Origin of the sequence: Longimicrobium sp. (assembly GCA_036389795.1) — a bacterium.
Classification (GTDB): Bacteria; Gemmatimonadota; Gemmatimonadetes; order Longimicrobiales; family Longimicrobiaceae; genus Longimicrobium.
In genome coordinates this window covers 1-51971 of the sequence record DASVWD010000228.1, presented here as the reverse complement: position 1 = coordinate 51971, position 51971 = coordinate 1, and the positions used below count along the sequence as shown (strand labels likewise).

The 51971-nt window shown below is 72.1% G+C and carries 48 protein-coding genes; 38 read left to right on the top strand and 10 right to left on the bottom strand.

Annotated elements, in window-relative coordinates; genetic code table 11:
- The 16 genes from aroA to VF746_26830 all read left to right on the top strand — a co-directional run.
- Positions 1–1081 (top strand): 3-phosphoshikimate 1-carboxyvinyltransferase (gene aroA / locus VF746_26905; GenBank protein HEX8696075.1); only part of this gene is annotated, 1081 nt, incomplete at its 5' end.
- A gap of 311 nt (positions 1082–1392) precedes the next feature.
- Positions 1393–2088 carry a (d)CMP kinase gene (gene cmk / locus VF746_26900; protein ID HEX8696074.1) on the top strand — a complete coding sequence of 232 codons (696 nt, stop codon included), beginning with the start codon at positions 1393–1395 and terminating at the stop codon, positions 2086–2088.
- 214 nt (positions 2089–2302) lie between these two features.
- Positions 2303–4300, top strand: a complete 1998-nt coding sequence (locus VF746_26895) for a 30S ribosomal protein S1 (protein ID HEX8696073.1) — start codon at positions 2303–2305, stop codon at positions 4298–4300.
- Between the two features lie 233 nt (positions 4301–4533).
- A complete protein-coding gene (locus VF746_26890) occupies positions 4534–6030 on the top strand; it encodes a S8 family peptidase (GenBank protein ID HEX8696072.1) in 1497 nt (498 codons plus the stop codon).
- A 227-nt stretch (positions 6031–6257) separates the two neighbouring features.
- Positions 6258–7802, top strand: a complete 1545-nt coding sequence (locus VF746_26885) for an acyl-CoA carboxylase subunit beta (GenBank protein ID HEX8696071.1) — start codon at positions 6258–6260, stop codon at positions 7800–7802.
- A gap of 48 nt (positions 7803–7850) precedes the next feature.
- Positions 7851–8045 (top strand): DUF433 domain-containing protein, encoded by a 195-nt coding sequence (locus tag VF746_26880; protein HEX8696070.1) that lies wholly within the window; start codon positions 7851–7853, stop codon positions 8043–8045.
- A 219-nt stretch (positions 8046–8264) separates the two neighbouring features.
- The gene (locus VF746_26875; protein ID HEX8696069.1) at positions 8265–8702 is read left to right on the top strand and encodes a DUF433 domain-containing protein; all 438 of its coding nucleotides are present in this window, start codon (positions 8265–8267) and stop codon (positions 8700–8702) included.
- A complete protein-coding gene (locus VF746_26870) occupies positions 8699–9016 on the top strand; it encodes a type II toxin-antitoxin system RelE/ParE family toxin (GenBank protein HEX8696068.1) in 318 nt (105 codons plus the stop codon). The genes VF746_26875 and VF746_26870 overlap by 4 nt, the downstream gene beginning before the upstream one ends.
- Positions 9017–9219: 203 nt before the next feature.
- Positions 9220–9882, top strand: coding sequence for a cyclase family protein (locus tag VF746_26865; GenBank protein HEX8696067.1), 663 nt, complete (start codon positions 9220–9222; stop codon positions 9880–9882).
- A gap of 91 nt (positions 9883–9973) precedes the next feature.
- Positions 9974–10546 carry a dCMP deaminase family protein gene (locus VF746_26860; protein ID HEX8696066.1) on the top strand — a complete coding sequence of 191 codons (573 nt, stop codon included), beginning with the start codon at positions 9974–9976 and terminating at the stop codon, positions 10544–10546.
- A 282-nt stretch (positions 10547–10828) separates the two neighbouring features.
- Complete coding sequence (locus VF746_26855; GenBank protein HEX8696065.1) at positions 10829–11932, top strand: hypothetical protein; 1104 nt, start codon at positions 10829–10831, stop codon at positions 11930–11932.
- Positions 11933–12019: 87 nt separating this feature from the next.
- Positions 12020–12556 carry a DinB family protein gene (locus VF746_26850; GenBank protein ID HEX8696064.1) on the top strand — a complete coding sequence of 179 codons (537 nt, stop codon included), beginning with the start codon at positions 12020–12022 and terminating at the stop codon, positions 12554–12556.
- A 69-nt stretch (positions 12557–12625) separates the two neighbouring features.
- Entirely contained in the window at positions 12626–12856 is a 231-nt protein-coding gene (locus VF746_26845; protein HEX8696063.1) for an AbrB/MazE/SpoVT family DNA-binding domain-containing protein, read from the top strand.
- Positions 12853–13320 carry a PIN domain-containing protein gene (locus VF746_26840; GenBank protein ID HEX8696062.1) on the top strand — a complete coding sequence of 156 codons (468 nt, stop codon included), beginning with the start codon at positions 12853–12855 and terminating at the stop codon, positions 13318–13320. The genes VF746_26845 and VF746_26840 overlap by 4 nt, the downstream gene beginning before the upstream one ends.
- A 98-nt stretch (positions 13321–13418) precedes the next feature.
- On the top strand, positions 13419–14927 hold the full coding sequence (accC, locus tag VF746_26835) for an acetyl-CoA carboxylase biotin carboxylase subunit (GenBank protein ID HEX8696061.1): 1509 nt from the start codon (positions 13419–13421) through the stop codon (positions 14925–14927).
- Positions 14924–16297: a methyltransferase domain-containing protein gene (locus tag VF746_26830; GenBank protein HEX8696060.1), complete on the top strand. Its 1374-nt coding sequence runs from the start codon at positions 14924–14926 to the stop codon at positions 16295–16297. Before accC ends, VF746_26830 begins: the two co-directional genes overlap by 4 nt.
- A gap of 103 nt (positions 16298–16400) precedes the next feature.
- Here VF746_26830 and VF746_26825 read toward each other — a convergent pair whose 3' ends face one another.
- A complete protein-coding gene (locus VF746_26825; protein HEX8696059.1) occupies positions 16401–16655 on the bottom strand; it encodes a hypothetical protein in 255 nt (84 codons plus the stop codon).
- 198 nt (positions 16656–16853) lie between these two features.
- Between VF746_26825 and VF746_26820 the strand changes: the two genes are divergently transcribed.
- The 7 genes from VF746_26820 to VF746_26790 all read left to right on the top strand — a co-directional run bounded on the left by VF746_26820 (position 16854) and on the right by VF746_26790 (position 22905).
- Complete coding sequence (locus VF746_26820; protein HEX8696058.1) at positions 16854–17351, top strand: biotin/lipoyl-containing protein; 498 nt, start codon at positions 16854–16856, stop codon at positions 17349–17351.
- Between the two features lie 297 nt (positions 17352–17648).
- Complete coding sequence (locus tag VF746_26815; protein ID HEX8696057.1) at positions 17649–18728, top strand: thiamine pyrophosphate-dependent dehydrogenase E1 component subunit alpha; 1080 nt, start codon at positions 17649–17651, stop codon at positions 18726–18728.
- 8 nt (positions 18729–18736) lie between these two features.
- Positions 18737–19777: an alpha-ketoacid dehydrogenase subunit beta gene (locus VF746_26810; GenBank protein ID HEX8696056.1), complete on the top strand. Its 1041-nt coding sequence runs from the start codon at positions 18737–18739 to the stop codon at positions 19775–19777.
- Between the two features lie 113 nt (positions 19778–19890).
- Positions 19891–21357: a dihydrolipoamide acetyltransferase family protein gene (locus VF746_26805; protein ID HEX8696055.1), complete on the top strand. Its 1467-nt coding sequence runs from the start codon at positions 19891–19893 to the stop codon at positions 21355–21357.
- An 85-nt stretch (positions 21358–21442) separates the two neighbouring features.
- A complete protein-coding gene (gene lipB / locus VF746_26800) occupies positions 21443–22159 on the top strand; it encodes a lipoyl(octanoyl) transferase LipB (protein HEX8696054.1) in 717 nt (238 codons plus the stop codon).
- Positions 22160–22297: 138 nt separating this feature from the next.
- Complete coding sequence (locus VF746_26795; GenBank protein ID HEX8696053.1) at positions 22298–22486, top strand: hypothetical protein; 189 nt, start codon at positions 22298–22300, stop codon at positions 22484–22486.
- Complete coding sequence (locus tag VF746_26790; GenBank protein HEX8696052.1) at positions 22483–22905, top strand: hypothetical protein; 423 nt, start codon at positions 22483–22485, stop codon at positions 22903–22905. Before VF746_26795 ends, VF746_26790 begins: the two co-directional genes overlap by 4 nt.
- Positions 22906–22911: 6 nt before the next feature.
- Here VF746_26790 and VF746_26785 read toward each other — a convergent pair whose 3' ends face one another.
- Both VF746_26785 and VF746_26780 read right to left on the bottom strand, forming a co-directional pair.
- Complete coding sequence (locus VF746_26785; protein HEX8696051.1) at positions 22912–25725, bottom strand: PAS domain S-box protein; 2814 nt, start codon at positions 25723–25725, stop codon at positions 22912–22914.
- Positions 25726–25934: 209 nt separating this feature from the next.
- Positions 25935–27302, bottom strand: coding sequence for a YhjD/YihY/BrkB family envelope integrity protein (locus VF746_26780; GenBank protein ID HEX8696050.1), 1368 nt, complete (start codon positions 27300–27302; stop codon positions 25935–25937).
- A gap of 139 nt (positions 27303–27441) precedes the next feature.
- Between VF746_26780 and VF746_26775 the strand changes: the two genes are divergently transcribed.
- On the top strand, positions 27442–27909 hold the full coding sequence (locus VF746_26775) for an NUDIX domain-containing protein (GenBank protein ID HEX8696049.1): 468 nt from the start codon (positions 27442–27444) through the stop codon (positions 27907–27909).
- Positions 27910–28153: 244 nt separating this feature from the next.
- Here the strand turns inward: VF746_26775 and VF746_26770 are convergent, their stop codons facing one another.
- From VF746_26770 to VF746_26760, 3 genes are all read right to left on the bottom strand, one after another.
- Positions 28154–29386 carry a hypothetical protein gene (locus VF746_26770; protein HEX8696048.1) on the bottom strand — a complete coding sequence of 411 codons (1233 nt, stop codon included), beginning with the start codon at positions 29384–29386 and terminating at the stop codon, positions 28154–28156.
- Positions 29387–29840: 454 nt separating this feature from the next.
- A complete protein-coding gene (locus tag VF746_26765) occupies positions 29841–31112 on the bottom strand; it encodes an ATP-binding protein (GenBank protein HEX8696047.1) in 1272 nt (423 codons plus the stop codon).
- Positions 31109–31792 (bottom strand): response regulator transcription factor, encoded by a 684-nt coding sequence (locus VF746_26760; protein HEX8696046.1) that lies wholly within the window; start codon positions 31790–31792, stop codon positions 31109–31111. The genes VF746_26765 and VF746_26760 overlap by 4 nt, the downstream gene beginning before the upstream one ends.
- A gap of 217 nt (positions 31793–32009) precedes the next feature.
- Between VF746_26760 and VF746_26755 the strand changes: the two genes are divergently transcribed.
- The gene (locus VF746_26755; protein HEX8696045.1) at positions 32010–33482 is read left to right on the top strand and encodes a trypsin-like peptidase domain-containing protein; all 1473 of its coding nucleotides are present in this window, start codon (positions 32010–32012) and stop codon (positions 33480–33482) included.
- A gap of 454 nt (positions 33483–33936) precedes the next feature.
- Positions 33937–34794, top strand: a complete 858-nt coding sequence (locus tag VF746_26750) for a deoxyribonuclease IV (protein HEX8696044.1) — start codon at positions 33937–33939, stop codon at positions 34792–34794.
- Between the two features lie 113 nt (positions 34795–34907).
- Here the strand turns inward: VF746_26750 and VF746_26745 are convergent, their stop codons facing one another.
- On the bottom strand, positions 34908–35123 hold the full coding sequence (locus VF746_26745; GenBank protein HEX8696043.1) for a hypothetical protein: 216 nt from the start codon (positions 35121–35123) through the stop codon (positions 34908–34910).
- A gap of 238 nt (positions 35124–35361) precedes the next feature.
- Between VF746_26745 and VF746_26740 the strand changes: the two genes are divergently transcribed.
- The 6 genes from VF746_26740 (at position 35362) to VF746_26715 (ending at position 40664) form a co-directional block, all read left to right on the top strand.
- Entirely contained in the window at positions 35362–35712 is a 351-nt protein-coding gene (locus VF746_26740; GenBank protein ID HEX8696042.1) for a hypothetical protein, read from the top strand.
- 160 nt (positions 35713–35872) lie between these two features.
- Positions 35873–37132 (top strand): hypothetical protein, encoded by a 1260-nt coding sequence (locus VF746_26735; GenBank protein HEX8696041.1) that lies wholly within the window; start codon positions 35873–35875, stop codon positions 37130–37132.
- A 445-nt stretch (positions 37133–37577) separates the two neighbouring features.
- Complete coding sequence (locus tag VF746_26730; GenBank protein ID HEX8696040.1) at positions 37578–38501, top strand: metal ABC transporter substrate-binding protein; 924 nt, start codon at positions 37578–37580, stop codon at positions 38499–38501.
- On the top strand, positions 38498–39271 hold the full coding sequence (locus VF746_26725) for a metal ABC transporter ATP-binding protein (GenBank protein ID HEX8696039.1): 774 nt from the start codon (positions 38498–38500) through the stop codon (positions 39269–39271). The genes VF746_26730 and VF746_26725 overlap by 4 nt, the downstream gene beginning before the upstream one ends.
- Positions 39264–40091 (top strand): metal ABC transporter permease, encoded by an 828-nt coding sequence (locus tag VF746_26720; GenBank protein HEX8696038.1) that lies wholly within the window; start codon positions 39264–39266, stop codon positions 40089–40091. The genes VF746_26725 and VF746_26720 overlap by 8 nt, the downstream gene beginning before the upstream one ends.
- A gap of 123 nt (positions 40092–40214) precedes the next feature.
- Positions 40215–40664: a hypothetical protein gene (locus VF746_26715; GenBank protein HEX8696037.1), complete on the top strand. Its 450-nt coding sequence runs from the start codon at positions 40215–40217 to the stop codon at positions 40662–40664.
- 179 nt (positions 40665–40843) lie between these two features.
- On the opposite strand, the gene VF746_26710 is transcribed toward VF746_26715, so the two are convergent.
- Complete coding sequence (locus VF746_26710) at positions 40844–41305, bottom strand: Fur family transcriptional regulator (GenBank protein HEX8696036.1); 462 nt, start codon at positions 41303–41305, stop codon at positions 40844–40846.
- A 404-nt stretch (positions 41306–41709) separates the two neighbouring features.
- Here VF746_26710 and VF746_26705 point away from each other — a divergent pair, with 404 nt between their 5' ends.
- The 4 genes from VF746_26705 to VF746_26690 all read left to right on the top strand — a co-directional run bounded on the left by VF746_26705 (position 41710) and on the right by VF746_26690 (position 44173).
- The gene (locus VF746_26705) at positions 41710–42126 is read left to right on the top strand and encodes a 6-carboxytetrahydropterin synthase (GenBank protein ID HEX8696035.1); all 417 of its coding nucleotides are present in this window, start codon (positions 41710–41712) and stop codon (positions 42124–42126) included.
- A gap of 4 nt (positions 42127–42130) precedes the next feature.
- Positions 42131–42742, top strand: a complete 612-nt coding sequence (folE, locus tag VF746_26700) for a GTP cyclohydrolase I FolE (protein ID HEX8696034.1) — start codon at positions 42131–42133, stop codon at positions 42740–42742.
- A gap of 326 nt (positions 42743–43068) precedes the next feature.
- Positions 43069–43785, top strand: a complete 717-nt coding sequence (locus tag VF746_26695) for an SDR family oxidoreductase (protein HEX8696033.1) — start codon at positions 43069–43071, stop codon at positions 43783–43785.
- Positions 43786–43792: 7 nt separating this feature from the next.
- Positions 43793–44173 carry a 6-carboxytetrahydropterin synthase gene (locus VF746_26690; GenBank protein ID HEX8696032.1) on the top strand — a complete coding sequence of 127 codons (381 nt, stop codon included), beginning with the start codon at positions 43793–43795 and terminating at the stop codon, positions 44171–44173.
- A gap of 153 nt (positions 44174–44326) precedes the next feature.
- Here VF746_26690 and VF746_26685 read toward each other — a convergent pair whose 3' ends face one another.
- Together VF746_26685 and VF746_26680 are read right to left on the bottom strand one after the other, a co-directional pair.
- The gene (locus VF746_26685) at positions 44327–44800 is read right to left on the bottom strand and encodes a hypothetical protein (GenBank protein ID HEX8696031.1); all 474 of its coding nucleotides are present in this window, start codon (positions 44798–44800) and stop codon (positions 44327–44329) included.
- A gap of 182 nt (positions 44801–44982) precedes the next feature.
- On the bottom strand, positions 44983–47229 hold the full coding sequence (locus VF746_26680) for a UvrD-helicase domain-containing protein (protein HEX8696030.1): 2247 nt from the start codon (positions 47227–47229) through the stop codon (positions 44983–44985).
- A 254-nt stretch (positions 47230–47483) separates the two neighbouring features.
- Between VF746_26680 and VF746_26675 the strand changes: the two genes are divergently transcribed.
- Both VF746_26675 and VF746_26670 read left to right on the top strand, forming a co-directional pair.
- Positions 47484–49079 carry an AMP-binding protein gene (locus VF746_26675; GenBank protein HEX8696029.1) on the top strand — a complete coding sequence of 532 codons (1596 nt, stop codon included), beginning with the start codon at positions 47484–47486 and terminating at the stop codon, positions 49077–49079.
- 214 nt (positions 49080–49293) lie between these two features.
- The coding region (locus tag VF746_26670) for an NYN domain-containing protein (protein ID HEX8696028.1) at positions 49294–51971 on the top strand (2678 nt) is incomplete at its 3' end.

Sequence of the window (51971 nt, the reverse complement as noted above, 5' to 3'; positions counted from 1 at the left end):
GCTCGCGGCGTGGCGCGCGCCCGCGGACGCGCTCGACTGCGGCAACAGCGGGACGACCGCGCGGCTCATGCTGGGCTGGCTGGCCTCGCGCCCGTTCGCCGCCACGCTCACGGGCGACGCCTCGCTGCGCGGCCGGCCGATGCGGCGCGTCACCGGGCCGCTGGCGGCGATGGGCGCGCGCTTCCGCGAGGCCGGCGAGCCCGGCCGCCTCCCGATCGAGGTCACCGGCGGGTCGCTCCGCCCGCTCGACTTCGCCTCGCCGAAGGCCAGCGCGCAGGTGAAGAGCGCGGTGCTGCTGGCGGGGCTGGGGGGCGGCGTCCCCGTCTCCGTCACCGAGCCGGTGCTCTCGCGCGACCACACGGAGCGGATGCTGGCGGCGCTGGGCGCGCCCGTGCGGAGCGAGCGGACGCCGGAGGGGGTGCGCGCGTTGCTGGAGGCGTGGGCCGAGCCGCTGCCGCCGCTCGACCTGGACGTCCCCGGCGACCCCTCGTCCGCCGCGTTCCTCGTCGCCCTCGCGCTGCTGGCGGACGGGGGCGAGCTACGCATCCGCCGCGTCTGCGTGAACCCGACCCGCGTGGGCTTCCTGGCGATCGTGGAGCGGATGGGGGCGCGGGTGGAGCGCGTGGACGAGCGCGTGGAGGGCGGCGAGCCGGTGGCCGACCTGGTGGTGCGCCCGGCGCGGCTGGCCGGCGTCGACGTGCAGCCCGGGGAGATCCCCGCGGCGATCGACGAGGTGCCGGTCCTGGCGGCGCTGGCGGCCCGGGCGGACGGGGAGACGCGCGTCACCGGCGCGGGCGAGCTGCGCGTGAAGGAGAGCGACCGCATCGCCGCGCTGGTGGCGGCGCTGCGGGCGATCGGCGCGGAGGCCGAGGAGCTGGAGGACGGGCTGGTGGTGCGCGGGAGCGACCGCCCGCTGCGGGGCCGGGTGGTCACGCACGGCGACCACCGCATCGCCATGGCCTTCGGCGTGCTGGGGGCGCTGCCGGGGAACGAGATCGAGGTGGACGACCGCGCGTGCGCCGCGGTGAGCTTCCCCGGCTTCTGGGAGCTGCTGGGGCGCGTCGCGGGGCGGAACCCGTAGGGGCGGCTGCGCCGCCGGGGGCCCTCTCCCCCGCGCGGCCCGGTCGTTCGTTCCTCACGACCAGGGGCCGCGCTCCCCTCTCCCAGACTGCGGGAGAGGGGAAAACCCATCGGCGCTGCGCGCAACGAGGTTGCATGAGGGATGCGCGCCCGGAGCGCAGCCCGGCCCGGAGCGCAGCGGAGGGACATGCCCGAACGGCAGTGCGAAAGTGCTGAGTGCGAAAGTGCGAAAGTAACCGCGATTCGATCACTCTCGCACTCTCGCACTCTCGCACTCTCGCACTCGGGGTCGACGATCCAACTCTTTCGCAGATGCCAACATCCAAGCACCCGGACGGGATCATCATCGCGCTCGACGGGCCGGCGGGGTCGGGGAAGAGCTCCACCGCGCGGGCCGTGGCCGAGCGGCTCGGCTACCGGCACCTGGACTCGGGCGCCTTCTACCGCGCCCTCACCCTGGCGGCGCTCCGGGCCGGCATCCCGCCCGAGCGCTGGGAGAGCCTGTCGCACGAGGAGCTGGACCGGCTGGACGTGCACGGGCGCCCCGGCGCGCGCGGCTACACGCTCTTCGTGGCCGGCGAGGACGTCACGGCCGGCATCCGCTCGCCCGAGGTGAACGCGCACGTCTCGCGCATGGCCGCCGTCCCCGCCGTGCGCGAGTGGCTGCTGGACGCGCTGCGCGAGGCCGGCGCGCGCGGCGGGCTGGTGGCCGACGGCCGCGACATCGGCACCGTGGTGTTCCCCGACGCGGAGCTCAAGGCGTTCCTGGTGGCCGATCCCGCCGAGCGCGCCCGCCGCCGCCTCCTGGAGCAGGGGCACGCGGAGCCCGGAGAGGAGGACGTCCGCGCCGAGGCCGCGCGGCTCACCGGGCGCGACGAGGTCGACTCCACGCGCCAGGCGGCCCCGCTGCGCTGCGCCGACGACGCGGTGGTGGTCGACACCACGGCGCTCTCCTTCGAGGAGCAGGTGGAGCGCATCGTCCGCCTGGCCCGCGAGCGCGGCGGCTGAGGCAGGTGCCAGGCGCCGGGGTCCCGGTCGAGCCGTTCGCACTTCGCACTTCGCACTCAGGACTTCGCACTGGCCGGGTGGGGTTGACCCGGGCGAAGAAAACCCATAACTTGTTACGTTTTCCCGGGCTTACGCCCATTTCCGTCCACCCTCTCACCGACCGTCGCGGCAGCGCGCCCACGGGCCACCCTCCGGCGGGACGTTCAGGAGACCCATGGCTGACCACACCGAGGACTTTTCCCCCGAAACCGAGAACCGGGGCGGCGCCGCCGTGGCCGAGCGGCCGAGCCTCACCGACCAGCAGATCGCCGAGCGGGCGCGCGCGATGAACATCCGCGCCGACCTCTGGGACGACGAGGAGTACTCCGCCGAGGAGTACGAGGCGATGCTGGAGATGTACGACGACACCCTCACCAACATCGAGGAGGGGGAGATCGTCAAGGCGCGCGTGCTGCGCGTCACCGACAAGGCGGTGATCCTCGACCTCGGCTTCAAGAGCGAGGGCGCCGTCGCCCGCGACGAGTTCAAGGACCCCGACTCGCTGCAGCTCGGCGACGAGGTGGAGGTCTTCCTCGAGAACCTCGAGGACGAGGACGGCGTGGTCGTCCTCAGCAAGAAGAAGGCGGACTTCCTGCGCGTGTGGGAGAAGATCCGCGAGGCGTACGAGGCGGGCGCCCCGGTGCGCGGCACGCTCACCCGCAAGATCAAGGGCGGCGTGACGGTGGACCTGATGGGGGTCGACGCCTTCCTGCCGGGCTCGCAGATCGCGCTGCGCCGGGTCCCCAACATCGAGGACCTGATCGGCGAGACCTACGAGTTCAAGATCATCAAGCTGAACAAGCGCCGCCGCAACATCGTGGTCAGCCGCCGCGTGCTGCTGGAGGCCGACCGCGAGATCAAGCGCGAGAAGCTGAAGAAGGAGCTCGAGGTGGGCCAGGTCCGCAAGGGCGTGGTCAAGAACATCACCGACTTCGGCGCCTTCATCGACCTGGGCGGGATGGACGGCCTGCTGCACATCACCGACATGTCGTGGGGCCGCGTCGGCCACCCGACCGAGGTGGTGTCCATCGGCGCCGAGCTCGAGGTCAAGGTCCTGGACATCGACTGGGAGCGCGAGCGCCTGTCGCTGGGCCTCAAGCAGCTCCAGGAGTACCCCTGGAAGGACGTCGAGAAGAAGTACCCGGTGGGCGCCCGCGTGCGCGGCCGGGTGGTCTCGATCACCAACTACGGCGCCTTCGTGGAGCTGGAGAAGGGGGTCGAGGGGCTGGTGCACATCAGCGAGATGAGCTGGACGCGCAACGTCCGGCACCCGTCGAAGATCGTCTCCCTGGGCGACGAGATCGAGGCGGTGATCCTGAAGGTGGATCCCGAGGGCGAGAAGATCTCGCTCGGCATGAAGCAGATCGAGGAGGACCCCTGGCACGCGCTCCCGGTGAAGTACCCGGTGGGGACGCGGCTGACGGGGAAGGTGCGCAACCTGACCTCCTTCGGCGCCTTCGTGGAGATCGAGCCGGGGATCGACGGCCTGGTGCACATCTCCGACATGAGCTGGACCAAGCGGATCCAGCACCCGTCCGAGGTGGTGAAGAAGGGCGACGACGTCGAGGTGGTGATCCTGGGCGTGGACGCCGAGAACAAGCGCATCTCGCTGGGGCTGAAGCAGACCCAGGACGACCCGTGGGACCACCTGGCCACGCAGTTCCACGCGGGGCAGGAGATCAGCGGGAAGATCACGCGCCTGCAGGACAAGGGCGTGGCGGTGGACCTGGGCGACGACGTGGAGGGCTTCGTCCCCGTGTCGCAGCTGGGCGTCACCGGCCTGCAGAACCCGGCCGACGTGTTCGGCGAGGGCGACGACCTGGAGATGCGCGTGACCGAGGTGGACGCCGGCAACCGCCGGATCGTCCTGGAGGTGACGCGGGTGCCCAAGTTCGAGGGCGAGGTGCCCACCCCGAAGCCGGCGGCGTCCGAGCCCGAGGCGACGGCTGAAGCGGCGACCGAGCCCGAGGCGCCCGCCGCGGTGCCGGAGACCCCGGTGGCCGAGGCCGACGAGGCTCCGGCCGCGGAGGCCGCTGCCGCGCCGGCGGCGGAGGCGGCTCCCGAGGCCGCGCTGGCCGACGACGTCACCCCCGAGGAGGCTCCGGCCGCCGAGGCGGCGCCGGAGGAGGCCCCGGCTTCCGAGGCCGCTCCCGAGGAGGAGCAGCAGTCGTAAGCCGGTCTTCCCCGGAAGATCAGCAGTGAGGGCGCGGGGCCGCGAGGCTCCGCGCCCTTCTTCATGTCGCAGGGCAACCTTGCACATTCGATAGGGGACCTTCCGTGTGGTGATGAGGCGGGGTGATCCCGGCCTCTGCCGCAGCTCACGTACCCCTGTACTTATGTTTTAAGACGATTTATCTAATATACATGGCCGATTCATCTGATTCCCCACAGGCAGGAGGCACCCCCATGAAGATTTCTGTTTTCTCTACGCTAGTGGCCCTGGTGGTAACTGGGACCGTTGCGGCAGGCTGCGGCGACGAACCCATCACCCCGGTTCCACGGGAGGGGGCGAGACTCGAGTCCTCGGCGCCGCTGCTTGCCGCGGCGCCGGGACAGGGAATCCGCGACCGCTACATCGTCGTCTTTCGCGACGACACGCGGGACGCGGCGGGGCTCGCGGCGCGGCTGGTGGCGGCGAATGGCGGCAGGCTCCATCACACCTACACGAGCGCGCTCCGCGGCTTCGCCGCCACCCTGTCGCCGGCGGCCGTCGAGGCCGTGCGGCGGAATCCTCAGGTGGCGTACGTGGAGCAGGACGGGATCGCCAGGGCGAGCGCCACGCAGAACAACCCCCCGTGGGGGCTGGACCGCATCGACCAGTCCGACCTGCCGCTGAACGGCACCTACAACTACAACGCGACCGGCTCCGGCGTGCGCATCTACGTGCTGGATACCGGGATCCGGTACGATCACGTGGAGTTCGGGGGACGCGCCGCCGCCGGGTACGACGTGTTCGGCGGCAACGGCGAAGACTGCTATGGGCACGGCACCCACGTGGCGGGCACCGCGGCAGGGAGCACCTACGGCGTGGCCAAGGGCGCCACGGTGATCTCGGTACGCGTGCTCGACTGCGTCGGCGACGGTTTGTGGAGCAACATCATCGCGGGCGTGGATTGGGTGACGCAGAACCATGTGAAGCCGGCGGTTGCGAACATGTCGCTCCGCGGAGGCGTCAACTCGGCGGCAGATCAGGCCGTCGCCAATTCCATCGCGGCGGGGGTGACGTACGCCGTCGCAGCTGGGAACGACTACGCCTACGACGCCTGCAACATCTCGCCCGCGCGGGTGAGCACGGCGTTGACGGTGGGCGCGACGAATTCCAGCGACGCGCGGGCCGACTTCTCCAACATCGGCACCTGCCTGGACCTGTTCGCCCCGGGTGTGGGGATCACCTCGGCCTGGTACACCAGCACCACCGCGACGAACACGATCGACGGGACGTCGATGGCCACGCCGCACGTGGCGGGCGTGGCCGCGCTGTATCTGCAGAACAACACCACCGCCACGCCGGCCACGGTGAACTCCGCCATCATCAGCGCGGCCTTCACCAACAAGCTTACAGGCATCGGTACCGGCTCGCCCAACCTCCTGCTGAGCTCACTGGTCCCGGGCAACCAGCCCCCGCCGGGTACGCCGCTCAGCGTTTCCGTCAACTGCGAGCCCTACTCCTACTATCCATCCACCACGTACAACTGCATCGCCACGGCCACGGGCGGCAGCGGCACCGGATACAGCTTCACCTGGGCCTACGGGGGGGAATACTACGACCAGGGCGGAGTCAGCAAGGCGTACGTCACCTGCTACAAGTACTCCGGCAGTTATCACGGAACGCTGAGCAACTACGGCAACGTGACCGACAGCAACGGGAACACCGCGTGGTTCTCCGTCTCGCGCTCCTGCTGACGAGCGACACCAGCGGCTGACCCGAGGACCAGGCGGGGGCCGGATCATCCGGCCCGCGCCCGTCCCGAACGGCTGCTGACGGGCGTGATCCTGGTGGCGTGACTGGACGGGCGGAACCGGATCATCCGGTCCCGCCCGCCGTGTCGTTGCGCGCACCCGCGCGAGTGGTAGATTGCCGCCCTTTCCGAGGTTTTTCACGTACAGAGCACGGGCGGCACGCGATGTCGATGCGGGAGAAGCTGGAGCAACTGGAGGAGCTGCGCCGCAAGGCGGAGCTGGGCGGGGGTGCCAAGCGCATCCAGCAGCAGCACGAGCGCGGCAAGCTGACCGCGCGCGAGCGGCTGGACGTGCTGCTGGACGAGGGCTCGTTCGTGGAGATGGACCGCTTCGTGGTGCACCGCGCCACCGGGTTCGGGCTGGAGAACGAGAAGTACCTGGGCGACGGGGTGGTCACCGGCTACGGCGCCATCCACGGCCGGCTGGTCTACGTCTTCTCGCAGGACTTCACCGTCTTCGGCGGCTCGCTCTCCGAGGCGCACGCGGAGAAGATCGTCAAGGTCATGGACCTGGCGCTCAAGAACGGGGCGCCGGTGATCGGGCTGAACGACTCGGGCGGCGCGCGCATCCAGGAGGGCGTGGTGTCGCTCGGCGGCTACGCCGACATCTTCCTGCGCAACACGCTGGCCTCGGGGGTGGTGCCGCAGGTGAGCGCCATCCTGGGCCCGTGCGCGGGCGGCGCGGTGTACTCGCCCGCCATCACCGACTTCATCTACATGGTGCAGGGGACGAGCTACATGTTCGTGACCGGCCCCAACGTGGTGAAGACGGTGACGCACGAGGACGTCACCATGGAGGAGCTGGGCGGCGCCGCCACGCACGCCGCGAAGTCGGGGGTGGCGCACTTCGCGGCGAAGTCCGAGGTGGAGTGCCTGCACCGGATCCGGCAGCTCTTCGAGTTCATCCCCCAGAACAACGCCGAGGACCCGCCCTTCAAGCCCACCGAGGACCCCTTCGACCGGGCCGACGAGGAGCTGCTGGAGATCGTCCCCGACAACCCCAACAAGCCGTACGACATGCACGACGTCATCCGGCGCGTGGTGGACGAGGGCGAGTTCTACGAGGTGCACGCCGACTACGCGGGGAACATCCTCTGCGGCTTCGCGCACGTGGGCGGGCACTCGGTGGGGATCGTGGCCAACCAGCCGGCGGTGCTGGCGGGGGTGCTGGACATCGACGCCAGCGTGAAGGCGGCGCGCTTCGTCCGCTTCTGCGACGCCTTCAACGTGCCGCTGCTCACCTTCGAGGACGTCCCCGGCTTCCTCCCCGGCGTGGCGCAGGAGCACGGCGGCATCATCCGCCACGGGGCCAAGCTGCTCTACGCCTTCTGCGAGGCCACCGTGCCCAAGGTGACGGTGATCACCCGCAAGGCGTACGGCGGGGCGTACGACGTGATGTCGTCGAAGCACATCCGCGGCGACGTGAACTACGCCTGGCCCACCGCCGAGATCGCGGTGATGGGGGCCAAGGGCGCGGTGGAGATCCTCTACCGCCGCGAGATCGGCCAGGCGGAGGACCCGGGCGCGGTAGCGGCGGCGAAGCAGCGCGACTACGAGGAGCGCTTCGCCAACCCGTTCGAGGCGGCGGCGCGCGGCTACGTGGACGACGTGATCGATCCCCGCGAGACGCGCGCGCGGGTGATCAGCGCGCTGGGCATGCTGCGCAACAAGCGCGACTCCAACCCCCCGAAGAAGCACGGCAACATCCCGCTGTAGCTCGCGGTGGGCTATCTTGTGAGAGGACCATCTCCAGCGAGGGGGAAGATGCACAGGCTGATCGTTTCCGATCCGGCGGTGATGATGGGGAAGCCGGTGGTCGCGGGGACGCGGATCACAGTCGAGTCGATCCTGGAGAAGCTCGCCGCCGGGGAGAGCATCGACCAGGTGCTCCAGGCGCACCCGCGGCTCACCCGGGAAGCCGTGCACGCCGCGCTGGCGTCAGCCGGGATGGCTCGATAGCGCGACTTTTTCCTCGCCCCACCCGGATGCTGTTTCCGCCCGCCTGTCCAGGCTCCAGGGGACAGGCGGGCGATCTGTTTCCGGGCTGGCCCGTCTGGCGCGCTCGGTGTTCGTCCGCTGGCCGCTTTCTGCCGATTACGCGGTCAGCCGGTGACGGCGCCGCGGGCACGCCTTACCTTTCCGCGAGCGGGTCGATTCCACCATTCCGGGAGGGGTGTCATGGAGCGCGTCGCGATCGTGCGGGATGCGGAAACGGGGGAGGCGGTGGTCGCCGGCACCGGAGTCACCGTCGCGGAGATCCTGCGGGAGCTGGCGGGCGGGCCGGGCATCGAAGCGGTGCTCCGGAGGCATCCCGAGTTGACGGAAGAAGCCGTCGCCGCGGCGGTCTCTTTCGCGTCTGCGGCCGTGCAGCGCGAGGCTCGCTACGACGCCGACACGCCGGAGCGCGCGCCGGGAATCGTACGCGAGGCGCCGGTGGCCGCGGCCGCCCCGGCCCGTGCTGGGAGCGTGGTGCTGGGTGTGGAGGAGTACGAGGACCTGCTGGACCAGATCGAGTTCCTGACGGAGCTCAACCAGGCCCAGCTTGAGGTGGCGGAGGGCAAAACGGTTTCTCATGAAGAGGCGCGGGCATACCTGCTCTCGCGGCTCGGCGGGTGAACGTCCGCTGGTCCGAGCGGGCGCTCAACCACGCGGAGGCGGCGGCCAGGTACATTGCCCGCGACCGGCCGCTCGCCTCGATTCACTGGACCCAGGAGCTGTTCGATACTGTCCTGCGGCTCGGCGACTTCCCCGAGAGCGGGCGCGCGGTTGCCGGTATCGACAACCCGCGGCTTCGAGAGGTCGTCTTTGAGAATGTCCGTGTGGTCTATCACATCGATCCCACTGAAATCGTGGTGCTGATCGTGTGGCACACTCGCCGGGATCCGCGCAAGCTGCTGCGCCAGCTCCGGGCGTATCGTGTTCCGACCTGACCTGTGTAGCGCAAGCCGGACGTCGCGAGGTCCCGCGAAGGAAAGGGATCCCGCACGAGCAGGTAATAGCCGAACTCCGTGAATCTCTTCGGATTGCAGAGTCAGGACCTTCATCAAACGAGCAGTCATAGCCAGGGGTGCGCTCGCGTGAAGCCGGCGCACCCACTTGCGTTTCGACGTCCGGCGCGCGATAACCTTTCGCCATGCGCGAGAGGAAGCTGATTGACCTGAGCCACACGGTCGAGCACGGGATGGTGACGCTCAAGGGCTATCCCGCGCCGGTCGTCTGCGACTACCTGAGCCGCGAGGCGTCGCGCGCGGTCTACGCCGAGGGGACCGAGTTCCACATCGGCCGCATCGACATGATCGCCAACACGGGCACCTACGTGGACAGCCCGTTCCACCGCTACGAGGGCGGCAAGGACCTCTCGGAGCTGCCGCTGGAGTCGCTGGCGGACCTGGACGCGGTGGTGGTGCGGGCCACGGGGCGCACCGGGCGCGCGATCGACCGCGGCGCCTTCGACGGGGTGGACGTGGCGGGGAAGGCGGTGCTGGTGCACACCGGCCACGCGGCGCACTGGGGGACGGACGCGTACTTCGACGGGCACCCCTTCCTCACCCGCGCGGCCGCCGAGCACCTGCGCGACGCGGGCGCGCGGCTGGTGGGGATCGACTCGCTCAACATCGACAGCACCGACGACCCCGCGCGCCCCGTGCACAGCGTGCTGCTCGGCGCCGAGATCCCGGTCTGCGAGCACCTGCGCGGGCTGGAGCAGGTGCCGGACGCGGGCTTCCGCTTCTTCGCCGTCCCGGTGAAGGTGAAGGCGTTCGGCACCTTCCCGGTGCGCGCCTTCGCCATCGTCTGACCGCCCGGCTTGCACGCCGCCGCGCCCGGCGTCATTCTCCCTCCCGGCCGGACCGTTTCCCGAATCTCCATCCTCCCGACCTCCCCCTCCGATGCCGGACACGCGCGAGCACAGGCGGCCGGGCTCCGAAGAGTACTTCATGGGCATCGCCGTGGCGGTGCGGCGCCGCGCCGACTGCACGGGCAACCGCGTGGGCGCGGTGATCGTGAAGGACCGGCGCATCGTCTCCACCGGCTACAACGGCACGCCCGAGCACATGCCCAACTGCTCCGAGGGCGGCTGCCACCGCTGCGCCCACCGCGAGCAGTACCCGTCGGGCACCGGCTACGACCTGTGCATCTGCGTGCACGCCGAGCAGAACGCGCTGCTGGCGGCGGCGCGCTTCGGCATCGCGGTGGAGGGGAGCACCGTCTACACCACCATGCGCCCGTGCTTCGGCTGCACCAAGGAGCTGCTCCAGGCCCACGTGGACGCCGTGTACTACCTGCACGACTGGGTGCACCCCGACCCGCGGCACCAGGCCGAGTACGAGCGCCTGCAGGGCCGCTTCCCCGGCGGCATCCGGCGCCTGGAGATGGACGACCCCGAGGCCGACTGGGCCGTCACCTCGCGCCGCCCCGCCGCCGCCCCCCGCGCCGACGAGACCGGCCACGGCTCGTTCTGAGAAATCTGGAGCTACCTCGAAGTCCAGAAGAACTGCAGGGTTTGGGCGTGTCTGCGCGCGCCGTAGGGCACGATACGACTGTGCCCAACGGCGCCGGGCCACCGCCGCCACGATACCCCCTGTGGCGGCGGCGTCCCGGCCCTCCGGGCGCGCATCCCTCACGCGGCACGACGGGGCAGGCTGCAACGGGCGCGATTCGGGCCCTCCCTGCGCGACCCTACGACGCGCAGCGGGGTAGCAGGACGGCCGTATGTCTTTCGCAATCAAGCAGTAAGATCGCGCATGTCTTCGATCAGGCGGATCCTCCCGCTCCTCGCCCTGCTCGCCCCAGCCGGGCCGTTGGCAGGGGCGGCGGCGCAGGCGGACTCGGCGGCGGCGCGGGCGCCGGCGGCGGTGCTGGCCGGGCGCGTCATCCCGGCGGACGACGGCGACCCGCGGGGACTGCGCGTGTTCGCGCGCGCCGGCGCGTTCGCCGACTCGGCCGGGGTGGACTCGCTCGGTCGCTTCGCCGTGCCGCTGCCGGCGGAGCTCGCGGGCGACACCGTGGAGCTGGCCGTGGACGCGGCGGACCCGGCGGCGCGCGCCTTCCACCCGGCCGTGGTGCGTCTCGGGCGGTACCAGGTGGAGGCCGAGCACGAGATCGTGCTGCTGCCGCTGCGCTGGAAGGTGCGCGGCGGGCGCTACGCGGGCCAGGAGGTCGAGGTCCGGCTGGCGCGCGCGTTCGAGCGGGCGTGCGAGCGGTGCAGCAGCTTCTACCGCCGCGCCACCGAGCGCGCCGCCGAGCCGGGGCGCACCTCGCTCCAGGCGTGGCCCGAGGAGCGCTTCCCGCTGCGCGTGGCCTTCGACCGCGAGTGGTCGGGCGAGCGGGTGAGCGCGCGCGACTCGGCCGCCTTCTGGCGCCACGCCGAGGAGCTGGAGGAGGTGTTCGGGGCCGACGTCTTCCGCCCGGCCGTGTACGGCGACGCGCTCCCGGGCGACGACGGCGGGCCGCACGACGTGATCCTGGTGTGGATCGACCCCGAGATGCACCGGGAGAGCGGCCTGGGGAGCGCCATCGCCTTCGGCGGCGAGATCGAGTACGGCGACCTGCGGCTGGGGCGCGGCTCGCTGTCGTCGCCCGACGCCGCGGAGGGGCTGGTGCCGCACGAGCTGATGCACACGCTGGGCTTCGGCCACACCTGCGCCTGGCGCTCCGTGCTGGCCGACGTGCGCCGCTGCCCCGGCCAGCGCGCCCCCACCGCCACCGCCGAAGACGTGGCCTACGTGCAGCTCGCCGCCCGCCTGCGCGCCCTCCAGCGGGAGCGCCGCGCGCGCTGGGTGATCGAGGCGGCCCTCGCCGGCGCGCCCCTGCTCCGGGACCGCGCCCCGGGCCTGGTGCTCCGCTGACGGCTCGCCGCCGGCCGCGCTTCGGCGTAGGTTGGTGACCGTCGGGATCGGCGGCGGACAACGGACCAGGACCGGAGGACGGAGACGATGGGTGCGACGACGCAGCGGCCGGGGACGGACGAGTACGCGGAGTTCTACCAGGCCTACGTCGCCCGCGTGCCGGACGGAGACGTGGTGGAGCGGATGGAGCGGCAGGCGGGCGAGGTCGCGGAGTTCCTGCGCGGCATCCCGGCCGAATTGCACGAGCACCGCTACGCGCCGGGAAAGTGGAGCGTGAAGGAGGTGGTCGGCCACATGAACGACGCCGAGCGCATCTTCGCCTACCGCGCGCTGCGCATCGCCCGCGGCGACCGGACGCCGCTCCCCGGGTGGGACGAGAGTCTGTACGTGCCCACCGGGAACTTCGGCGCGCGCACGCTGGAGTCGCTCGCCGGCGAGTGGGCGGACGTGCGCCGGGCCACCGTGTCGCTCTTCCGCAACCTCGACGCGGAGGCGTTCGCGCGCCGCGGCACCGCCAACGACAACGAGGTGAGCGTCCGCGCGCTGGCCTTCATCACCGTCGGCCACACCGACCACCACCTGCACATCCTGCGGGAGCGGTATCTGGAAGCAGATGGACGTTGATCTGGTTCAGCGCGGACCTTTACGTTCATGGTTTGGCGCTTTACCTTCAAGTAAAGCAAGGAGGTGGAGATGCCAACCGCTCGCCTGAGCAGTAAATCCCAGATTGTAATTCCAGTGGAGATTCGCCGTAAGCTGGGCATCGAGCCCGGGGACGAGTTGCTGCTAGAGACAGAGGACGATCGCATCGTCATCCGAAAGTCTACGCAATCAGCCTTGGAACTGCTCGAGTCGCTGCCGAAGGAGATCTGGAAGAACGCGGCCGAAGAAATTCAGCGGATGCGCGACGAGTGGGAGCGGTGAGTACACCCGCCCTCAGCGACGGTGAGCGTATTGTGCTCGACACAGTGGCGCTCGTCTACTTCGTTGAGCAGCATCCAGAATATGGGCCTGTTGCTCGCAGCATTATGGAACGAGTGCAGGATGGAAGGTTGGAGGCGATCGTTTCGTCCATCGCGCTCGCGGAACTTCTGGTTTTTCCCTATCGGCAGAACCAGCCGCAGGTAGCGCACACTCTACGAATCGGGCTCGAGAGGTTTCCGAATCTCACGATGGTCGATGTAGATGCCGACATCGCGGACGAAGCGTCACGGATTCGGGCGAAGCACAACCTTCGCATTCCTGACGCCGTTCACGTGGCGACTGGCCTTTCACGAGAGGTGGATTGGATTGTCACCAATGACTATTCGCTGAGACGAGTCGCGTCGGAGGGGATTCGAGTCTGGCTTTTCAACGAGCACCTCCAAGGTCTCCAGGGAACATCCTGAATGCTCATGCACCGGCTCGCCAGAACGGCGGGCCGGTTGTACTTTGGGAGCCTTTCGCGAGACCCGGCGCGTCGCAACCCGAGCGTGGACCCGAGCGCGTGTTCAAGAAGATCCTGGTGGCCAACCGCGGCGAGATCGCCCTGCGCGTGATCCGCGCGGCGCACGAGCTGGGCGTCGAGGCCGTGGCCGTCTACTCCGAGCCCGACCGGCTGGCGCCGCACGTGCTGGCCGCCGACGAGGCGTACCTGATCGGCCCCGCGCCGAGCGCGCAGAGCTACCTGCGCGGCGACGTGCTGATCGAGGTGGCGAAGAAGTCCGGCGCTGAGGCCATCCACCCCGGCTACGGGTTCCTCTCCGAGCGCGCGCCGTTCATCCAGGCCGTGCGCGACGCGGGGCTCGTCTTCATCGGCCCCTCGCCCGAGGCGGTCACGGCCATGGGCGACAAGACGGAGGCCCGCAAGCGCGCCACCGCCGCCGGCGTCCCCGTGGTCCCCGGCACGCAGGACCCGCTGGCCGACGCCGCCGAGGCCCGCCGCGTGGCCGCCGAGATCGGCTACCCCGTGCTGCTCAAGGCCGCGGCCGGCGGCGGCGGCAAGGGGATGCGCATCGTCCGCTCCGAAGACGAGATCGAGCGCGCCTTCGAGTCGGCCGGCAACGAGGCGCAGGCGGCGTTCGGCGACCGCTCCGTCTACGTGGAGAAGTTCCTGGAGGGGCCGCGCCACATCGAGATCCAGCTCCTGGCCGACCGGCACGGCAACACGCTGCACCTGGGCGAGCGCGAGTGCTCCATCCAGCGCCGCCACCAGAAGCTGATCGAGGAGGCCCCCTCCGCCGTGCTCACCCCCGACGAGCGCGCGGCGATGGGCGCCATGGCGGTGGCGGCGGCGAAGGCCGTCGGCTACGAGGGCGCGGGGACGGTGGAGTGCCTGTACCAGGACGGCGCCTTCTACTTCCTGGAGATGAACACCCGCATCCAGGTGGAGCACCCGGTCACCGAGCTGGTGACGGGGGTGGACCTGGTGCAGTGGCAGATCCGCGTCGCCGCGGGCGAGCCGATCCCGTTCACGCAGGACGACGTGCGCTTCCAGGGGCACGCCATCGAGTGCCGCATCACCTCCGAGGACCCCTTCAACTCCTTCCTCCCGTCCACCGGCCGCATCGGCGAGCTGACGCTGCCGAGCGGGCCCGGCGTGCGCTGGGACGGCGGGATCGCCACCGGCGTGGAGGTGGGGCTCTCGTACGACCCGATGCTGGCCAAGCTGATCGTGCACGCGCCCACGCGCATCCAGGCGGTGGAGCGGATGAAGCGCGCGCTGCTGGAGCTGCGCATCGAGGGCGTCGACACCAGCGTCCCCTTCCACTTGCGGGTGATGGACGAGCCCGACTTCCGCGCCGGAAACATCGACATCAAGTACCTGGAGAAGCACGAGCACCTCCTCGAGGCCGCGCCGGCGGACGAGGCGGTGCGGGTGGCCGCGCTGGCCGCCGCGCTGCTGGAGGAGGAGCGCCGCGCGACGCGCTCCATCGCCCGTCCCGCCGCGTCGGGCGCGGGGTCCGACGGCGGCGGGAGCGCGTGGCGCGGGCGCGGCGGCTGGAGAGGGCGGTGAGCGAGCGCCGCCGCCCGCGCGGGCCGGACCGGCACCCGCGTGGGCCGCACCGGCCCGGCCACGGCCGCGGGCCCGACCCGCGCGGCCCCCGCCGGCCTCCGGCGCCCGTAGCCGTGCGGATCGACTCCATCGCGGCCGGGGGCGAGGGCGTGGGGCGGCTCCCGGACGGGCGGGTGACCTTCGTGCACCGCACCGCGCCGGCCGACCTGGCGGAGGTCGCCCTCACCGAGAAGCACGACCGCTGGACGCGCGGGCGGCTGCTGCGCGTGCTGGAGCCCTCGCCCGAGCGGCGCGAGGCCCCCTGCCGCTTCTACGACCGCTGCGGCGGCTGCACGCTGGAGCACCTGCCGTACGAGGCGCAGCTCCGCGCCAAGGCGCGCATCGTGGCCGACGCGCTCACCCGCATCGGCGGCGTGGCCGTCGAGCCGCCGGAGGTCGTCCCGTCGCCGAGCGAGTTCCGCTACCGCAACCGCGTCTCCTTCGCGCTGCGCCGCGGCGAGCACGGCGAGGTGGTGGCGGGCTTCCACGCGCTCGGCAGCCCGGACGAGATCGTGGACCTGGACGGGAGCTGCCTGCTGCCGGAGGAGCCGATCTCGCGCGTGTGGGACGCGCTGCGCCGCGAGTGGGGCCCCGACGCGCGCCGCCTCCCCTCGGGGCAGCGGCTGCGGCTGACGCTGCGGACGAACGCCGCCGGGCAGGTGTCGCTGCTGGTGGAGGGCGGCTTCTCGCCCGGGCGGCCCGAGGAGCTGGTGGAGCGGGTGGAGGGGCTGGTGGCCGTCTGGCACCGCCCCGCGCACGCCGCCGCGGAGCTGGTGGCCGGGGCGCCGGGGCTGCCGGAGACGTGGGGCGACGAGACGGTGGAGCTCTCCGGCGCCGCCTTCCTGCAGGTGAACCGCGGCGCCGCGGCGCTGCTGGAGGCGCACGTCGCCGCGCTGGCGGGCGACGTCGCCGGGCTCGCGGTGGTCGACGCCTACTGCGGCGTGGGGCTGCACGCGCGGCGGCTGGCGCGCGCGGGGGCGCGGGTGGTGGGGATCGAGCTGGACCCGCTGGCCGTCGACGAGGCGAGCCGCGCCGCGCCCGAGGGGGCGGCGTTCGTCGAGGGCGCGGTCGAGGAGCTGATCCGCGCGCACCTCCCGGCGGACCTGGTGGTCCTCAACCCCCCGCGCGCCGGCGTGCACGCGGACGTGGCGGACGCGCTCGTGGCCGCCCCCGCGCGGCGCCTCATCTACGTCTCCTGCAACCCGGCCACGCTGGCGCGCGACCTGAAGCGGCTGGCGCCCGCGTACCGGCTCGAGTCCGTCCGCTCCTTCGACCTCTTCCCCCAGACGGCGCACGTGGAGACCGTGGCGTTGCTGGAGCACGCGGGCTGAGCGAGGCCCGCGGGTCCGACAATCTCCGGAAGCGCGGACGCGGACCGGCCGCCGGGAATGCGCTTCGCTCCGGCGGCCGTTCCGCGTAGTTGAGCACCGACGGTCAGCAGTGGGTCGTGTCCGGAATGCAGTCGACTACGTCGCTCTCGCACAGGCACGAGTACTCGCACGTGGCGGGACACGTCTGCCCGCCGTCTAAGGTGTAGCACGTGTCGAAGCTGTAGCACGCATTCCCGCATTCCCACCCACCACCCGAACTGTCTTCCCGTCCCCTGACCGTTCCGAGCCGCGCCGCCGGCGTCGCCGCCTCGAACGACTCCACCTGCAGCGCGTCGAGCTCCAGTTTCAGCTTTTTCATCGGTCTCTCCATTGTGGGGTGAAATGCGGAGCGCGGCTCCCAGGGCTCACGTTCGACGTGGAGCACTCGTGAACGTATGGCGCAGAATCCGTTCCCAATAAGTCTGGAAACGAACGGTGGGATTGCGGGCGCGCGGCGGCACGCGCAGGTTGACCCGTTTTCGTGGACGGCTCTCCCGTTACCGTGAACCAGGGCTGCATGCGCTACTACGTGACGATCGGCGACCGCACCGTGGAGGTGGACCTCACCGGGCACCAGCCCGTGGTGGACGGCACCCCCGTCGAGGCGCAGATGCAGCTCCTGCCGGGCACGCCCGTGCGCACCCTGCTGGTGGACGGGCGCTCCTACACGCTCTCCGCCCGCCCCGGCGACCGGCGCGGCCGCTGGGAGCTGGCGCTGGGCGGCGACCGCTTCCGCGTGGAGGCGGTGGACGAGCGCACCCGCGCCATCCGCGAGATGACCGGCGGCGCCGACACGGAGGCCGACAGGACCGTCGCCGCGCCGATGCCCGGGCTGGTGGTGAAGATCGAGGTCGAGGTGGGCCAGCAGGTGAAGGCCGGCCAGGGCGTGATCGTGGTCGAGGCGATGAAGATGGAGAACGAGCTGAAGGCCCCCGCCGACGGCGTCGTCGCGAAGATCCTGGTCCAGGAGCGCCAGACCGTCGAGAAAGGCGCCCCCCTTATCGTCCTGGAGTAGCCTTTCCCCGCGCCGATCCTGGCCCCTGGCACCAATCCCCGCAAAGTACCCTCTCCCGAAGTTGGGAGAGGGTGGCGACGCGGTAGCGGCGCCGGGTGAGGGCCCCGCCGGGTGAGGGCCCGCGGTGCAGTCCGTGCAGTCGAATCGTCCCGGCCGACGGTTCCGCTCCCGCAAGCGACTGCGGGGGCGGGGTTTCGCCGCGCGCCGGGTTGACTGGGGCCGGCGCGGCAGCCAAGTTGTCGCGCTTCCCCGCGGGCCGTCCCCGCGCGGGAGCCCGACGCATCCGCCACCCCACGCATGGCGAACCGAACCACGACGAAGCGCGCCGCCGCCGCGATCCCCCACGGGCTCACGCGCGAGCAGCTGCTGGAGATGTACCGCCTGGTGCGGCTCACCCGCGCGCTGGAGGAGAAGCTCGAGACGCTCTTCCGCCAGAGCAAGGTCGTGGGCGGCCTCTTCCGCTCGCTGGGGCAGGAGGGCGAGTCGGTGGCCAGCGCCTACGCGCTCCGCCGCCGCGCCGACGGCACCGGCGACGTGCTGAGCCCCCTCATCCGCAACCTGGGCTCCATGCTCACCATCGGGGCCACGCCGGGCGAGGTGGTGCGCCAGTACATGGCCAAGGGCGACAGTCCCGCGCGCGGCAAGGAGCTCAACATCCACTTCACCGACTTCGAGCGCGGCTTCATCGGCCAGATCTCGCCGCTGGGCGACCTGGTGCCGGTGATGGCGGGCGTCACGCTCACCTTCAAGCAGCGCGGGGAAGACCGCGTCGGCATGGTCTACATCGGCGACGGCGCCACCTCCACCGGCGCCTTCCACGAAGGCGTCAACTTCGCCGCCGTGCAGCGCTGCCCCCTCGTCGTCGTCGTCGAGAACAACGGCTGGGCGTACTCGACGCCCACGCGGCTGCAGACGGCCGCGAAGGCGTTCGTGGACAAGGCGGCCGGCTACGGCATCGCCGGCGAGCAGGTGGACGGCAACGACATGCTGGCCGTCTACGGAGCCGCGAAGCGCGCGGTGGACCGGGCCCGCTCCGGCGGCGGCGTCACCCTGCTGGAGGTGATGACGTACCGCCGCAAGGGCCACGCGCAGCACGACTCGCAGAGCTACGTCGACCCCTCCGAGGTCGAGCACTGGGCCACCACCAACGACCCCGTCGACCGCTACGTGGCCGCGCTCACCCAGAACCGCTGGGCGAGCACCGCCGAGCTGGCCGCGATCGACGCCGAGATCGACCGCGAGCTGGACGCCGTGATCGCCGAGGCGGAGAAGTCGCCGCTCCCCGAGCCCGACGAGGCGCGCACCGAGGTCACCGGCGACGGCCCCGTGAGCGCGCCGTGGTTCCGCCACGACCCCCCCGACCCCACGAAGGCCTGATTCAACCGATGGCGACCGCGACGCTGAGCACCGAGAAGCCCGAGCACGTGCGCCTCACCGAGCAGGGGAAGCCCGTCACCCTGCTGGAGGCGATCCGCGAGGGGCTGTGGGAAGAGATGGAGCGCGACGAGCGCGTGTTCCTGATGGGCGAGGACATCGGCGTCTACGGCGGCGCCTTCAAGGTCACCGAGGGGTTCCTGGACCGCTTCGGCGAGCTGCGCGTGGTCGACACCCCCATCAGCGAGATCGGCTTCACCGGCGCCGCCGCGGGGGCCGCGCACATGGGGATGCGCCCGGTGGTGGAGATGCAGTTCATCGACTTCATCTCCTGCGCCTACGACATGATCACCAACTACGTGGCGACCTCGCGCTACCGCGGCTCCGGCGCGTGCCCCATGGTGATCCGCGGCCCCTCGGGCGGCTTCGTGCGGGGCGGGCCGTTCCACTCGCAGAACCCCGAGGCGGCCTTCTTCCACACCCCGGGCCTCAAGATCGTCTACCCCTCCACCGCGCGCGACGCCAAGGGTCTCATCAAGGCCGCCGTGCGCGACGACGACCCGGTGCTCTTCTTCGAGCACAAGTGGCTCTACCGCCGCCCGCAGCTGCGCGAGGTGCTCCCCAGCGAGGACTACACGGTCCCCATCGGCAAGGCGCGCACGCACCGCGAGGGGAAGGACCTCACCATCGTCACCTACGCGGCGATGGTGCACAAGAGCCAGGAGGCCGCCGAGGTGCTGGAGAAGGAAGACGGCCTGGACGTGGAGATCATCGACCTGCGCACGATCCTCCCGCTCGACGAGGACGCCATCGTCGCGAGCGTGAAGAAGACCAACCGCCTGCTGGTCGTGCACGAGGACACCCGCACCGGCGGGATCGCGGGCGAGATCGCCATGCGGGTGAACGAGAAGGCGTTCGAGTGGCTCGACGCGCCGGTGCTGCGGGTGACCGCCATCGACGCCCCGATCCCCTACTCGCCGCCGCTGGAGGACTACTTCCTGCCGCAGACCGAGGACGTGGTGAAGGCCGCGCGGCACCTGGCGAACTACTAGTGATTTAGTGCTTAGTCCTTGGTGTGTTAGTGATCGGGAGCGCACTAAGGACTAAGCACTAAAACACTAAGGACTAAGCACTTGGGACTTTCCCGGAACCCGGACTTACGATCATGGCCCGTGTAGACGTACCGATGCCGCAGATGGGCGAGTCGATCGCCGAGGGCACCGTCTCCCGGTGGATCAAGAAGGTCGGAGACGCCGTCCAGCGCGACGAGCCGATCCTGGAGATCTCCACCGACAAGGTCGACGCCGAGATCCCCTCGCCCGTGGGCGGCGTCCTGGCCGAGATCCTGGTGCAGGAGGGCACCACGGTCGAGGTGGGCACCATCGTCGCCCGCATCGAGACCGAGGCCGGCGCCGCGGCGACCGCCGGGGCCGCGCCGTCGTCCGGCGTCCCCGGCGAGAAGCAGACGCAGGTCCCCGAGGCCGCCGTCGGCCAGGCCGAGGCCCCCGCGCCCACCGCCGCGTCCGCCCCGGCCACGGCCGCCGCGTCGACCGCATCGGCCCCGCCCGCGCCGGCCACCGTCGGCGCCGGCGCCTCCTCGTCCGACGCGTCGCCCAACGGCGGGCCGCAGACGGCCGAGGAGCGGCTGCGCACCCGCTCCACGCCGCTGGTGCGCAAGATCGCCGCGGAGCACGGCGTCGAGATCTCGGCGGTGCAGGGGACCGGCCGCGCGGGCCGCGTCACCAAGGAAGACATCCTCCGCTACGTCGAGGAGCGGAAGGCCGCCCCGGCCGCCGCCGGCGCGGGGACCACGGCCGCGCCGCCGCCCGCCGGGCGCCCCGCCGCCCCCGCGCGCCCCGCGTACGAGGGCGAGGGCTTCCCGTGGGAGGAGTTCCACACCCACGCCGAGCACCCGGCGGTGGCCGCGGGGCCCAACGACCGCGTGGAGCCGATGAGCCGCATGACGCAGCTCATCGCGCAGAACATGGTGCTGTCGCGGCGCATCTCCGCGCACGTGCACTCGTACTTCGAGGTCGACTACTCCCGCGTCGACCAGGTGCGCGCCAAGAACCGGCGCGTGTGGGAGGAGCAGGGCGTCAAGATCACCTACACCCACTTCATCGCCTGGGCGGTGGCGCGGGCGCTGCGCGAGCACCCGAAGCTCAACGCCTCGCTCTCGACGAACGAGATCATCTACCGCGCCGACGTGAACCTGGGGATCGCGGTGGCGCTGGAGAACGGCCTCATCGTCCCCGTCGTCAGGAACGCCGACGAGCTGTCGCTGGTGGGCCTCGCCAAGCGGGTGAACGACATCGCCACCCGCGCGCGCAACAAGCAGCTCAAGCCCGAAGAGGTGCAGGGCGGCACCTTCACCATCACCAACCCGGGGATCTTCGGCACCACCATCGGCTTCCCGATCATCAGCCAGCCGCAGGTGGCCATCCTGGGCGTGGGCGGCGTGGAGATGCGCCCCGCCGTGGTCACCGACGAGTACGGCAGCCACGCCATTGTGCCGCGCAAGCGGGGCTACCTCTCGCTCGGCTACGACCACCGCCTGGTCAACGGCGCCGACGGCGACCAGTTCCTGGCGCGCGTCAAGCAGCTCCTGGAGACCTTCCCCGAGCAGGCCTGACGCGGGATCGTCCGACAGGAATCCGGGAGGCCCGGCATCGACCGCCGGCCTCCCGGAGCCACGTCGCGGATCGGGTGTAAGCGAGATGCGCGACGAGCCGGTGCAGGGAAACGCGAAGGCGTGGAGCATGTCGATCGAGACCGTCACCGACCGCCGCCCCCTCGAAGTCCGCCGCCTGGGGCTCGTCCCCTACGGCGAGGCGCTGGCCGTCCAGGAAGACCTGGTGCGGCGCCGGCGCGCGGGCGAGGCGCCCGACACGCTGCTGCTGCAGCAGCACCCGCACGTGATCACGCTGGGCAGCGGCGCCCACGCCGAGAACGTGCTGGTTACCCCCGAGCAGCGCGCCCGGCGCGGGATCGAGCTGTTCGAGACCGGGCGCGGCGGCGACGTCACCTACCACGGCCCCGGCCAGCTCGTCGGCTACCCGATCCTCGACCTCAAGCCCGACCGCTGCGACCTGCACCGCTACCTGCGCGACCTGGAGGAGGTGCTCATCGCCGTCCTGGCCGAGTACGGGCTGGAGGGCGGGCGCAAGGAGGGGCTCACCGGCGTGTGGGTGGCCGACCGCAAGCTCGCCGCCATCGGGGTGCGCGTCTCGTCGGGGTGGATCACCAGCCACGGCTTCGCGCTGAACGTCGAAACCGACCTCTCCTTCTTCGGCGCCATCGTCCCCTGCGGCATCCGCGACCACGGCGTGGGCTCGATCGCGGAAGAGCTCGGCCGCCCCGTCCCCATGCGCGAGGTGGAAGACGCCGTCGTGCGCGCCATGGAGCGCACCTTCGGCTACGCCGCCCCGGGCTGAAGCTCCCCGCGGGCTCGGCCTCGCCCTCTCTTCGTGCCGCTCCTTAGCGGCCCTGCCTGGAGTCTTGACTTCGGTTCGTCCACAGCGTACACTATTCTTCGAATTCTGTTCGGTGTACCCTGCACACGGAGCCGAGCCATGACCCTGACCGTCCCCGACGTCCCCGAAGACCTGCTCGAAGAGCTCGAGGAGTTCGCCAGCGTCAGCCGCACCAGCCTGCGCACCGCGGCGGTGCTGCTCCTGCTGAACGGCCTCACCAGCTCGCGCGGAAGGCTCAGGGGGATCGCCGACCCGGGCGCCGCGCTCGTCCTGGCGGAGGACGCGTGATCGTCGTCGACTCCGACCTGATGGCGGGGCTCTGCGTCCCGGGGCTGGACCCCGCGCTCGCGCGGCGCCTGCGCGCCCGCGAGCCCCGCTGGGCCATGCCGCGCGTGTGGCGGGCGCGCTTCCGCGACGTCGTGGCCGCGCTGGTGCGCGCCGGCCGGCTGCCGCTGGACGAGGCGGTGAAGCTGGAGGGGATCGCCGCCTCGGCCCTGCACACGAGCGACGTGGAGTCGTCGGGGAAGGTGGTGCTCCGGCTGGTGGTCGAGTCGGGGTGCCCGGCCGAGCTGTGCGAGTTCGTCTGGCTGGCGCGGGCCCTCGACGTGCCGCTGGTCACCACGCTGCCGGCGCTGCTGGCCGCCTTCCCGGGCACGGCGGTCGAGCCCGAGGCGTTCCTGTCCGGCGCGCCGGCGGCCGCGGGGTGAGCGGGATCACTCCGGGGCGGGGCCCTCGGCGGCGGGGGCGGCGGCCGGCTCGTCGAGCGCGCGGCGCACCCGCTCGGCGAGGGCCTCGGCGGTGAAGGGCTTCTCCAGGAAGCCGATGCCGGGGTCCAGCACCCCGTGCCGCTGCACCGCCTCCTCGGTGTAGCCCGAGACGTAGAGGACGCGTAAGCCCGGGCGCGCGGCCAGGAGGCGCGCCGCCAGGTCGCGCCCGCCCAGGCGCGGCATCACCACGTCGGTCACCAGCAGGTGGATCGGCCCGCGGTGCGCCCCGGCCACCCGGAGCGCCTCCTCGCCGTCGGCCGCCTCCAGCACGGTGTAGCCGCTCCGCTGCAGCACCCGCCTGGCCAGCCGGCGCACCGTCTCCTCGTCCTCGGCCAGGAGCACCGTCTCGGCGCCGCGGGTGGGGGCGGCGGCGCCGGGCCCGGAGGCGGCCTCCTCGGCGGGGGCCTCCACCGGGGGGAGGTAGATGCGGAAGGTGGTGCCGTTCTCGGGCTCCGAGTACACCCAGATGTAGCCGCCGCTCTGCTTGACGATGCCGTACACCGTCGAGAGCCCCAGCCCCGTGCCGCGCGGCTTGGTGGTGAAGAACGGCTCGAAGACGCGCTCCTGCGTCTCGCGGTCCATCCCGTGGCCGGTGTCGGTCACCGCCAGCAGCACGTAGCTGCCGGGGACCACGTACGGGTAGGTGCGCTTCAGCTCCTCGTCGAGCCGGGCGTTGCGCGTCTCCACGATCAGCCGGCCGCCCGACGGCATGGCGTCGCGGGCGTTCACCGCCAGGTTCAGCAGCACCTGCTCCAGCTGCCCCGGGTCGGCGCGCACGTGGGCCGCCGAGCGCTCCAGCCGGGTGACGAGCTCCACGTCCTCGCCGATCAGCCGGCGCAGCATGCGCTCCATGTCGAGCACCACCGCGTTCAGGTCCAGCACGCGCGGCTGCAGCACCTGCCGGCGGCTGAAGGCCAGCAGCTGGCGGGTGAGCCCGGCGGCCCGCTCGGCGGCGTGGCGGATCTCCTCCACGTCCTCGCGGCGGGCGTCGTCGGGGGGGATGTCGAGCAGGAGGAGCTCGGCGTTGCCGCGGATGGCGGTGAGCAGGTTGTTGAAGTCGTGCGCCACGCCGCCGGCCAGGCGCCCGATGGCGTCGAACTTCTGCGCCTGCAGGAACTGCTGCTGCGACAGGCGCAGCGCCTCCTCGGCCTGCTTGCGCTCGGTGGCGTCGCGCGAGTTCACCACGATCCCCTGCACGTCGGGGTCGTGCAGGAGGCTGGTGGCGATGGTCTCCAGGGTGCGGTAGTCGCCGTCTTTGTGCCGCACGCGGAACTCCGTCCACTGCGGCTCGCCGGGGGCGCGGATGGCGCGGTCGAACCCCTCCAGCGCGGCGGGGACGTCGTCGGGGTGCACGTGCTCGAAGAGGTAGCCGCCCACCAGCTCCCGGGGCTCGTACCCCAGCACCCGCTGCACCGAGGGGCTGGCGAAGCGCACGTCGCCGTCGCCCTCCAGCACGGTGATCACGTCCTGCCCCATCTCGATCAGCGAGCGGAAGTGGCGCTCGCGCCGGCGCAGCGCCTCCTCGCTGGCCCGCCGCTCGGTGATGTCGCGCACGTTGTACACGATCCCGCCCACCGCCGGGTCGTCCAGGAGGTTGCGGGCCGAGAGCTCCACCACCCGCCAGGTGCCGTCGCGGCGGCGCATGCGCAGCTCCGCCTCCTCCGCGCCGCCGGGCGCGGCCAAGAGCCGCTCGAACGCCGCGCGGGCGGCGGGGACGTCGTCGGGGTGGACGGCGCCCAGCACGGGCGTCTTCACCCACTCGCGCGGCGCGTACCCGGTGACGCGCTGCACGGCGGGCGAGGCGTAGCGCAGGGTGCCGTCGGCGTTGCCCACGGCCACGATCTCGGCCGAGGTCTCGATCAGGGCGCGGAAGTAGTCGCCGCTGCGGCGCAGGGCGGCCTCGACCTGCTTGTGGGCGGTGACGTCGCTCACCAGCCCTTCCAGCAGCACGGGCTCGCTCCCGGCGCGCACCGCCACGCCGTGCTCCTCCACCCAGCGCTCGCGCCCGCCGCGCGTCCTCAGCCGGTACTCCACCCGGAAGGCGCGCCCCGCCGCCACGGCCGCCTGCACGGCCTGCCAGACGCGCTCGCGGTCGGCGGGGTGGATGAGCTCGGCCCACGCGACCGCGGCGTTCCCCACCAGGTCGGCGGGGTCCCACCCGGTGAGGTCGCGGCACCCCTCGCTCACCAGCTCCATGGTCCAGAGCCGGTCGTTGCGGCAGCGGTACGCCATCCCGGGGAGGTGGGCCAGGAGCGCGGCCAGCGCGCCGCGGCTCTCGCGCAGCTCCTCGTCCATGCGCCCGCGCTCGATGGCGTGGCGCACGGCGCGCTGCAGGAGCGCGGGCGTCAGCTCCTCCTCGCAGAGCACGTCCGCGGCGCCCGCGCGCAGCGCGTCGGCCGCGGGGGCGGGGTCGTCCGCGCGGGCCACCAGCAGCACCGGCGCGCGGCACCCCGCGTCCGCCGCGGCGCGCGCCAGCTCCACCCCCGTGCGCCCCTCCAGCCGCGCCGGCGCCAGCACGGCGTCGGGCGCGCACGAGGCGGCCGCGCGCACTCCCGCCTCGAAGCCGCCGGCGTGCTCGACCTGGAAGGCGGCGTCGTCGGCCAGCAGGGCGCGGACGGCGGCGGCCGCGTCGCCGCCGCCGACCAGCAGCAGGCGGACGGGGGCCGCGCCCGCGGGCGCCTTCCGCGCGCGCGTCTTCGTCGTTCTCGCCGCCGACCGTATCGGCGCGAGAGAAGCGTCGGGGCTCTTGCGATCCTGCACGGGAGAGAAAAAGCCGGGAGGAAACGAGAGGGGAGAGTGGAAGGCGAAAATACTGGATCCGCCGCGCTACCGCAACCTCCGCCCACGAGAGCGGCGTCTGCCGGGTCCGAAACACGGCTGGCCTCGCACGGAGTCGACGGAGGTGACGGAGAGGATTCTCCGCTGATCCCGCCCCACTCTGCGTGAGAACGTCACTTACGGACGTGATGTCACGCCGTGCGCTCCATCTCGGAGCTGATCTCGCCGCCCAGGAGGATCACCAGCGAGGTGTAGTACATCCACAGCAGGAGCACGATGACGGCGCCCAGCAGGCCGTACGTCTTGCTGTACGAGCCGAAGTTGCCGACGTAGAGCCGGAAGGCGAGCGTGGCCAGCACCCAGAGCCCCGCGGCCACGGCCGCGCTCTTCAGCAGCACGCCCTTGCAGCGGCGCTGGTCGCGGTTGGGGAGCACGTAGTAGATCACCCAGAACGCGCCCACCACCAGCGCGAACGCCAGCGGCCACTGCGCGACGCTCCACGCCAGCTCGCCGGCGGCGCCGAGCCCCAGCGCGCGGGAGAGGGCGGGCCCGGCCAGGAGCGCGGCGCTGCCGGCGGTGAAGAGGACGCCCACGGCGAGCAGCGTCCCCAGCGTCACCAGCCGCTTCTGCGCGAAGCCGCGCTTCTCCGTGATCCCGTAGGCGGCGTTCAGCGCGTCTTCCAACGCGGCGAACACGCTGGAGCCCGACCAGAGCGCCAGCAGCAGGCCCAGCGAGAAGAGGCCCGGGTGCTCGCTGCGCACCACCTCGTCCACGAAGCCCTGCACCAGGCCGCTCGCCTCGCCGGGGAGGTTGCCGCGGAGTTGCCGGGTGAGCCAGTCGGCCGTGGCGTCGCCGCCGAACATCCCCGCCAACCCGAACGCGGCCATCAGCAGCGGCGGGAGGGAGAGGAAGAAGTAGTAGGCCACCTTCGCGGCTTGGCCGGGGATGTCGTCGCGCTTGAGCTCCGTCCACACCCGCTTCCACAGCGGCAGCGAGAGCGGGGGCGATCCGTCGTCGCGCTCAGGGGCCGTTCGAGGCGTGTGATCGGCACGCTCCCGGCGGATGCCAGGCGCCAGGCGCCGGACGCCGCCGTTCCCGCCGCCCCGCGCTCCCCCGGCGGCGAGCGCGGCGCGCAGGCCGGAGGCCTCGCCCCGGGCCCAGTCGCCCGTCTCGCGCAGCGTCTCCAGCGTCTCCCCGGGCGCGAGCGAGGCCCGGCGGGCGCTCCTGGCGCCGCCCACGACCAGGAGGCCGCCGGCCGCCAGGAGCGCGGCGCCGACCAGGAGCGCCGCGAGCCAGTAGCGCCCTCCCATCAGCTCGCCCAGGCCGGCGACCAGCGCCGCCACCAGCACCAGCGCGCCGACGGAGCCGGCGACGGCCCCGGCGGCGATCTTCCCCGCGCTCCCGGCCAGCGCGCGGGCGCCGCGGCCCACCTCGGCGCGGGCCAGCGCGATCTCCTGGCGCACCAGCGCGGCCGCGTCGGCGCCGAGCGAGCGGAGCAGCTCGCCGAGCGGGCGCTCGTCCCCGCCGCCGCGCGGGTCGAGGCGGGTCTCCGGCTCCATGGATGCGGGCGAGAGGGTGGACGGACGTGCTTCACGGCCTGAGAGGCGCGGGGCAAGTTGGATGCCCGTTGCCTGCCAGCGATTCGCGTAGCAGATTTGCCGCGCAAGCCGTTTCCGCTCGCCTGCCGCCGGAGGGTGGATGAGGAGGGTTTCACAGACAGCCGCGGGGATCGTGCTGTACCACGCCCGCGACGGCGAGCGGCGGTACCTGCTCGTCCGCTCGGCGCTCACGCGGCGGCCGATCTGGGAGTTTCCGAAGGGCGGGGTGGAAGCGGGGGAGACCGACGAGGTCGCGGCCGAGCGCGAGCTGCGCGAGGAGGCGGGGCTCAGGGTCGGGGACTACCGCGTGCTCGAAGGCTTCCGCGACGAGGAGCGCTACGTCTTCACCCAGGGGCGGGCCGAGGCGCGCACCCTCATCGTCAAGCGCGTGGTCTACTTCGTCGCCGAGGCCTTCACCGACGCCGTCACCATCAGCCACGAGGCCGAGGACTTCCGCTGGGCCACCTTCGACGAGGCCCTGCGGCTGCTGCGCTTCCCCGGCAAGCGCGCGGTGCTGGAGCGCGCGGAGGCGTTCCTGGCGAAGCGCGCGGAGGTGCCGGCGGCGTGAACGGCAAGTGCGAAGTGCGAGGTGCGAAGTGCGAGATCGCGCGGGTGCGGTCTCGCGCTTTTTTGCATCGGCTTTCGCTCAGGATCTAGATTCGGAATGCCTCACGCAGAGCAGCGGAGTCAGCGGAGAACAGCGCAGGTTTAATCCTGATTGGTGGAGGACGGTGATGCAGACCGGCGGATGATCCACGCCCGGATCATCCGTCGTTCCGGACTTCGTACCTTCGTACTTTCGTACAGGCGCCTCAGGGCACGCGAATGTCTCCTGCGATGGCTCGATCCTGCTGCTGTTGGGCCTTGCGTGATTCCAGGCGCTGCGACATCCACTGGCTGATGTTACGCAGCACGACGGAACTCTCGTAAGGGACACTGTGCAATATCCCCCGCGTTCGGAAAATACGCTCCCGGAGCGTGAGCCCGAGATCGCGTGCCGAGGGACGGACGGGGACGGTCTTGGGGTCGGTGAGCGGGACGTCGTACTGTATGATTCCCAACCACGGATTCGCGCTGATTTCGCCCCGACCGAAGGCGAGGTTGCGCAGCTGCGTGAGCCCGCCGATCACCGGAAGCGCGAAGGCCAGCGCCAGCCAGATGGCGACCAGCGCGAAGCCGAGAAGGGCCCAGCCTATGATCAGGATGTGATATGCCGTGTCGAACCCGAGGACGGCGGCGAGCAAGCCGAGCACGAAGACCATGCCGAGCCCCACGCCGAGCGGCTCCCAGCTGTCGTGGACCGCACCCCATGCTTTGCTCGGAACCTCCGACACACCACTCCCGACGCCGAGTGCCAGCTTTGCTTCATCCCCGGAGAGCTTCACGCAGTAGAACGGAATTCCGCGGAGAACGGGGCACGTGAGTTCGTCTTTCACCCGTGCGTGCAATTGCCGAACTCGTTCGGGGAGAGTCTTTATGAAGAACCTGCGCGAGGCGCGCCAAACATAGATCATCGCCAGCACTCCCAGTATCCCGAGGAGCCAGGATACGGGTTGAACGGCCGGGTGTGCGGAGAGCGATTCGTTTTCCAGTATCAGGGTCAACGGAAACCAGAACACCGAGATCGCCAGCCACGCGAGTGCGATCGGGATGGGCCACTGCAGGAACACCAGGGTGCGCTCGAGTGCACGTGTTTCGTAGCGGAGAAAGGGGGTGGCGAAACAGACCACGCCGGCGATCGCGTGATGCTCCGCTTCCGACAGTTCACGCAGCGCGTACACGGCGACGTTTCCGCCGTGGCTGTGAGCCACGATGAAGTGGACGAGCGCGGGATTCGCGGCGATTTTTTCCCGCAGCCGGCGGGCGAGATCACGGCCGCCCGCAAGGCGCGCCTCGTGCGTGTTCAGCCCGCTCCACTCGAAGGCTTCGAATTGCGTGTCCGCTCCGAGTGCGTCGCCGAGGTACGCGCGCACGCTGGACCCTGGCTGCGTCCACGGCGCGCCTCGCGCGAAGGTTCCGTGGACGAGCGTCACGGCTGTGTCCATCAGCTTCTCCTATCGGGGAGAACGACCGGAATGAGCGGCGCTCTCGCGGCGCGCCGGGCTGGAGATGGGCGCCGACCCCGACCCTCCGCCGCGTTCGGCCGTCTGGCCGGCGTGGAGGGGGCGCCATCGGTGGTTTTGCTGGATGTTGACGATGTGGATCTAGTGGAGCAGCCGGTCGATCGGTGCCGTCGCCGTCACCTCATTGTTGCACGATCTCGCCCCCGCTCTCGAAGCCGTTGTTGCTGGTCAGCACCGTCTGAGGCTGGTCCGTACCAGCGGCTGATCAACTGGAAGAAGAGCATGGCGCCGGAGCGGCTGATCGGCAAGGATTTCGGATCTCGTCCACGATCAGGAGCCATGCGCAGGTCCGCGTCTTGAGCCGCGGCACGAACTTGCCCGCAGTCTGCGCTTCCTCCAGCGAGCGACGGTGCACGCAGTTCCGCACTTTCGCACTTCAGTGCGCCGGCAGCCGCACCGTGAACGTGCTCCCCGCGCCGGGCTGGCTGCGGGCGGTGATCTGGCCGCCGTGCTGGTCCACGATCATGCGGGCGATGGCCAGGCCCAGGCCCGTGCCGCCGCTCTTCTCGCGGGCGGCGTCGGCGCGGTAGAAGCGGTCGAAGACGCGCGGCAGCGCCTCGGGGGCGATGCCGCAGCCGGTGTCGGCGACCGAGACCTCCACCCAGCGCGAGCGCGCCTCCCCGGCGCCGTCGGCGAAGGGCGGCGAGACCTCGCGCGCGGTGATGGTGACGGCGCCGCGCTCGGTGAACTTCACGGCGTTGGAGACCAGGTTCAGGAACAGGCGCCGGAGCGGCCCCGCGGCGCCCGTCGCCGGGAGCGACTCGGGGGCGTCCAGCCGCACCTCCACCGGCTTGCCCATCGCCAGCGCCGCGCCGATGTCCTGCACGTCGCGCAGCACGCTGGCCAGGTCCACCCGCTCCATCACCGGGCCGATGGCCTGGTCGCCGCGCGCCAGCGTCAGCAGGTCCTCCACCAGGTGCAGCATCGTCCCCGTCTCCTCCAGCACCTCCTCCAGCGTCTGGCGCAGCTCGGGCGCGCCGCGCGGGCGGGCGAGCGCCACCTCGGCCGTGCCGCGGATGGCGGTGAGCGGCGTGCGCAGCTCGTGGCTGGCGTCGGCGGTGAAGGCCTTGAGCGCCTCCACCGCCCGCTCCAGGCGCTGCAGCATGCCGTTGAACGACTGCGACAGCTCGCGCAGCTCGGCGGGGTGCTCGGGGACGTCCACCCGCCGCGAGAGCCCGGCGATGCCGATCTCGCGCAGGGCGGCCACCAGGCGGTCGAGGGGCTGCAGGAGCCGGTTGGCCACCGAGAAGCCCACCGCGGCGGCCGAGAGCGCGGTCACCGGGATCAGGAGCAGCGCGATCACCGCGAAGGAGCGCAGCGCCGCCTTCTCCACCTCGCCCGTGCTGGGGACGAAGATCTCCACGATCTCGCCCGTGGCCAGGCGGGTGCGGCGGCGCACGGCCTCCACGTCGCCCGGCCCCGGCTTCACCCGCTCCTCCAGCACGGCCACGCGGGGGATGCCGGGGGGGATGGCGATCTGCTCGGCCGCCAGCGCCGACTGCCGGAGCGACTGCGTGCGGGTGCGGGCCAGCGCGCGCTCCAGGATCAGGTAGGTGGCCGCCGCGAACAGGGTGAGCGCCACCAGCAGGATCGCCGAGTAGCCCACCACGATCTCGCGGCGGAGCGACCACGGCCGCGCGCGCGTCACGGGGCCGGCTCCGGCTGGCGCACCACGTAGCCCACGCCGCGCACCGTCTGGATCAGCTCGCGGTCGCGGTCCTGCAGCTTGTTGCGCAGCGAGTTGATGCACACGTCCACGATGTTGGTGCCGGGGTCGAAGCGGATCCCCCACACGTGCTCCATCAGCGTGGCGCGCGAGAGGGGGCGGTCGACGTTGCGCAGGAGGAACTCCAGCAGCGCGAACTCCTTGGGGGTGAGCTCCACCGCCTCGGCGCCGCGGCGCACCTCGCGCGTGGCGGGGTCCATCTCCAGGTCGCCCGCCCGGAGCAAGGCCGGCGCGCCGGGGCCGCCGGAGCGGCGCAGCAGGGCGCGCAGGCGGGCGGTGAGCTCCGAGAACTCGAACGGCTTGGTCAGGTAGTCGTCGGCCCCCGAGTCCAGCCCCTCCACCTTGTCCTCGGTGCGGTCGCGCGCGGTGAGCAGGAGCACCGGGAGCGCCACGCCCGCCGCGCGCAGGTCGCGCACCAGCTCCAGCCCGCTCCGGCCGGGGATCATCACGTCCACCACGGCGGCGTCGAAGCCCTGCGTGCTGGCCTTCTGGAACGCCTGGTCGCCGTCGGCGGCGGTCTCCACCACGTACCCCTCCTCGCGCAGCCCCTTCTGCAGGAAGCCGGCGATGCGGAGGTTGTCTTCCACGATCAGGATGCGCATCGGCAGAAAGTGCGAGAGTGCGAAAGTGCGTGAGTGCGTTCCGGCGCGACGTCGGATACACCAGAATCGGGGTCGCGGCGCCGGTCCGCCCGAAGATTAAGGGGGGCTAACCGCCGCCTAATCGGGCCTTAATCACAGTCCAGAACGCCGCGGCGCCCAACCGTGTAGTGAGGTGCCGCAACACGCGCAGACGTTCACCCGAACGACATAACTGATCATGAAGCAGACTCTTCGCAAGCTCGCGCTCCCGGGCGTGCTCACCCTGGGGCTGGGCGCGGGCCTCACCCTGGCCGAGGCGGCGCGCGACCCGATCGCCGACGCGGCGGCGCAGCAGGGCGGCGCGGCGGTGCAGGCGCCGGCGTCGGCCCAGGCGCTCTCCTCGGCGTTCCGCCAGGCCAGCCGCTCGGCGCTGCCCGGCGTGGTGTTCATCCAGGTGCAGGCCGCCGGCCGCAACGTCGGCGGCACCCCGTTCGACGAGCTCTTCGGCGGCCGCGGCGGGCGCGTGCCGCCGCGCCAGGGCTCGGGCTCGGGGTTCGTCATCCGCCCCGACGGCTACGTGGTCACCAACAACCACGTGGTCGAGGGTGCCAGCGAGGTGAAGGTGGTGCTCTCGGACAAGCGCGAGTTCGAGGCGCGCGTGGTGGGGCGCGACCCCAACACCGACATCGCGGTGCTCAAGATCGACGCGCGCGACCTTCCCACCCTCCCGCTGGGCGACAGCGACGCGCTGGAGACGGGCGACTGGGTGCTGGCGCTGGGCTACCCGCTGCAGCTGGGGCAGACCACCACGGCGGGGATCGTGAGCGCCAAGGGGCGCAGCATCGGGATCATGGAGCGCAACGCCAGCGCCACCGCGCCGCTGGAGCACTACATCCAGACCGACGCGGCCATCAACCCCGGCAACTCGGGCGGGCCGCTGGTGGACCTGCAGGGGCGCGTGGTGGGCGTCAACAGCGCCATCGCCTCGCCCACCGGCTTCTACTCGGGGTACGGGTTCGCCGTGCCGATCAACCTGGCCAGGCGCGTGGTGGACGACCTGGTGAAGGACGGCGTGGTGCACCGCCCGATGATGGGGATCGAGATCCGCGACGTGGGCACCGCCGACGCCGAGGTCTTCCGCCTTCCCTCGCCCACGGGCGTGGTGGTGGCGGGCGAGCCCAGGGGCGCCGCTCGCGAGGCGGGGCTCAAGCTGGGCGACGTGATCGTGGCCATCGACGGCCAGCCGGTGCGCGACCAGGGCGAGCTGATGGAGATGGTGATGCGCAAGACCCCGGGCGACCGGGTGGCGGTGGACTACGTGCGCTACGGCGACCGGCGCCAGGCCACCGTGCGCCTGACGGAGATGGACACCCGCTCGGCGGCGGTGGAGGAGCGGGGCCGGGCCGAGCCCGCCGAGTCTGCCGAGGGCCGCGTGGGCTTCAGCGCCACGGAGATGACGCCGCAGATCGCGCGGGAGATCCGCTCGACCCGCGCCGACGGCGTGGTGGTGGACGGGGTGGACCCCTCGGGCCCGGCCGCCGGGCAGCTGGCCGTGGGGCTGGTGATTGAGCGCTTCAACGGCCGCGAGATCGGGAGCGTGGCCGACCTGCGCCGGGCCGTGGACGAGCTCCGCCCCGGCCAGGTGGTCTCGATCCTGGCGCGCCGCCCCGACGGCTCGCAGACGATCGTGAACTTCCGGGCCCGGAACTGAAGTGCGTGAGTGCGGAAGTGCGTGAGTGCGTAACTACAAACTTCTTTTGGTGAGGGGGAAGGATGTACGAAACACTCACGCCTTCCGCACCACGCGGAACCATCCTGGCGAGCGGGGCTGAGCCTCCGCTCGCCGGGCCTTCCGCAGAGACGCCCGCACCGGGTCCGTCTCCCGAGGGATGAGGTGGGCAGCCGATGCAACCTCGGAGCCCGTTCGGACGTCCAAGGTACAGGAAGACCCAACCTCCTTATCGGTGCGGTGCGCCAGGCGCATCGCTGCGGGATAGATGAGAAGCGGGCCGGGGGGATCACCCCTCGGCCCGCTCCACTTTCGCACTTTCGCACTCACGCACTCACGCACTCACGCACTCACGCACTCCCCCGTTGACACCCCCGTCCGCTCCGTCTACTCTACTCACTTCCCCCGCCGCCCACCTCGTCACCGGGAAACCGACGTGCTGCTGGGAGCCCACGTCTCCACCGCCGGCGGCTGCCGCAACGCCCCGGCGCGCGCCGCCGAGATCGGCGCCACCGCCATCCAGATCTTCACCAAGCAGCCCAACCGCTGGGCCGAGGTGACGCTCTCCGACGAGGAGTGCGACCTGTACCGCGGCGGGCTGCACACGCACGGCGTCTCGTACGCCAACGCGCACGACAGCTACCTGATCAACCTGGCCTCGCCCGACCCCGTGCTGCGCGACCGCTCGCTGGCCGCGTTCCGGGCCGAGCTGCTCCGCGCCGAGCGGCTGGGACTGGACGCGCTGGTCACGCACCCCGGCAACGCCACCGACGGCGACCTGGCGCGCGGCCTGGCGCAGAACGCGGCGCTCGTCGAGCAGGCGCTGGAGGAGGTCGGGGGGACGGTGATGGTGCTGCTGGAGACCACCGCCGGCTCGGGGAAGGTGATCGGCGCGCGCTTCGAGGAGCTGGCGGAGATGATCGAGCGCGTCTCGCCCGCGAACCGCCACCGGGTCGGCGTCTGCCTGGACACCTGCCACGTCTGGGCGGCGGGCTACGACCTGGTGGGCGACTACGAGGGCGTCTTCGCGCGGCTGGGCGACGTGATCGGGCTCGACCGGCTGAAGCTCTTCCACCTGAACGACTCGGTGGCGCCCTTCGCCAGCCGTCGCGACCGCCACGCGGCGATCGGCGAGGGGACGCTGGGCGAGGAGCCCTTCCGCCGGCTGATGACCGACGAGCGCTTCGCCGCGACGCCTAAGGTCATCGAGACGCCCAAGGAGGGCGACGACCCCAAGGACCTGGTCACCCTCGACCGGCGCAACCTGGCGAAGCTGCGGTCGTTCGTCGGGTGAGTACGGGAGTACGAAAGTACGGGAGTACGGGAGTACGAAGGGCGGAAGCGGGCGCGCCGGTGTCGGAAGTGACGCCGGCGCGCTCGATTCCATGCGTCGGGCGGAAGCTCCGCTCAGCGGCTCGGCAGGCAGCAGATGCAGATCCCGCGGTGGATTTCCTGCCCGCCCGCGGCGCCGCACTGGAAGGTGCAGATCCGGTCGTCGCAGCGGGGAGCGGCGGCGGCGTCTTCTCCCGGCGCCGCCAGCGCCTGCGCCGCGCCGAAGCCCAGGCCGCCGGCCACCGCCAGGCCGAGCGCCAGCTTCCTCCAGGTCGTTCCGAAGCGCTTCATCCCGCCACCTCCTCCGAATTCCGCGTTCACCGCCCCGGCGGCGCACTGCGCGCGGCCGGGCGGGGAGCCCGGCGCAACAGTCGCGCCCGAGGACAAGCCGTGGAGTACGCGTCGGGGTGACCGGTTCGACGTCGGTCTGGCCCCGCCGGGCGTACTCTCGTACTTTCGTACTCCCGTACTTTCGTACTGCGTACTGAAGTCGGAACCACCGTCCCCGGAGAGGGTACGCCGTCCCGCCATGCGAACCCCGTCCGTTTTCCCGGTCCCGCGCCGCGTCGCCCTGCTGCTGGCGGCGCTGCTGCACCTGCTCGGTGTGGCGGCGGGGCCGGCGCTGCACGGGTGGACGCGGCCCGACCCCCACCTGCCCGGGTGGTCGTCGGACCGCGAAGACGCGCCGCTGGCCGCGCACGACGAGCTCACGTGCGTCATCTGCCAGGCCGGCAGCGGCCCGGCGCTCCCCGCGCCGGCCGACGTTCCCTTCGTGCGCGAGGCGCCTCACACCGCGCCCGTTCCCGCTTCCGCTCCCCTCCGCGCCACGCCGGGCCTGGCCCGGACGCAGGCGCGCGCCCCGCCCGTCTCCCTCGTCTGACCCAGCGCCCGCGGCCCCCTGACCGGGTCCGCAGGGCACGCCGCGCCTCCGCCGTTCTCCCGCGTCCGCAGTTTCGCGGGGGCGCGGGGCTCCATGCGTGGCGCAACCGAGGACGCGCGCCCCACTCCGGCGGCGCGCGAGACAGACGAGGCGCATCGACATGCGAATACCGATCTGCATGATCGCGCTCCTGGCGGCCGGCGCCACCGCGGCGGCCGCCCAGCGCGACACCATACCCGCGCGCCCCACCCCCGCGGACTCGGCCGCCGCCGACTCGGCGGCCATCGTCCGCGAGCTGGAGGGGATGCAGCGGCGCGACACCATCCCCGGCGCCGTGGTGGGCGGCGGGCCCGCCGCCCGGCTGCTGCCGGACATCAGCGTGGTGGGCGACCTGGCGGCCGACCTCTCGCCCGAGGGGAGCACGCAGGAGACCGGCGACCGCTTCGCCGTCCGCGAGATCGAGGTGGCGTTCCAGGCCGCGGTGGACCCGTACTTCCGCGGCGACGTGTTCCTGGGCTTCTCCGACGCGGAGGGCGTGGCCGTCGAGCAGGCGTACCTCACCGCCACCAGCCTCCCCTGGGGGCTGGAGGCGCGGCTGGGGCGCTTCCTGATGCCGTTCGGGAAGCAGAACACCACGCACCGGCACGACCTGCACACGGTCGAGTACCCGTGGGTGATCCAGCGCTTCCTGGGCGAGGAGGGGCTCAAGGGCACCGGCGTGTGGGCCAGCCGCGTCTTCGCGCCCTTCGGCTTCTACCAGGAGCTGCTGGTGAACGCGGTGGACCGGCTGGGCGAGCCGGTGGAGGGGCTGGCGACGGCGGAGCCGACGAACAAGAAGCTGGGCGGGCTGGGCTACCTGGCGCGGCTGCGCAACTACGTGGACCTGTCGCAGGCCAGCAACATGGAGCTCTCCTTCAGCGCCATGACGGGCAAGCGCGCCCAGCCGGTCGACGTGCCGGAGACGGACGAGGTCAACGCCTTCGCCCAGCGGCAGACCACGCTGGGGGCCGACTTCACCTTCCGCTGGCGGCCGCTGCAGCAGGGGCTCTACCGCTCGCTGATCGTGCAGGGCGAGGTGATGCACCAGATCAACCACGACCCGGGCGAGGCGGTGGAGCTGCCCGACGGGACGGTGGACTTCCTGGGCCCGCGCCGCGACTTCACCGGCGCGTACGGCTTCGCGCGCTACCAGGTCTCGCAGCGCACCTTCCTGGGCGCGCGCTTCGACTGGGTGCAGGACCCCGAGGCCGACGGCGAGGCGCTCACGGCGGGCTCGGGCTACCTGGAGTTCTTCCCCAGCGAGTTCAGCAAGCTGGTGGCGGCGTTCGAGCGCCTCTCGCCCGGCGGCGGCGACGCGGTGAACCGCATCATCCTGCAGGCGACGTTCGCGCTGGGGCCGCACAAGCCGCACCCGTTCTGAGGCGGGATGCCCGTGGGGAGAGGGTCGCGCGGGAAGCGGCTCCGGTGCCGCCGCGGGGGCCCTCACCCGCCGCCTTGGAGCGGCAACCCTCTCCCAACTTCGGGAGAGGGTGGACTTTACGGGCCGGTGCGGGGTTGTGCCGGCTGTTCCCCGTAGCCCGCTTCCTGTCCCTGCAGTTGCGTGAGGGATGCGCGCCCGGAGGGCCGGGACACCGGCGCGCGGGAGCGGAAGCCGGGGGAGCGGGAAGATGGTGGGCGCGCCGGGGGCCCGGCGCCGTTGGGCACAGCTGTATCGTGCCCTACGGCGCGCGCAGCCCGGCCCGGAGCGCAGCGGAGGGACACGCCGAACCAGCAGTTGAAGTTCGCAGTTCGCTCAAGGCCTCGGAAGCGATGAGGCCCGATCGATAGAGACGGAAACGAGGGAACCCGTGCGAGGAGAAGGACCGATGCACGCATCGAGGAAGACCGCCGTGCTGCTCGCGGCCGCGCTGGGGCTCCTGGCCGGCCCCGCGGCGGCGCAGCAGCGGCAGCTCAAGGTGGTGACCAGCACCACGGACCTGGCGGACCTGGCCCGGGAGGTGTGCGGCGCCCGCTGCCAGGTGGTGCACATCAGCGAGGGGTACCAGGACCCGCACTTCGTGGAGGCCAAGCCCAGCTTCATCCTCCAGCTCAGGAACGCCGACGTGTTCGCCTTCGTGGGGCTGGACCTGGAGGTGGGGTGGATGCCGCTGCTGATCAACGGCGCGCGCAACCCCAGGATCCGCCCCGGCGGCACCGGCTACGTGGACGTCTCGCGGGTGATCCCGGTGCTGGACCGCGCCCGCGGCAGCGTGGACCGCAGCCAGGGCGACGTGCACGCGGCCGGGAACCCGCACTACTGGCTGGACCCCGAGAACGGCCGGCGCATCGCCCGGCTCTTCCGCGACAAGTTCGTGCAGCTCGACGGCGAGGGCGCCGCGGTCTACAACCGCAACCTGCAGGCGTTCGAGGCGCGCCTGAACGCCGCCGAGCGCGCCTGGCAGCCGCAGCTGGCCCAGATCCGCGGCAAGCCGGTGGTGGCGTGGCACACCAGTTGGCGCTACTTCGCCGAGTACAACGGGATGAACATCGTGGCGTTCATGGAGCCCAAGCCGGGGGTGCCGCCCTCGCCCTCGCACCTGGCGGGGGTGATCGCCACGGTGCGGCGCACGGGGGCGAAGGTGATCGTGATGGAGCCGTTCTACGACCGCCGCACGGCCGACTTCGTGGCCCAGCGCACGGGCGCCCGGGTGCTGGTGCTGCCGCCCTCGGTGGGCGGGGTGCGCAGTATCACCGACTACATCCAGCTCATGCAGTACGACGTGTCGCAGCTGGCCGAAGCACTCCGATGAGCGACCTGGTCACCTTCGCCGGCGTGACGCTGGGGTACGGGCGCCGCGTGATCCTCTCGGGGCTCGACTTCCGCATCTCCGAGGGCGACTTCCTGGGGCTGGTGGGGCCCAACGGGGCGGGGAAGACCACCGTGCTGCGCGCCATCCTGGGCACGCTGCCGCCGCTGCGGGGGACGGTCACCCGCGCGCCGGCCCTGCGCTTCGGCTACGTGCCGCAGCGCGACCAGGTGGACTACAACTTCCCGCTGCGGGTGCTGGACGTGGTGATGATGGGGCGCTACGACCGCATCGGCCTGGGGCGGCGCCCCGGCGCGGCCGACCGCGAGCGGGCGCTCCGCGCGCTGGAGCACGTGGGGATCGCCGACCTGGCCGCCCGCCCGCTCAAGGACCTCTCCGGCGGGCAGAAGCAGCGCACGCTGATCGCGCGGGCGCTGGTGGGCGAGCCCAACATCCTGGTGCTCGACGAGCCCACCAACGGGATGGACCTGGTGTCCACCACGCAGATCCTGGGGCTGGTGCGCGAGCTGCACGAGCGCGACGGGATCACGGTGATCATGGTGAGCCACGCGCTCAACGAGGTGGCCAACTACGTGGAGCGCATCGCGCTGGTGGTGGAGGGCGCCTTCCGCATCGGCGCGGTGGACGAGATCATGAACGAGTCGGTCCTCTCCGGCATCTACGGGATCCCGGTGGAGGTCGACTCGCGCGAGGGGCACCGCATCGTGCTGGCGCGGCGCTTCCGGCCGGGAGAGGAGGCGCGCCGTGCTTGACGCCGTCCTCCTCTTCCGCGAGGCGCTGTACGGGGCGCTGGTGATCGCGCTGGCGTGCTCGGTGCTGGGCGTGTACGTGGTGCTCCGGCGCATCGTGTTCGTGGGCGCGGCGCTGGCGCAGCTCTCCTCGGCGGGGATCGCGCTGGCGCTCTTCATCTCGGGCTTCGGCATCGCCAGCGGGCTGGGGGCGCACCCGGTGACGCTCTCGCTGGTGGTGACGCTGGCCGGGGCGCTCTTCTTCAGCATGGGCGGCGCGGGCCGCGGCCGGGTGCCGCCCGACGCGGGGATCGGGGTGGCGTACGCGGTGGCGGCGGCCGCGGGGATCGTGCTGGTGGCCAAGGCCGCCACCGGCGAGGCGCACGACATCTTCCTGCAGGGCAACATCCTGGGGATCACCCGGCGCGACACGGTGGTGCTGCTGGCGGTGTCGGTGCCGGTGCTGCTGGTGCACCTGGCGCTCTACAAGGAGTTCCTCTTCGTCTCGTTCGACCGCGAGACGGCCCGCACGCTGGGCTACCGGGTGGGCGCCTGGAACCTGCTGCTGTACCTGACGCTGGGGCTGGTGATCGCCTTCGCCATGCAGTTCGCGGGGGTGATCCTGGTGTTCAACTTCCTGGTGCTGCCGGCGGTGACGGGGCTGCTGCTGGCGCGGGGGATGGCGGGGGTGTTCGCCTGGTCGGCGGCTTCGGCTCTGGTGGCGGCGGTGGTGGGCTTCACGCTGTCGGTGCCCTTCGACCTCCCCACCAGCCCCACCATCATCTGCGTCTCCGGCGCGCTGATGCTGCTGGCGTGGGCGGTGGCGAAGGTGGCGCGGAGGTGAGTGCGAAAGTGCGAAAGTGCGTGAGTGCGTAAGTGTGTGCCGCCGCCCGCGCGAGGCTCGCGTATGTTCTTTGCTGCGAAGAACCTGCGTCCACCGTCCAGGGTCTCTGATCGAGTCGTGACGATGTTCAAGACGCTGCGAAACCGCTTCTCCCTGCTGGCCGTCGCCGGGGCGGCGATGCTCTTCGCGGGGTGCGAGGACCTCGGCATCTCCACCGGGACCGGCGAGTTCCAGGTGGTGGTGACCGGGGCCACCGGGGGCACGCTGGCCACCGTGAGCACCGGCGGGCTGGTGAGCGGCTCCCTCACCGTTCCCGCCGGCGGCTCCCGGCAGATCACCGTGACCGTGCTGGACCGCGGCGGCGGCCCCGTCACGATCGGCGCGGGCGACCGGGTTCGGGTCATCGTCACCAACACGGTGGTCGCCAGCTTCACGGTGACGGGCGAGGCGGGCTCGGCGGTGACCGGAGTGCTCCACGGCGGCTCGTCCGGCAGCACCAGCCTGAGCGTTCAGCTCCTGCGCGGCGGCGTCGCGGAGTTCAACTCGGCGTCGATCCCGATCACCGTCGGCTGAGGCTCACCCGAGTCGACGGAGGACGACGCGGGTTCTCGGCTCGCTCGATCGGCTCGCTCGATCGGCTCCACGCGATACAGAGCTCGGCAAAAGACTTTCCTCACGCAGAGTCAGCGGAGTCAGCAGAGAAACCCCTCTGCTGACTCTGCGTGAGGCTAGTTGTTTTCCGAACTTGGAAATCAGGAGGCGATGGAGCTGGGGGCAGACCCGTTCCCTTGCGCGGCGCAGCCGGCGCAGCTGCCGTGGAAGGTGAGGCGGTGGTGGGAGACGATGAAGCCGTGCTCGCGGGCGATGCGCTCCGCGACCGCCTCGTCGAGCCCGCAGATGGCGACGGTGAGCACCAGGCCGCACCCGTCGCAGAGCAGGTGGTGGCTGTGGTCGTCGTGCGCGGCGAGCTCGTACAGCTCGGCCAGCCCCGCGCCGGGGGCCGTGCGCGCCAGGCCCAGCTCGGCCAGCCAGTGCAGCGTGCGGTAGACGGTCACCAGGTCCACGTGCGCCAGGCCGGGCAACGAGTGCAGCGCCTGCGCGCTCACCGGGCCGCCGGCCGCCGCCAGCGCCTCGACCACCGCGCGGCGCGGCCGCGTGAGCCGGTGCCCGCGGCGCGCGAGCAGCTCGAAGACTTCTGGGGGCGTGGGGCACATGGATGCCTGCCGGCGAAGGGTGGTCGACGAGAGAAAAACTACTTTCGTACCGTCACCGGAAGGACAATATAAGTGCAGACGGCTCCCGATGCCAAGGGTCTTCCGCGCGGGGAACGACGGGATCGGCTCCGAGACGCGCGTGGATTTGACCTGGCGCGAGGCGGCGCCTATATTCGGGGCCCAGGAAGTGGCGGGGAGCCCCATTTTTGAGCCAACGCCATTGAAGCCGGGGCCTGCTTTTGCGGCCGACGTCACGCCCGTACGGGAAGGCGGAAGGCCGCGGAGGGGTCACCCACCGTGTTCGCACGAGGCTTCAAAAATCCTCCCCGCTGCGTCCGCCCGGGCCGGTCTCGCGTCGTCCGCGAGGTCGGCCCTTTCTCACATCCATCGACGGGAGACCAGCCGTGCCGATCGTCCGCGTCACCCGGCGCGTGCACTTCAGCGCCGCGCACCGCCTGCACAACCCCGCCTTCTCCGACGAGGAGAACCGCCGTATCTTCGGGCTCTGCAACAGCCCCAACTGGCACGGGCATAACTACGAGCTCGAGATCACGGTGGAGGGCGAGCCGGACCCGGAGACGGGGTACCTGGTGGACCTGGGGCAGGTGAGGGACGTGGCCGAGGAGGTGCTGCGCGACGTGGACCACCGCAACCTGAACCTGGACGTGCCCTGGATGCAGGGGGTGATCCCCTCGACGGAGAACCTGGTGGTGGCGCTCTGGCGGCAGCTGGCGCCCCGGATGCCGCGCGGCCGGCTGGCGCGGCTGGTGCTGTACGAGACGCCGCGCAACTGGGCCGAGTACGCGGGAGAGGGGGAGTAAGGGGATGGGAGAGCTGAAGCTGCGGCCCCACGGCCGCGAGGACGACGACTCGCCCTTCCAGCGGCTCGTGCGCGAGATGCTGGACGAGCTGGGCGAGGACCCGGAGCGCCAGGGGCTGGTCCGCACGCCGGTGCGGGTGGAGAAGAGCCTGCGCTGGCTGACGCGCGGCTACCAGATGCAGGTGGAGGACGTGATCCGCGGGGCGGTGTTCGACGAGCCGCACCACAACATGGTGATCGTCAAGGACATCGAGATGTACTCGCTGTGCGAGCACCACCTGCTCCCGTTCTTCGGCAAGGTGCACATCGCCTACATCCCCAACGGGCGCATCGTGGGGCTCTCCAAGCTGCCGCGGGTGGTGGAGGTGTTCGCGCGGCGGCTGCAGGTGCAGGAGCGGCTCACCGAGCAGATCGCCCACGCCATCCAGGAGGTGCTGCAGCCCGAGGGCGTGGCGGTGGTGATCGAGGCGGCGCACCTGTGCATGATGATGCGCGGGGTGGAGAAGCAGAACTCCAAGACCATCACCAGCGCCATGCGCGGCGTGTTCCTGGAGGACATCCGCACGCGCGAGGAGTTCCTGCGCCTGGTGGCCTCGCCGGGGCACATCATCGGGTAAAGGAATCGTCCCGCTTTCGCGGTGGGAGGCTGGCTTCGGTGCGGCGGGGGCCCTCACCCGCCGCCCTGGAGCGGCAACCCTCTCCCGAGTTCGGGAGAGGGTGGACTCGACGGGGCTATTCCCTGTCCCCTGCCGTTCGCGTGAGGGATGCGCGCCCGGAGGGCCGGGACGGCGCCGCCACAGGGGTATCGTGGCGGCGGCGGCCCGGCGCGGTTGGGCAGCGTTGTTTGCTGCCCTACCGCGCGCGCAGCCCGGCCCGGAGCGCAGCGGAGGGACACGCCCGAATCGGTGGTCCAATCGGTTTCGCGGTGGGTGAGGAGGCTTCAGTGGCGGAGGAGCTGGCGGGGAAGACGGCGCTGGTGACGGGGGCCTCGCGCGGCATCGGGCGGGAGGTGGCGCGCGAGCTGGTGCGCGCCGGCGCGTGGGTGGGGATGGTGGCGCGCACCCGCGACGAGCTGGCCCGGGCGGCCGAGGAGGTGGGCGGGCACGCGATCCCCGGCGACGTCTCGACCGCCGCGGGGGCGCACGCGGTGGCCACCTACGTCACCGAGCTGCTGGGCGACGCGCCGGACCTGCTGGTGAGCTGCGCGGGGGCGTTCTCGCTGGCGCCGCTGGCCGCCACCGATCCGGCGGAGTTCGACCGCGCGCTCGCCGTGAACCTGCGCGGGCCGTTCCTGCTGGTCCGCGCCTTCCTGCCGCTGATGCTGCGCCGCGCCTCGGGGCACCTGGTCCACGTGGGGTCGGTGGCGGGACGCGCGGCCTTCCCCGAGAACGGGGCGTACAGCGCCTCGAAGTTCGGGCTGCGGGGGATGCACGAGGTGCTGCTGCAGGAGATCCGCGGCACGGGCGTGCGGGCGACGCTGGTGGAGCCGGCGGCGACGGACACGCCGCTCTGGGACCCGATCGACCCCGACAGCCGCCCCGGCTTCCCCGCGCGCGCCGCGATGCTCCGCCCGGAGGACGTGGCGCGCGTGGTGCTCTTCGCCGCGGCCCAGCCGCGGCACGTGCAGATCCCCACCATCGCGGTAGAGGCCGCGGGCTGACGGCTCCATGTTCCTGCTGAACGTCAGGGCGCACTACGACGCCGCGCACTTCCTGCGCAACTACCACGGCAAGTGCGAGAAGCTGCACGGCCACCGCTACGTGGTGGAGGCGGGGCTCGCCTTCGACGACGTGGGGGAGGGCGGCATGGCCTACGACTTCGGCGAGGCGAAGCGCCACCTGCGCGCCGTGGCCGCCCGGCTGGACCACGAGAACCTGAACGAGCTGGAGCCGTTCACGGAGCTGGAGACGAGCGCGGAGAACCAGGCGCGCTGGATCTTCGAGGAGCTGCGCGCGCTGCTGGGCGAGCGGGCGGAGAACCTGGTCTACGTGCGGGTGTGGGAGACGCCGGAGCAGTACGCGCAGTACTCGCTCAGGCCGACGTGGTGAACGGCGGGGGACAGGGGACAGGGGACAGCCGGCGGAACTGCACGGGGTTTCGATTGGACTCGGACGGAGAAACGGAGGAACGGAGAACCGAAGTCCTCCGTTCCTCCGTGTCTCGGTGTGAGACCTTTCCCGGGACCGCTCGCGGCTCCCCGGCTACTGGGCCGCCTGCTCGTTGAGCAGCTGCGCGATCTCGCGCTCGAGCCGGCCGGTGCTCACGCAGTTGACCGGGGTGCTGCTCATCCCCTGCGGCCGCCCCGAGGCCTGCACCCAGCTGCGCACCACGCTCCCGGCGCCGGCGGGCGTCACCATCGTCAGCACGCTCATCGTCACCTCGTAGCTGTCGGCGTCGCCGGCCAGCGTGCTGCCGCAGTTCACCAGGTGCGAGAGCCGGCGCTCGCCCAGCCGGCGGTACAGCCGCAGGTTCTGCCGCCCGTACAGGCGGTCGTCGGGGTTCAGGACCCCGCTGTCCCTGATGTCGAGCGACGCGTAGATCGCCGGCAGCCCCGACCACGCCCGCTCCGCGTCGGTCGCGACCGGGTACGCCCGGGTGTTCTTGTGGTTGATCAGCTCGTACTCCGAGGTGCCGCGCCGGGTGCTGATCTGCACCACCGAGCGCGTGGTCTCCATCGGAGGCAGGACCTCGGTGCGGGGAGCGGCGCTGCAGCCGGCGAGCGCCACGACTGCCAGGAGCGGCGGGCAACGCATGACTCCTCCCAAGGAACGGGTGACGCCAGCGGCGCGCTGGCCCACTCCCCAATCTGATGCGGCGCCGCGCCGCGCACCAGTCCGGCGTTCTCGGGCGGCCCCGGTCAGCCGGCCTGCAGCATCTCGCGCATCTTCGCGAAGAAGCTGGCCTTGAGCTCCTGGCTGTCCTCCTCGGAGAGCGAGCTGCGCCGGCCCGTGCGGTACTCCAGCAGGTCGGCGGGGATCTCCTTGAGGAAGCGCGAGGGCTGGCGCGGCTTCGCCTCGCGGACGCGCGCGCGGCCGCCCCCGCCGTCCTTGTCCTTCTCCTTTTCCTTCTGCGAGACCCACGCCCCCCGCGTGGCGCACCCGGAGAGCGTCAGCCGGTGCCGGGCGCGCGTGATCCCCACGTAGAAGAGGCGCCGCTCCTCGGCGATCGGGTCCAGCCCGCCCTCGGAGACCGACTCGACGCTGCGGGTGTGGGGGAGGATGTCCTCCTCCAGCCCCACGATGAAGACGTGCGTGAACTCCAGCCCCTTGGCGCTGTGCAGCGTCATCAGCGTCACGCGGTTGGGCTCGTCGTCCTCGTCCTTCCTGTCGTCGCCCTCGTCCACCAGCGAGATCTTCTCCAGGAACGCGCGCAGGGAGGGCGGCTCCCAGTCGTCCTCCTCGTCGGGGAGCGGCTGGGCGGCCCAGGCGCGCTCCTCGTAGCCCGCGATCGAGGCCACGAAGTCGCGCAGGATGTCGACGCGCACCTCGGCGGCGCGCTCGCTCTTCGCGTTGTCGGCCCGCACCGCCTCCTCCAGCCGCACGCGCGCCACCAGGTCCCTGGCGAAGGCGTGCAGCGAGCGCCCGTCCGCCGCCCCCGAGCGGACGGCGGCCTCGGCGGCGCGGTACCCGGCGCGCAGCTCCTCGACCAGCGCCACGAAGGCGCGCACCGGCTCGGCCTGCGCGCGGCTGATCCCGTCGACCGTCTCCACGCGCCCGAGCGTCTCCCACAGCCGCGCCCCCGACGCGCGCGCCGCCTCCACCAGCCTGAGCAGCGTGGTCCGCCCGATCCCGCGCGTGGGGTAGTTGATCACGCGCCGGAGCGCCACCTCGTCGTGCGGGTTCATCACCAGGCGCAGGTAGGCCACGCAGTCGGCGACCTCCTTGCGGTCGAAGTAGCTGGTGCCGCCCACCACGCGGTAGGGGAGGTTGGCCTCGCGCAGCGCCTCCTCCAGCGGGCGCGCCTGCAGGTTGGTGCGGTAGAGGACGGCGAAGTCGCTCCACTGCAGCTTCTCCGTGAGCCGCCGCACGGAGATCTCGCGGGCCACCATCTCGGCCTCGAGCACCTCGGCCGGCTTCGCCCCCTCGCCCACGAACTCCCAGTAGTCGAGCTTGGGCCCGGGGCCGTTGGCCGTGCGGAGCCGCTTCTCCTTGCGCGCGGTGTTGTGGAGGATGAGCCCGTTGGCCGCGTCGAGGATGCGCTGCGTGGAGCGGTAGTTCTCTTCCAGGACGACGACTCGCGCGCCGGGGAAGTGGCGCTCGAAGTCGAGGATGTTGCGCACGTCGGCGCCGCGCCAGGCGTAGATCGACTGGTCGTCGTCGCCCACCACGCAGAGGTTCTTGGCGGGGCCGGCCAGCAGGCGCGCCATCTCGAGCTGGGCGCCGTTGGTGTCCTGGTACTCGTCGATCATCAGGTACCGCCACCTCCGCCAGAACCCCTCGCGCGCGCCCATGTCGCCCTGCAGCAGGCGGACGGGCAGGAGCAGCAGGTCGTCGAAGTCGCACGCCCCGGCCGCGCGCAGCGCCTGCTCGTAGCGGGGGTAGACGTCGGCCGCCAGCACGGCGTAGTCGTCGCTCCGGTTCCCTTTGACGCGCCCCTCGGCCACCTCGCGCGCGGCCTCGGCCGGCGCCACCAGGCGGTTCTTCCAGTCGGAGATCTGGTAGAGGACGCGCCTGGCGTCGTAGGCGTCGTCGCCCGCGGTGGCGGCCACGTGCACCTCGTCGGCCACGATGCGCTTGACGATGGAGAGCTGGTCGCCGGTGGCGTAGATGGAGAAGCCGCGGGGAAGGCCCACCTTTTCGGCGTGCTCGCGCAGGATGCGGGCGCCGAGCGAGTGGAAGGTGGAGAGGAGGACGCCCTTCGCGTCGCGCCCCACGATGCGGGCCACGCGCTCGCGCATCTCGGCGGCCGCCTTGTTGGTGAAGGTGACGGCCAGGATGCGGCGCGGGTCCACGCCGCGCCCGCGCACCAGGTGGGCGATGCGGTAGACCAGGGTGCGCGTCTTCCCCGAGCCGGCGCCGGCCAGCACCAGCACCGGCCCCTCGGTGGCGAGGGCGGCCTCGCACTGCTCGGGGTTCAGCTCGCGGAGGTAGTGGGGGACGTTCAACGGCAGAGTACGAAAGTACGAAAGTACGGAAGTACGAAAGTACGGCAGTGGGCGGGTGCGAGGGGTGGGCGCCGCGGCAGGGACCCGCGCCGGACCCACGTACTTTCGTACTCTCGTACTCCGTACTTTCGTACTGTCGGCGGGAGGGCGGAAGATAGCCGAAAACCCGCGCCGGGTCAAAGTTTGACGGCTCCGCGCGCGTCCGCTATGTTTTCCCGTCTCGCGCCCGGCTCGGCCACCCTTTCGGAGGATACATGACGCTTCGGGACCGCTTCCACGGGCTCTCGGTTGCGGAGGCCCTGTCTCTCCGCGCGCAAGAGGACCCGCGGCGGCCGTTCGTCGTGTACGGGGACCGGCGGCTCACGTACGGGCAGGTGGACGCGCAGGCCGACGCGCTGGCGGCGGCGCTGCACGAGCTGGGGATCGAGGCGGGCGACCGCATGGCGCTCACGCTCCCCAACTGGCCGGAGTTCGTGGTGGCCGCCTTCGCCGGCGCCAAGCTGGGGGCAACAATCGTCCCGCTCAACCCCCGCTTCACCACCCCCGAGCTGCAGTACATGCTGCGCCACTCGGAGACGGCCGTGGTGGTGACCGCCGAGAACTGGGAGGGGGTGGACTACCTGGCGCGCTACGAGAGCTTCCTGGCCACGCTCCCCGACCTGCAGTACGTGGTGAGCGTGGGCGAGGAGGACCTCTGGTACGACGACCGCATCCACCAGTTCGAGGACCTGGTCTCCAGCGGCGAGGGGCGGCCGTACCCGCGCCGCCCGGGCTCGCCCGGGGAGCTGTTCGCCATCCTCTACACCTCGGGCACCATGGGCAAGCCCAAGGGGGTGGCGCTCAGCCACGCCAACCTGCTCTCCACCGCCGCGGCCACGGCCGACGCGGTGGGGCTCCAGGCGGGCGACGTGGTGTTCGGCCTCAACACGCTCTTCAACGTGTTCGGGCTGGGGACGGGGGTGCTGGGGACGCTGGCCGCGGGCGGCACCCTGGTGCTGCAGGAGCGCGACGACCCGGCGTACGCGCTGGAGACCGTCGAGCGCGAGCGGGTGAGCGTCTACCACGGCGTGCCCACCAACTTCGCGCTGGCGCTGGAGGAGCCCACGCTGGAGGGGCGCGACCTGTCGAGCCTGAGGACGGGGATCGTGGCCGGCGCGCCGGCGCCGGAGGAGCTGGTGGCGCGCGTGCAGCGCGGGCTGCTCCCGGGGATCCGCATCGGCTACGGGATGACGGAGACCTCGGAGACCGTGGCCGTCACCCGCGCCGAAGACCCGCCGGGGAAGCGCCTGGCCACCGTGGGGCAGCCGCTGCCGGAGGTGGAGATCCGCATCATCGACGTGGACGGCACGGTGCTGCCGGAGGAGTCGGTGGGCGAGATCGCGGTGCGGGGCCCGGGCGTGATGCAGGGCTACTACCGCCAGCCCAGCGAGACGGCGGGCGCCTTCACCGCCGACGGGTTCTTCCTCACCGGCGACCTGGGGATGGTGGACGAGGAGGGGTACCTCCACATCCTGGGGCGCCGCAAGGAGATGATCATCCGCGGCGGGTTCAACGTGTACCCGCGCGAGGTGGAGGACCGGCTGCACGCGCACCCGGCGGTGCTGGACGTGGCGGTGGTGGGGCTCCCGGACGAGATCCTGGGAGAGATGAGTTGCGCCTGCATCGTCCCGGTCGAGGGGGCGATCGTCACGGGCGAGGAGATCAAGGACTTCTGCCGTGAGGTGCTGGCGGACTACAAGGTCCCCGACCTGGTCCGCTTCCTCGACAGCTTCCCCATGACGGGGAGCGGCAAGGTGCGCCGCGTGGAGCTCGCCCGCATGATCAGCGCGGAAGAGTCGAGCCGCCGGTGAGCGCCGCGTGAGCCCCCGTCGTGACTTCGAACCTGGCGCGGCTCCTCCGGGCCGTCGCGGGTAGGCGAGAGTGGATGGTGCCCGAGTGCGAAACTGACCCCGGGACGCGCGGTCCCGCCGTTTTACTTTCGCACTTTCGCACTTCGCACTTTCGCACTTTCCCGTCGAGGCGGAGGGGTCCCGCCGTACATGAAACGGACGTGGACGAGAGATGATGAACAGCCAGACTCCGCGAAGCCCCCAGGGGGGGCACCTCGCGACGCAGGACACGCGCAGCGCCGCGCTGCTGATCGACTTCGACAACATCACGCTGGGGGTGAGGAGCGACCTGGGGAAGGAGCTCCGGACGCTGCTCAACACCGAGATCTTCCGCGGCAAGGTGGCGGTCCGCCGCGCCTACGCCGACTGGCGGCGCTACCCCAACTACGTGGTGCCGCTCACCGAGGCCTCCATCGACCTCATCTTCGCCCCCGCCTACGGCACCTCCAAGAAGAACGCGACGGACCTGAGGATGGCGGTGGACGCCATCGAGCTCGCGTTCATGCGCCCCGAGATCGGCACCTACATCCTGCTGACCGGCGACAGCGACTTCTCGAGCTGCGTGATCAAGCTCAAGGAGTACGGCAAGTACGTCATCGGCGTGGGGATGCGCGACTCCTCGAGCGACCTGCTGATCCAGAACTGCGACGAGTACTACTCGTACCACGCGCTCACCGGCCTGGTGCGCGAGGGCGAGCAGGCGGTGCGCCGCAGGGACCCCTGGCTGCTGGTGCGCGAGGCGGCGCAGAAGATGGCCGCCGCGGGCGACTCGATGCGCACCGACCGCCTCAAGCAGGTGATGATCGAGCTGGACCCCGGCTTCGACGAGAAGGACGAGGGCTACTCGAAGTTCTCCAAGTTCGCGCAGGTGGCCGCCGAGAAGGGGCTGATCCGCCTGCACAGGGTGGAGAACGGCCAGTACGAGGTGGAGCCGATCGCCGACGAGGAGGAGGTCCCCCTCGCCTCGCTCCCCACCCGCCGCGATCGCAGCGAGGAGTCGCGCCGCGAGCGCGACCGGGGCCGGGGGCGCGACCGTGATCGCGGGCGGGGGCGCGATCGTGACCGGGACCGCGACCGGGACCGCGAGCGGGACCGGGGGCCGCGGCTGGAGACGGTGGCGCCCGCGCGGGTGGAGGAGGAGCCGGAGCCCGCGGCGGCGGCTCCTGCCGCGGCCGAAGAGCGGGAGGCGCCCGCCGGCGCGCGGGAAGCGCCGGTCGAGTCGTCGGACGCGCTGCAGGACGCCTACGCGCTGCTGCAGCACGCGGTGCGCGCCATGGTGAGCCGCCAGCAGCAGACGGTGCGCGACGGCGACGTGAAGCGCCGCATGCTGGAGCTGCAGCCGGGCTTCGACGAGCACGCGCTGGGCTTCAGCAAGTTCAGCCGCTTCCTGCGCCAGGCGCACGACCAGGAGGTGATCGACCTGCGCCGCCTGGGCGAGGGGCGCTACGAGGTGGCGCTCCCCGCCAGCGGCACCAAGCTGCCGCTGCCGGAGTTGCGCGGCGCGCCCCGCCCCGAGCCGATCCACCTGGACGAGGAGCCGCGCGTGGCCGCCGACACGGCCGCGCCGCCGGAGCGCGAGCGTGACCGCGGGCGCCGCGACCGCGGCCGGGGTCGCGACCGCCGCCCCGGGGGCGAGGCGCCGCCGCCGCTGCTCCCCGGCCAGCTCGCCGCGCGCGAGGAGGCGCCCGCGCCCCGCGCCGAGGAGCCCCGCCGCGAGGAGCCGCGCGTCGAAGAGCCTCGCCGCGAGGAGCCCCGCCGCGAAGAGCCGCGGACGGAGCCGGCGCGGGCGGAGGAGCCCCGGCGCGAGGAGGAGCGGACGGCGCCGCCCAGCTCCGCCTCGCGCGAGGGCCCGGCGGAGGCGGGTCCGCGCGGCCTCAGGCACCGCCACGGCGGACGCCGCGGGTGGGCCCCGCCGGCCGGTCCGCCGCCGCTGCTCCCCGGGCAGGTGATCCACGTCCCCGGCGCCGTGCGCCGCGAGGAGCCCCGGCGCGAGCCGTCGCCCGAGCCCGCCGCCGAGACGCGGGCCGAGACCCCGGCGCCCGCTGTGGAGACGCGCGCGGAAGCCGCGCCGGCGCCCGCCGGGTTCGATCCCGAGGCGCTGGGGCTGCCGGCCGGACGCGCGGAGGTCGAGGCGTACCTGGGGACGTACAAGGGCGTGGGGAAGAAGACGGTCGAGGCGCTGGTGAACGCGTTCGGCGACCGCGTCTTCCACGCGCTGGAGGAGACGCGGGACGCGGTGCGCGAGCTGCTGGGCGACCGCCGCGCGACCCCGCTGCTGGAGCAGTGGGGCGCCGACCGCGACCGCCGCCGCGCCGAGCGCCCGGAGCCCGCGCCCGCGGCGGAGGCACCCGCCGTGGAAGCTCCCGCCGTAGAAGCTCCCGCCGTGGAAGCTCCCGCCGCGGAGCCCGCGCCCGAAGCCGGGGCGTTCGCGGAGGCCGCCTCGGCCGAGGCGCCGGAGCCGGCCGCCGGCGCTGAGACGGCGGAGGAGCGTGCGGAGCGCGAGGATCGTGAAGAGCGCGGCCGCCGGCGCCGTGGCCGTCGAGGCCGGGGCCGTGGACGCGAGAGGGGCGAAGCGCAGGCCGCCGCCCCGTCGCCCGAGGAGGCCGCGCGCGCGGAGGCCCCGGGCGGCGACACCGATCCCACGCTGCTGGAGCCGGCGATGCTGCCGGCCGCCGAGGCCGAGGCCGCGCCCGTCGTCGAGGCCCAGACGGAGCCGGTGGACACGGACCCGACGCTGGCCGCGCAGGCGGAGCTCCCCGCCGGCGAGGCGCACCGCCGCAAGCGGAGCCGCCGCGGGCGCGGGCGCCGGGGACGCGGCAACGGCGCGGAGCCCACGCCCGTTGCCGAGGCCGT

Bases quoted from the DNA above. Each gene is read 5' to 3' on its own strand.
- cmk (HEX8696074.1), top strand. From the start codon at position 1,393: ATGCCAACATCCAAGCACCCGGACGGGATCATCATCGCGCTCGACGGG.
- VF746_26895 (HEX8696073.1), top strand. From the start codon at position 2,303: ATGGCTGACCACACCGAGGACTTTTCCCCCGAAACCGAGAACCGGGGC.
- VF746_26890 (HEX8696072.1), top strand. From the start codon at position 4,534: ATGAAGATTTCTGTTTTCTCTACGCTAGTGGCCCTGGTGGTAACTGGG.
- VF746_26885 (HEX8696071.1), top strand. From the start codon at position 6,258: ATGCGGGAGAAGCTGGAGCAACTGGAGGAGCTGCGCCGCAAGGCGGAG.
- VF746_26880 (HEX8696070.1), top strand. From the start codon at position 7,851: ATGCACAGGCTGATCGTTTCCGATCCGGCGGTGATGATGGGGAAGCCG.
- VF746_26875 (HEX8696069.1), top strand. From the start codon at position 8,265: ATGGAGCGCGTCGCGATCGTGCGGGATGCGGAAACGGGGGAGGCGGTG.
- VF746_26865 (HEX8696067.1), top strand. From the start codon at position 9,220: ATGCGCGAGAGGAAGCTGATTGACCTGAGCCACACGGTCGAGCACGGG.
- VF746_26860 (HEX8696066.1), top strand. From the start codon at position 9,974: ATGCCGGACACGCGCGAGCACAGGCGGCCGGGCTCCGAAGAGTACTTC.
- VF746_26855 (HEX8696065.1), top strand. From the start codon at position 10,829: ATGTCTTCGATCAGGCGGATCCTCCCGCTCCTCGCCCTGCTCGCCCCA.
- VF746_26850 (HEX8696064.1), top strand. From the start codon at position 12,020: ATGGGTGCGACGACGCAGCGGCCGGGGACGGACGAGTACGCGGAGTTC.
- VF746_26845 (HEX8696063.1), top strand. From the start codon at position 12,626: ATGCCAACCGCTCGCCTGAGCAGTAAATCCCAGATTGTAATTCCAGTG.
- VF746_26825 (HEX8696059.1), bottom strand. From the start codon at position 16,655: ATGAAAAAGCTGAAACTGGAGCTCGACGCGCTGCAGGTGGAGTCGTTC.
- VF746_26820 (HEX8696058.1), top strand. From the start codon at position 16,854: ATGCGCTACTACGTGACGATCGGCGACCGCACCGTGGAGGTGGACCTC.
- VF746_26815 (HEX8696057.1), top strand. From the start codon at position 17,649: ATGGCGAACCGAACCACGACGAAGCGCGCCGCCGCCGCGATCCCCCAC.
- VF746_26810 (HEX8696056.1), top strand. From the start codon at position 18,737: ATGGCGACCGCGACGCTGAGCACCGAGAAGCCCGAGCACGTGCGCCTC.
- VF746_26805 (HEX8696055.1), top strand. From the start codon at position 19,891: ATGGCCCGTGTAGACGTACCGATGCCGCAGATGGGCGAGTCGATCGCC.
- lipB (HEX8696054.1), top strand. From the start codon at position 21,443: ATGCGCGACGAGCCGGTGCAGGGAAACGCGAAGGCGTGGAGCATGTCG.
- VF746_26795 (HEX8696053.1), top strand. From the start codon at position 22,298: ATGACCCTGACCGTCCCCGACGTCCCCGAAGACCTGCTCGAAGAGCTC.
- VF746_26780 (HEX8696050.1), bottom strand. From the start codon at position 27,302: ATGGAGCCGGAGACCCGCCTCGACCCGCGCGGCGGCGGGGACGAGCGC.
- VF746_26775 (HEX8696049.1), top strand. From the start codon at position 27,442: ATGAGGAGGGTTTCACAGACAGCCGCGGGGATCGTGCTGTACCACGCC.
- VF746_26770 (HEX8696048.1), bottom strand. From the start codon at position 29,386: ATGGACACAGCCGTGACGCTCGTCCACGGAACCTTCGCGCGAGGCGCG.
- VF746_26760 (HEX8696046.1), bottom strand. From the start codon at position 31,792: ATGCGCATCCTGATCGTGGAAGACAACCTCCGCATCGCCGGCTTCCTG.
- VF746_26755 (HEX8696045.1), top strand. From the start codon at position 32,010: ATGAAGCAGACTCTTCGCAAGCTCGCGCTCCCGGGCGTGCTCACCCTG.
- VF746_26745 (HEX8696043.1), bottom strand. From the start codon at position 35,123: ATGAAGCGCTTCGGAACGACCTGGAGGAAGCTGGCGCTCGGCCTGGCG.
- VF746_26740 (HEX8696042.1), top strand. From the start codon at position 35,362: ATGCGAACCCCGTCCGTTTTCCCGGTCCCGCGCCGCGTCGCCCTGCTG.
- VF746_26735 (HEX8696041.1), top strand. From the start codon at position 35,873: ATGCGAATACCGATCTGCATGATCGCGCTCCTGGCGGCCGGCGCCACC.
- VF746_26730 (HEX8696040.1), top strand. From the start codon at position 37,578: ATGCACGCATCGAGGAAGACCGCCGTGCTGCTCGCGGCCGCGCTGGGG.
- VF746_26725 (HEX8696039.1), top strand. From the start codon at position 38,498: ATGAGCGACCTGGTCACCTTCGCCGGCGTGACGCTGGGGTACGGGCGC.
- VF746_26715 (HEX8696037.1), top strand. From the start codon at position 40,215: ATGTTCAAGACGCTGCGAAACCGCTTCTCCCTGCTGGCCGTCGCCGGG.
- VF746_26710 (HEX8696036.1), bottom strand. From the start codon at position 41,305: ATGTGCCCCACGCCCCCAGAAGTCTTCGAGCTGCTCGCGCGCCGCGGG.
- folE (HEX8696034.1), top strand. From the start codon at position 42,131: ATGGGAGAGCTGAAGCTGCGGCCCCACGGCCGCGAGGACGACGACTCG.
- VF746_26690 (HEX8696032.1), top strand. From the start codon at position 43,793: ATGTTCCTGCTGAACGTCAGGGCGCACTACGACGCCGCGCACTTCCTG.
- VF746_26685 (HEX8696031.1), bottom strand. From the start codon at position 44,800: ATGGAGACCACGCGCTCGGTGGTGCAGATCAGCACCCGGCGCGGCACC.
- VF746_26675 (HEX8696029.1), top strand. From the start codon at position 47,484: ATGACGCTTCGGGACCGCTTCCACGGGCTCTCGGTTGCGGAGGCCCTG.